We start from the raw sequence: 56,757 nt of genomic DNA on the forward strand, positions 1-56,757 counted from the left end.
ACCGCGTAGTGCGATGACTCCGCAGCGCCGCCCACGGGCCACGATTCGGGGCGCGGGTCGTCGTCGTCGACACCCGAGTACGCTCCCACCGACGACGACACCACCAGATGCCCGACATCCGCTCGCACGCAGGCCTCGGCTACGCGGCGCGTGCCCTCCACATTCACGCGGCGTAGCAGTTCGCGCTGGTGATTCGGCTGGATCAGCCACGCCAGATGCACCACCGCGTCGCAGCCCCGCAGCACCTCGGCCAGGTGGTCGACCACCCGGTCCTCGTCCCGGTCGTCGCGCGTGGGGACGGCCAGATCCACCGACTCCCACCGCGCTTGGTCGTACGGCGCACGGCCTGCATCCGGCAAACGGCGGGCCACACCAAGCACCTCCGTGACCTTTGGCTCCTGGCCCAACGCCCGCACGACCGCCGTACCGACGTTGCCCGTTGCCCCGATGACCGCGACCTTCATGACCGCCACCCCTCACGAAGTTGGCTGTTCGTTGCTGCGCGTGGTTTCAGTGTGCGGGCGGCCGGGCTGATGAGCATCCGGTCGAGAGGGCGCGCACTCGGTTCGGCAGAGCCCTAGGCTCCGAGTTCGGATCCATCTCGCCTTTCGTGACGTTTTCTTTACGCTATGCGGCGACCTGCACTAATGTTTGACCGAGCTGGCCAAACCTAGTCAGTCCGAGCGGACGCGAGGAGTCGGCCATGCCGCACCCACCGATACGAGTCGGCGTCGCGCTGGCCGGCGGGGCTCTCGCGCTGGCTCTGGCCGCGTGCAGTCCCGAACCCGTTCCGGACCCCGCGGTGGGGCTTGAGCCCGTCCGAGTCCTCGACATCGCCGAGGGCGACCAGGACCAGGCCGTTGAGGTGGACGTAGACGGCGGTACCGACGGAGTGCAGGTGATGTTCCGCCAGATCACCATCGAACCGGGATCCGGAACAGGCCTGCACTGCCACCACGGACAACTCGTCGTGGTGGTGGAAGAGGGCCAGCTCACCCACTACGCCGACGTCTATCCCGGCGGCGTCCACGTCTATCGCGCCGGCGACTCGGTGGTCGAAGGCGCCCGCTACGTCCACGAGGGGATCAACGAGGGGCCTGAAAACCTGGTCCTGATGGTCACCTACATCACGCCCGAGGGAAAGCCGCTCGCGGAAACGGATCTGACGCAATGCGAGGGGTGAGAAGGCGGCGGTGCCGCTCCGCAGTGCTTGCCGCCGCCGTGGCTCTCTCGCTCGCTCTTGCTCCCATGGCGTCCGCCGCCAGACTCATAGGGCCGGTTGAGGGATCGCCCGGGGGCTACTACGTCGATACTGCGGTATCCCCGAACGGGGCGTTTGTCTATGCCGCCCACGGTGACGAGGGACAGCCGCGGATCTCCATGGTGGAGACGGCCACCGGACGGGTGGCCTCGCAGCACTCCTACCCGGGTTGGACAACCAGAAAGCTGCGCGACCTGGCCGTCTCGCCAGACGGCGCCACCGTTTACGCCACTTCCTTCGGGCAGCAAGGCGAGCTTCTGAAACTCGACGCCACCACTCTCGACCTGATCAACGACGTCAGTGTGATCAGTACCGAGCCCACCGGCGTAGTGATCTCTCCGGATGGTGCAGAGGCCTATGTTTCGAGCCCGACCGGGGTCACAGTGGTGGACACCGCGACCATGAACCAGGTCGGCTACATCAGGACGGCCGGGTCGGTTTACGGCATGGCCATTTCCCAAAATGGGAATCGACTGTCTGTCTCCTCCCGTCGCGAACGGGGGTCCCGCACCTCGATCCTCGAGATCGCCGACACCCGGACCCGAGACGTCGTCAGCACCGTCGACGGCCCACCCTCGCCGCCGTTCGACCTCGGCTGGAGGTTTGATTACTTCCGAGAATCCGTAGCGCTGAGCCCCGATGAATCGCTGGCGTACGTCGCGATCGACACCACCGTGCTGGCGTATGACGTGCGGTTCGGAACGGTGACCGCCCTGGACACCGCGGGTTACACTACCTTTGACCTGGCGATCCATCCCGGGGGAGACGAGCTCTATGTGGTGACTGACCAGGGTCTGCGGATTGTTGATGCGGTGACCGGCAGCGCCGAGGTTATCGGGGAACTGGGAGTCCGCGATGCGGGCACGATTGCGGTGACCCCCAGTGGGCAGCGCGCGTACGTCTCTACGGGGCACCAAGGCGCGATCATGGAGTTCGCGCTCGATCACGCGCCGGAATTTGGAGACGGCCATGAATCCGCCGGATCACTCGATCGAATCTTCACATTAGGCAGTTGATCTTTCGGCTCGTGTCGCTCTGACGGAGTGAGCGGGATGCGGGTGACGGCGTCGTCGTACTCGCAGGGCCACCGGAGCGTGCGCGGCCGGTGTCCCGAGAGATGTGTCCCGCGTAGGGTCCCGGGCATGACCGAGCTTGTCCTTCTCCCTGGCCTGCACGGCGATGCGCAATCGTGGTCTCCCGTGATCCATGCCCTGCCGAAGGACCTCACGGCGAGGGCTCTGGACCTGCCAGCGGCGCCAGACCTCGACGTACTCGTGGACGAGGTGGCAGGACAGATTGCGCCCGACAGTGTGGTGGTGGGGCATTCGCTCGGCGCAGTGGTGGCCATGCACCTCGCCGAACGGCACCCGACTCTGGTGGCCGGGCTCGTGCTGTTGACCGCGCCCGTGGGGGCGGAGGATCCGGATGCGGCTGCCTCCCGGGCGGCTCGAGCGGCGGGGTTGAGCTCGGACGCGTATGAGGAGATCGCCCTCGACGGCATGGAACTTGTGTACTTCGACGACCGTGGCCTGGACCCGCAGGTGCGGGCCGAGCGGCTGCGCGCAGCACGCGGGTACGGCCCGGCGCGATTTGCGGCCCACTCAGTGGCGCTGGGGGCGCGGGCAGATCGCAGCTCGTTCCCCGCGCAGGCTCCGTGCCCCGTGCTGATCGTCGGTGCGTCCGACGACCAGGTGGTGCCGACCGCCGCGCAGCGCGCGTGGGCAGTGGCCAATGACGCTTTTGGCGGGGACGGCCCGGTCTCGTACGTGGAGATCCGCGAGACCGGGCACATGCTGCCGGTGGAGGCGCCGGAGGAACTGGCTCGCGAGATCCACGCATGGGTGCGCGAGGCAGTGGGCTGAGCCCGGCGGTTGCTCGCCGGTGGTCGCGGGTTCCGTCCTAATCCGGTCGGCGACCCCACCTGCCGCCGCGGCGTACGTTTGGCGGCAGCACACCCATCACGAAGGAGACTGTCATGGCAGACGCGTTGTACTCCGTCGAGGCATTGTCCACCGGCGGAGGCCGGGACGGGCACGTGGCCACCGCCGACAATGCCGTGGACCTGGAGATGGCCCCGCCCACAGAACTCGGCGGGTCAGGCAAGGGCAACAACCCCGAGCAATTGTTCGCCGCAGGATTCGCCGCCTGCTTCCACTCGGCGCTGCAGAGCGCCGCGAGGACCAGGAAGGTCGCTATCGACGGCTCGTCCGTGGGAGCGCGGGTCTCGCTCCTTCGCTCCGGTGAAGCCAGCATCGACCTGGCCGTGGACCTCGAGGTGATCCTGCCCGGGGTCGAGACCGAGCAGGCGAACGAGCTGGCCAAACTCGCCCATGAAATGTGCCCCTACTCCCGGGCCACCGCCGGCAATATCGAGGTCTCCGTGAGCGTCGCCGAGGACTGACTTCAATCAAGCCGGAGCGTTTGCGTTCACCTGCCCCGACAGCCGGATCACGTGCGCCGGCGACACCGGCAGACGCTCCGGCAGTCGCACGCGGACACCATCGTCGTTGGCGGTGATCTCCAGCGGCTGCCCGGTCGACACCAGCAACGCCGAGGCATCCGGCCCGGCAGAGACACCCGGCACCACCAGCTCACGGGAGGTGGGGGTTCCCAGGGTGATCACGTTGACGTCCGTGCCGGTGAGGGTGAACCGCAGCTCGGTGCCCTCGCTCGCGGTGGCGGCGGGACGGACCCACGGGCGGCTGCCGCGAATCGCGCTGCCGTTCTCGTGCAACCAGCGCCCCAACGCCCGTAGAGGGGCCTGCTGCTCGGGCGGCACCGACCCGTCAGGCAAGGGACCCACCCCGAACAGCAGGTTGCCGTTCTTGCTCACCACGTCCACGAGCATGTGGACCAACTCATGCGCCGGCACGATGTCCGCCGGATCCTCGTTACGGTTCGCGGCGAAGGAGTTGCCGATCCCGCGCGTGGTCTCCCACTTCTTGGCCACGATCTCCTCGTAGCGGGCGTACTCGGGAGTCGTGAAATCGTGGTGCGGGGTCGCGGGGAAGGTCAGCTCGCGGTGCTCGGCCGGGATCAGCTTCCACACCAACTGCACCAGGCCGGCCACCCCGCGGACCACCGCCTCGGTCCCGCCGCCGCGCTTGAGATCCGTCTGCGCCCAGCGGTCGTTCACCACCCCGTCGGGCACCGCGTCGTAGAAGTCGGAGAACAGGCTCGGCAGGTCGGTTGTGGCCGGCCAGCCGATGTCGTTCCACAGGATGGCAGGGGAGTAGCGGTCGATCAGCTCCCGGACGTGGTCCTCGGCGTAGCGGGCGTAGCCCGGATCGGCCGGCACCGCGAGCACCGAGTCGGCCGGGCCCGTCAGGACCGCATCGTTGAACGGCCAGTCGTACCCGCCCGAGTAGTACAGCCCCGTGCGCATGCCGCGGGCCCGGACCGCCCGGTCTACGTCGCCCACCAGGTCGCGCGGCGAACCGTACGTACCGAGCTTCGGGTGCGGATGGTCCGACGGCCACAGCGTGTAGCCGTCGTGATGCTTGGTCGTGAGCACCACATACCCGGCGCCCGCAGCCTGGGCCAGCTCGGCGATCTGGTCCACGTCCGCCGTCTCGGCCTGACGCGAGAACTCCTCCGAGAAGCGGCGGTAGCTGTAGTCGGCGCCGTACGTGGCCTCGTGATGCTCCTGGGTAGGACTGCCCGGGATCTGCATCGTGTTGAGGTACCACTCGGCGTACGGGTTCTCCTTGAGCATCCGGCTCGGCCCGCCGTCGCGCAACAGTTCCTGGATGTCCGGCACCCGCGGCGCCCACTGGGGCACCGAATACGGGCCCCAGTGGATGAACACGCCGAGCTTGACGTCGTCGTACCAGGCAGGAAGCCTGCGGCCCTCGAGCCGCTCCCAACCGGCGGCGTCACTCATGCCGACACGAGGGTGTTGAGGCGCTGCTCCAGGAACTCCGACGCCGACTGTCCGTACGCCAGCACCAGCGCCACCACGTTGGCGGCCAGGAGCAGCCACGCCGAGACCATTGTGAAGTCCGCGAGCACGCCCAGCAGCGAGAAGAACGCGAACACCGACAGAACCAGCCGGGCCCAGCCCGCGCCGTCACGGAGCTTGACCGCGGCCACCACCTGGACGGCCATCGCGATCATCGCGGCGATCGCCAGCATCCAGCCGAACCAACTGAACGCCTCGCCGGGCGGGAGGTCGTCCATGCCGGCGTTGAGGTCGGCGAAGACCACCAGGATCTCGGTGGCGGTGAGGATGTTGGCGACGGTGAATGTGGTGAACAGGGCGGTGAACATCCAGATCCAGGACGCTGCAGAGACGGAAGAGGGACGTGCCATGAGAACTCCTCGAGAGGGGAAGGGGTCGCGCCGGGCCCGGGTCGGTCGTCTCGATCGCCGGACCTGGCGCGGTAAGAGTGAACTCATCGTGCGTGGTGGGGCGGGCACGGGTATAGAGTGCGACACACCTGTTTTTTCGCCGGACGGGAGAGCCGACTGTGACCGCGTGGAAGAGGACCCGTGCGGTACTGCGGCAGGACACCGTGTCGCGGGCGGTCACCCTGGCCGTCGAAACACGCCGTGGCGTGCTGGTGGTGGGCCCGCCGGGCACCGGCGCCAGCGGATGTGCGGCCGACATCGCGGACGGCCTGCGCGCCGCCGGCGTCCCCGTGGTGCTGTGGGACGACCTCGACCGCCGTGCCCCGGCTTCGCCCGAGCTACCCGACCGCGCCGTGGTCGTGGGCTCCGCGCGGCTGGGCGCCGCGCTCCCGCCGGGCCTGGCCGACCAGGTGTCAGCCCGCACCACGCGCCTGCCCCTGCGCGCCCTCACGCGCGGAGAATCCGAGGCCGCGGTCTCCGCGGCCGTGGGACGATCCCTCTCGACGCGCCTGGTCGAGGCACTCTGGGCGGGATCACACGGCAACCTCACCGCCCTCCGCGTGACGTTCGACGACCTCGCCGCCCGCGGCCTCGTCCGCCGCGCGGGTGATCGCCTGGACCTGACGGTTGATCCCGCCGCAGCCGTCGCCGGCGTCGCCGCGGATCCACGCCTGTGGGTCGACGACGACAACCTCACCACCACGACCACCGCTGCACTCGCCCGGCAGATCAATCTCGCCGATCTCGAGGCGATTCACGGCGAGAGTGCGGTCAGCGACGCGGTGGCCCGCTCTCTGCTCGTCACCCGCACCGATGACGGCGTGGAGATGCTCACAGTGCGGCCGCCGATCCTGGCCGGTGCGCTGCGGGACGGGGCCGATGGTCTTCGTCGTCGTCAGGTCTACGACGCCGTTCTCCGCGGCGCGGCGATCGGCGGCCGGGGTGGCACCCGCAGCGAACACGGCGACGCCCGCGGTGACCACGGCAGCGCTCTCGGCGCGCTCCTGCGGCCGGGCCGTGCGCTGCCGGACCCGCGGATCATCCTGTGGGCGCTCGCGCAGGGGCGCGACGTCGACGCCGCGGCCACCCTCGCCGCCGCGCGCGCCGCGCTCGACGCGCACGACTATCGCACCGGCGTCGACCTCCGCCCCGCCGCCCGCCGCGCGGGCCTCGCCATGACCGCACTGCAGGAGGCCGAGCTCGCGCTGGTCGGCGCCTCGTGCCTGCGGCTGCTCGACCGGCTGCAGGAGACCGCTGCCGCGCTCGACGAGGCGCAGGTGTTACTCGAGGGGATCACCGGCACCGGCACCGGCCCCGACGCCAGCGAATACGTCCGCGTGCTGATCGGCACGGTCACCGCGCGTGCCGACCTGGCCCACTACCGCGACCGTCACCCCGACAACGCCCTGCCCATGATCCGCGACGCCCACCGCCTCCTCCCGCCCGGACATGAGGCCCACGCCGTGCTCGACACCCTCACCGTGGTGCACCTGACCTACTCGGGGCGGCACCGCGAGGCGGCCCGCGCCTACGCCGAGTTGACCTCCCCGCCGCCGGCCGACTGGGAGCGGCGTCTCGAGGCGGTCCACGCGCTGGCGCTCGACGCGCTCGGCAGGCCCGACGAGGCGCGGGCCGTCCTGCGTCGGCTCGCCCGCCGGGCCCGCACGATGGACCATCATGCGTGGGCGTCGGAGGAGTACTTGTCGGCGCTGTTGTCCGTGGTGCTGCACGGCTACGGGGTCACCGCGCTGCTGGCCGAGCTCGCGCCGTTCTACGAGGTGGAGCAGGACGCTTCAGTGCGCATCGACCACGGCATGCGCCGCGTGGCCGAGGCCGAGATCGCGCTCAGTGCCGGCGACCTGACCGGCGCCGTGGCCGCCGCTGCCGACGCCGTGGACACCATGGAGGTCGACGGCCCCGAGGACTTCCTGCCCCGCGCAGTCTCCCTGTACGCACTGGCCTGCGCGCAGTCCGGCCGGGGCGCCGACGCGCGGGCGGCGCTGCGCCGGGTGTACGCCGTGCCCTCGTACACCAACTCGCCCGTCGGGCCCGAGATCCGGGCGGCCGAGGCGGGGGTGCTCTACTGCGAGGGGCGGGCGGACGACGCGCGCGGAATCGTCCGCGAGCTCATCGCCGACGGGGTCCACGGCGCAGCGGTGCGGGCCGCGTGGATCGGCGTCCTGATGGGCGATCCCGAGACGTGCCGGATGGTGGGGGAGGTGGTCGTCGGCGGTGATGTGGCGCCGCTGATGCAGGACCTGGCGGCGATGACGCTGGCCGCGAACCCCCGGCGACTCCTCGACGTGGCCCAGCGGGCCCGCGGATTCGGGCTGCTCATGGTGGCCGCGGCGGCCGCCGAACGTGCCCGCACGCTCGCGACGCCGGGATCGCAGACGTGCACTCTGGCCGAGCGGATGTTGGCGACCACCGAGATCCGCAGTCCCCACGCCGGCCTCGTCGGGCTGGGCGGGCTGGCCGCGACGATTCCCGCTGGCGTCTCGCTGACGCGCCGCGAGTCCGAGATCGCCGACCTCGTGGGCGGGGGCCTGACCAACGCCGAGATCGCAGCGGAGCTGCATCTGTCCAAGCGCACGGTCGAAGGGCACCTCAACCGCATCTACGCCAAGACGGGGACGCGGCTGAGGGGGTGACCGGCTGGGGAGTTCTCGTGCGGCCGACCTGGTACGTCCAACAGAGTGCCCTCGAGAGGAATCGAACCTCCGACACCGGCTTTAGGAGAGCCGTGCTCTATCCACTGAGCTACGAGGGCGGGAACCGGGGAGAGTCTAGCGGATCCACGTGACGACTTGGAGGTGGAGGCCATCGGTCGGTAAAGTGAACCCTCGGCGTTCGTGTCGGTCCCGCTTGTCGGGTCGGTCGATCGCCTCGCGCGGGTCACCACCGGCCGCCGCGCGAGGGGGAGAGCGCCCGCCCGGCCGGCAGCCCACTAGACAGACAGAGGTATCGCCTGTGTCCACGTACACCCCCAAGCCCGGGGACGTGACGCGCGCCTGGTACGTCATCGACGCCACTGATGTGGTGCTCGGTCGACTTGCCGTCCAGGCCGCGAACATCCTCCGTGGCAAGCACAAGCCGCAGTTCGCCCCGAACGCCGACACCGGCGACTTCGTCGTCATCATCAACGCCGACAAGGTCGCGATCTCGTCGAACAAGCGCGAGCGCGTGAACCAGTACCGCCACTCGGGTTTCCCCGGTGGCCTGAAGTCGCGCACCCTCGGTGAGGCCATGGACTCGCGTCCGGACCGCGTCGTCGAGAAGGCCATCAAGGGCATGCTGCCGAGCAACAAGCTCGGCCGCTCCGTCGCCTCCAAGCTGAAGGTGTACGCCGGTGCCGAGCACCCGCACGCCGCCCAGCAGCCCGTGCCCTACGAGATCAAGCAGGTGGCCCAGTGACCGACGAGAACATCACCCCCGAGGCCGACGTGGCCGATGATCTGGTGGCCGACCTCGCCGCCGAGGTCGCCGAGGACTACTCCGAGGCCGACTACGCCGGTGGCACCGAGTTCGTCGCCGACGTCGAGACGCAGCTCGTCTCCAGCGGGCCCGCCCAGGCCGTCGGCCGCCGCAAGGAAGCCGTCGCCCGCGTGCGCCTGGTTCCCGGTTCCGGTCAGTTCACGCTCAACGGCCGCACCCTCGAGGAGTACTTCCCGAACAAGGTGCACCAGCAGCTCGTCAAGTCGCCGCTGGTTCTCGTCGAGCGCGAGGAGCAGTTCGACATCGTGGGCCTGCTCCACGGTGGCGGCCCGTCGGGTCAGGCCGGTGCTCTGCGCCTGGCCATCGCCCGCGCCCTCACCGAGTACTCGGGCGAGGACCGTCCGGCCCTGAAGAAGGCCGGCTTCCTCACCCGTGACGCCCGCGCCGTCGAGCGCAAGAAGGCCGGCCTCAAGAAGGCCCGTAAGGCCCCGCAGTACTCGAAGCGCTGATCTCCCCGAGATCACACACTCCAGAGCAGGTTTCCGCAGCTTCGCGGGGGCCTGCTCTGGGGCGTTTCAGGGAGGGGAGCCGAGCGCTCACCGCGCAGTGGTTATCCTGTCTGGACGTCTCGACCAGCCCGGTCGAAAGCCGGCGGCCGCACCTCTGCGGTCGCACACCAGTGGCCGCGTCTCAGCGGTAGGGCACCCACGACCCCGGAGGAATCCACCACATGACCCGACTGTTCGGCACCGACGGCGTCCGCGGACTCGCCAACCGGACGCTCACCGCCGACCTGGCCCTGCGTCTCGGCGCCGCGGCCGCAGCGGTCCTGGCGGCCGAAGCCGACCCCGCCCGCGCGGGTGGCGCCTCCACCGGATCCCCCCGCCCCCTCGCGGTGGTCGGCCGCGACCCGCGGGTCTCCGGCGAGATGCTCGAAGCCGCCCTCTCCGCCGGGCTGGCCAGTCAGGGAGTCGACGTCCTGCTCGTCGGCGAGCTGCCCACCCCGGCCGTCGCCCACCTGACAGCCCAGCACGGCGCGGCCCTCGGTGCGATGATCTCCGCCTCGCACAACGCCATGCCGGACAACGGCATCAAGTTCTTCGCCGCCGGCGGCCACAAGCTCGGCGACCACATCGAGGACGCCATCGAGTCCGCGCTCACCGACGAGCCCATCACCGGACCCACCGGGGACGCGATCGGCCGGATACGTCGTGCCCCGTCCGCAGACGCCCTGGACGGTTACGTGCGGCACCTCCTGACGTCGACGCCGGGCCGGTTGGACGGTCTCGTCGTCGTCGTGGACTGCGCCAACGGCGCCGCCAGCGAGGCCGCGCCCCGCGCCTACCGCGAGGCCGGTGCCAGGGTCATCGAGATCCACGCCGCGCCCGACGGCTACAACATCAACCACGAGTGCGGCTCCACCCACCTCGGCGCCGTGCAGGCCGCCGTGCGCGAGCATGACGCCGACCTGGGTCTGGCGCACGACGGCGACGCCGACCGCTGCCTGGCCGTCGACGCCGACGGGAACGTCGTGGACGGTGATCAGATCATGGCCATCCTCGCCCTCGCCATGCGCGACGCCGGCGAGCTCGCCGAGGACACGCTCGTCGCGACCGTGATGAGCAACCTGGGCCTCAAGGTGGCCATGCGCGCGGCCGGGATCGAGATCGCCGAGACCAAGGTCGGCGACCGGTACGTGCTCGAGCGGCTGCGCGACGGCGGCTACAGCCTCGGCGGCGAACAGTCCGGGCACCTTGTGCTCCCCGGGCACGCCACCACGGGCGACGGGCTGCTCACCGGGCTGCGGATCATGGCGCGCATGGCCGAGACCGGCAGCTCGCTCGCCGAGCTGGCCGGGGTGATGACCGTGCTACCGCAGATCCTCGTCAACGTCCCGGTCGACGACAAGGCCGCCGTCGCCGCATCCGGCTCGGTCGCCGAGGCCGTCGCCCAGGAGGAGGGCGCGCTCGGCGCGACCGGCCGCGTCCTGCTGCGGCCCTCGGGTACCGAGCAGCTCGTGCGCGTTATGGTCGAGGCGCAGGACCCCGACCTGGCGCGCGAGGTGGCCGAGCGGCTCGCCGGGGTCGTCGCGGCGGTCTGACCGGGCCAGGGCTCCACCTCGGCTGCTCACCGCCTCCACACGGCCCGGCGATCCTGGCCGGCCCGAGCCGGTCGGTTGCAAGACCTCCCATTCCGATTGCACGACGATCTGTGCGAAGTTCTAGCCAGAAATCGCACCTGAGGTCAGGCATCCGGCGACGCGTGTCTTGCAACCGCCGTGGGTCAGCCGCCGGTGAACCCCTTGACCAGCTTGAGGAGCGGGGGAGTCGAGGGAACCAGATCGTCGGCCTCCTCGGCCAACATCTCCTCGGTGACCAAGACGGAGTTCTTGAACTTAGCCTCCGGATCGGCGAACGCCGCGTAGTCGTCGTCGCCCCCGAGGGTGGCCAACAGGTAACCCGCCAGGAGCGGGCGGACAGTACGGTGCGTCCGGCGGTCCGGATCGGCGAGGCCGACGCCCTGGAGCCATGAGTTGCGCTCCACCAGACCTGTCTCGATGGCCTTCTCCAGGCGGCGGTGCACCAGCTCGCCGCGCCAGGCCTCGTGCAGTGCGCGGGCGTCCTCGCCGTGCACCCCACCCGCCGCGGACAGCAGCAGCGCGGGGGAGTCGATCAGCATCGCGCGCTCGGCGGCGGAGGGCACCGTCTCGGTGGGGAAGACCATGGCCACCGCATCGATGTCCGTGCGCTGGGAGGCGAGCAGTGCGGCGATCCCGCCACCGAGGCCGTGCCCAGCCAGCGCGATGCGACGCGGATCGGCGCGGACCTTCCCGCGCCCGAGCCGGGCCTGAAGGACGTCCTCGATCGCGTTCGACACGTGATCGGCGAAGTGCTGGTGGTTCGGCCGGCCGCCGTGATCGGTGGCCGGCGCCACCACCACGAAACCCCAGGACGCGAGGTGCTTGAGAGTGTCGGTGTAGTACCGCGGCCCCTTGGTCCAGTCGTGGGCCCAGCCCACCACCGGGGCGGGCGACGGGGCGCCTCGCGGCACGAAGACCGCGCCCGGGGTGCCGGTGAAGCCGAGATCGCCGGTATCCACCCCGTAGGGGCCGCGCCGACCCACCTTTGCGTGCAGTTCCTTGGTCTTGATGGCCACGGAGGTAACAGTATCCCCTCTCGGAGGGTTGAGGGTGTCAGGGCGGGCGACCGGGCTGGCTACACTTGGCGACCATGTGCGGAATCGTCGGTTATGTGGGCCAGCAGGCTGCTCTTCCTGTCGTCGTCGAGGCCCTGCGGAGGATGGAATACCGCGGCTATGACTCGGCGGGAGTCGCCATCCTCGACGGCGCCGGCGGGGTGCGGGTCGAGAAGAGGGCGGGCAAGCTCGCCAACCTCGAGGAGGCGCTCGACGCTGACGGCGGCGAGGCCGGATTCGTCGGCACCACCGGTATCGGCCACACGCGCTGGGCGACCCACGGGCGCCCCAACGACCGGAACGCGCACCCGCACGTGTCCGGCGACGTGGCGATCGTCCACAACGGGATCATCGAGAACTTCGCGCCGCTGCGCGCCGAGCTCGAGGCCGCCGGCGTCGAGCTGGTCTCGGACACCGACTCCGAGGTGGCCGCGCACCTGCTGACGCGCGCGATGGAGTCAGGCGTGACCGCCGGCGACTTCGTGGCCTCGTGCCGTGCGGTGCTGGCCCGCCTGGAGGGCGCGTTCACCCTCGTTTTCAGCCACGCGAAGCACCCCGACGTGCTGGTGGCCGCCCGCCGCTCCACCCCGCTCGTGCTGGGCGTCGGCCAGGGCGAGATGTTCCTCGGCTCGGACGTGGCCGCGTTCATCGAGCACACCCGCGACGCGGTCGAGCTGGGCCAGGACAACGTCGTGGTGATGCGCGCCGACGGCTACGAGGTCACGAACTTCGACGGCGAGCCCACCGAGGGGCGCCCGTTCCGCATCGACTGGGACCTCGAGGCCGCCGAGAAGGGCGGATACGACTACTTCATGCTCAAGGAGATCGCCGAGCAGCCGCAGGCCGTCGCCGACACTCTCCTGGGCAAGTTCCAGGACGGCCGGATCGTGCTGGACGAGCAGCGCATCTCCGACCAGGAGCTACGCGACATCGACAAGGTGTTCATCATCGCCTGCGGCAGCGCCTACCACTCGGGGCTGGTCGCCAAGTACGCGATCGAGCACTGGACCCGGCTCCCATGCGAGGTCGAGATCGCCTCGGAGTTCCGCTACCGCGACCCGGTTCTGGACCGCTCCACGCTCGTCGTGGCGATCTCGCAGTCCGGTGAGACGGCCGACACCCTGGAGGCCGTGCGCCACGCCAAGTCGCAGAAGGCGCGCGTGCTGGCGGTGTGCAACACCAACGGTTCGCAGATCCCGCGCGAGGCCGACGCCGTGCTGTACACCCACGCCGGCCCGGAGATCGGTGTGGCCTCCACCAAGGCCTACCTCGCCCAGATCACCGCCAACTACCTGGTCGGCCTGGCGCTGGCGCAGGCGCGCGGCACCAAGTTCCCCGACGAGGTGGCCGCCGAGTTCCGCCAGCTCGAGCGCATGCCCGAGTCCATCCAGCAGGTCGTGGACTCCCTCGAGCCGGTGCGTGAGATCGCCCGCGAGCTCGCCGACTCCAAGTCGGTGCTGTTCCTGGGCCGCCACGTCGGCTATCCGACGGCACTGGAGGGCGCGCTCAAGCTCAAGGAGCTCGCGTACATGCACGCCGAGGGCTTCCCGGCCGGCGAGCTCAAGCACGGCCCGATCGCCCTGATCGAGGACGATCTGCCGGTCTTCGTGGTGATGCCGCCGGTCGAGGGCCGCGGGGTGCTGCACTCCAAGCTCGTCAGCAACATCCAGGAGATCAAGGCGCGTGGGGCGCGCACCATCGTCATTGCCGAGGAGGGCGACGAGCTGGTCAAGCCGCTGTCGGACTACTTCATCCCCATCCCGCCGTCGACCACGTTGCTGCAGCCGCTGCTGGCCACCATCCCGTACCAGGCGTTCGCCGCCGAGGTCGCGGCCGCGCGGGGGTACGACGTGGACAAGCCGCGCAACCTGGCTAAGTCCGTCACGGTGGAATAGGAGCCGTGGGCGTGGCGGTCACCGTGGACTGACGGGAGGGACGACGACGATGCGACGTGCGCACCCGGTCGAGGTCATTCGGGCCGCGGAAGCACCACTCCTCGCGGCCGCCGAGGCCTCCGGCGACCCGGACGTCGTCATGCGCCGGGCCGCCGCTGGCGTCGCCCACCACACCGCGGCCCTGCTGGGCGAGCGCACGGGCGGCGTCTACGGCCGCACGGTAGAGCTGCTCGTGGGCGCCGGCGACAACGGGGGTGACGCCCTCTACGCCGGCGCCATGTTGCGGGCCCGCGGCTGCCGCGTCGACGCGGTTCTGCTCGACCCCGACCGCGCCCACCCCCGGGGATTGGCCGCGCTACGCCGTGCGGGCGGGCGGATCCACCGCGCGGAGGATTTGGGTTCACGCGTTCCGGTCCCGGACGTGGCTATCGACGGCGTGGTCGGACTGGGTGGGCGCGGCCCGTTGCGTGCGCCTGCCGATCGGATCGTGACCGGCCTGGCCGAGGCCGGCGTCCCGTGGGTGGCCGTCGATCTGCCCAGCGGCGTGGATGCCGACACCGGCACCGCCCACGTCGCCCACGTGCCCGCCACCCTCACCGTCACCTTCGGTCTGCTGCGCCGCGCGCATCTATTGGCCTCGCCGGTGTGCGGCCGAGTCGAGGTGGTGGACATCGGACTGTCCGACCCGCCGGCCGGCCCCGAGACCGTCTACGCCCCGGACCCCGCGGACGTGGGCCGCAGGTGGCCGGTGCCCGGACCCGCCGACGACAAGTACACCCAGGGCGTGGTGGCCATCCGCGCCGGCTCGGAGCGCTTCCCGGGCGCGGCGGTCCTCTGCACGAGCGCCGCCGTGGCCGCGACCTCCGGCATGGTCCGCTACGTCGGCTCCGGCGCCGATCCGGTGCTCGCCGCGCGGCCCGAGGTCGTGTGCCATCCCTCGGTCGCGGAGGCCGGAAAGGCGCAGGCATGGGTGGTAGGCCCGGGCGCCGGCACCGGTGCGGAGGCGATCGCCGACATCGACGCGGTCCTGGCCCGCGGCCGCCCCACGCTGCTGGACGCCGATGCCCTGACCTGCGTCGCCTCCCATCCGGTGCTCCTTCGCAGCGCCACCGCGCCCGTGCTGCTCACCCCGCACGGCGGCGAGTTCGACCGACTCACCGGTGGCTGGGACCGCGCCGATCGCCCCGGCGCGCTGCGCCGGTACGTCGCCGGACTGCGCGAGCGCGGGATCGAGGCGACGGTGCTGCTCAAGGGTCGCGTCACACTGATCGACGACGGCGAGACCACCTACTCCGTCGACGCAGGGTCGTCGTGGGCCGCCACTGCGGGCTCCGGGGACATCCTGTCGGGGATCACGGGAGCTCTCATGGCGCACGCCGCGGCCGTGCATGAGGCGGCTGCCCCGGAGACGACGCTGGATCTGGCCCGCGCCGCTGCCGCCGCGGCGACGCTGCACGGCGAGGCCGCCCGCCTGGCCGCGCACCGCTTCGCCCCGGGCCGGCTCGGCCTGCACCACCTCGGCGAGAGGCCCGGTGCGGACGTCGATGCAGCCCGCGGTGGCGGTGGGCGGCCGTGTGCCGAGGGGCCCGGCGCACCGATCGGCGCCTCGGATCTGCTGGCCGCCGTGCCCGCAGCCGTTGCCGCCCTGCGCTCTTCGCGGTAGCCCCGAGGTCGTCTGCGCGGTCAGGGCCACGCTCGCCTATCCGATGTCGCGCCACCTACCGGATCACGTAGGCGGCGCGACATCCGATAGGTGAATCGGGGGCAGCCGACCGGTCCAGCGGGCTCGGCCGACACGGGGGCGGCCCCGCGTGGCGGCCCCGCTCTGCACGGCACCCCCGACGCGGCACCACGGCCAGCGTTGCCGACGTCGCGGGGCGCGGAAATCGCCCCCCGTCGGCCCGTTTGGCAGAATTGACGAAATGGCTCCGATTGTCCCCCCGGCTCCGTGCCGTGCCGAGATCGATCTGGACGCGGTCGAGCACAACGCCCGCGTCCTGGTCCGGCATGCAGGCGGCTCCCGGGTCATGGCTGTGGTCAAGGCTGACGCCTATGGCCACGGCGCCGTTCCCGTCTCCCTCGCCGCCCTGCGCGGGGGCGCGACCGCGCTGGGCGTCACCACGATCGGCGAGGCGCTGGAACTCCGCTCGGCCGGCATCGATGCCGAGATCCTGGCCTGGCTGTACCTGCCGTCCGACGACGCGCGTGCGGCCGTCGAGGCCGACGTCGACCTGGCGATCCCCAGCCCCGCGCACCTGGACACGGTGCTGGAGGCGGCGCGCCGCTCGGGCCGCAGGGCGCGCGTGACCCCCAAGATCGACACCGGCCTGGCCCGCTCCGGCATCTCTCTGGAGGAGTGGCCAGCGGTTCTCGAGCGGCTGGTCGCGGCCACCGCCGGCGGTCTGGTGGAGGTCACGGGCCTGATGGCGCATTTCGCGCACGCCGATGACCCCGGCAACCCGGTCATCGACCTGCAGGTCGCGCGCCTGCACGAGTGCGTGGCTCAAGCCCGGGCCCGCGGCCTGGAGTGCCCGGTCAACCACCACGCCAACTCGGCGGCCACGTTGACCCGGCCCGAGGACGGCTTCGAGATGGTCCGCCCCGGGATCGCCCTGTACGGGCTCGACCCGGTCGGCGACCTGGGTGCGGATCTGATCCCGGCCATGACCTTCTCGGCCGACATCCTCATGGTCAAGCGGCTGGCGAAGGGGCAGGGCGTGAGTTACGGCCACACCTGGTACGCGCCGCACGACACGACGGTGGCGCTCATCGCGGCCGGGTACGCGGACGGTGTCTGGCGGATGCTGTCGGGACGCCTGGACGTGGGCATCGCCGGCCGCCGCTACCCGAACGTGGGGCGGGTCTGTATGGACCAGTTCGTCGTCGACCTCGGACCCGACCCCGACCGCACCATCCGCGCGGGCGACACCGCCGTTCTGTTCGGTACCGGCGCGGGCGGGGGGCCCACCGCCGCCGAGTGGGCCGACGAATTGGGCACCATCCACTACGAGGTCGTCACCGCCGTGCGGGGGCGCGCGAGCAGGGACCACGTGCTCCGGGGGCGCCACGCCACCGGGGACCGACAGGGGGACGCACGATGACGGGGTTCGAGGGGGCCGACGGCGATGCCGCCGGAAAAGCTGCCGATGAGGCCGCCCGCCAGGGCGGGATAGAGAACGACGACGACAACGCCCACACCGAGGGCGCGCCCAAGCGCGGTCGGCCGCGGCTGCGGTTCCCGCGGCGCCCGTCGCGGTCGTCGACGCGGACCCCGGTCGAGGTCCGGCCACCGGAGGTTCTCGGCGGCGACCCGGACGAGGTCGAGGCGGTCGCGAAGAAGATCCGCACCCCCGGCGGGCTTGCGGCGGGGGTGAGCGCGCTCGGCGCCGCGACCCTCGGCTCGGTCGGCACGCTCATGCCGGGCAGGAGGGCGAGCGACCCGTGGGCCGGTGAGGACATGGATGAGCTCGGCGTCGACCGCGGTTCGATGGTCGCCGCCACCGACGGCGTGCCGCTGGCGGTCCGTGAGGCCGGGCCCACCGACGCGCCCATGACCGTCGTGTTCGTGCACGGCTATACGCTCACCATGGACACCTGGCATTTCCAGCGCCGACACCTGGCGGACCGGTTCGGCTCCGAGATCCGCATGGTGTTCTACGACCAGCGTGGCCACGGGCTCAGCGGCAAGAGCTCGATCGAGAACTCGACCATCGACCAGCTGGCCCGCGACCTGAGCACCGTCATCTCGGCGACCGCGCCGACCGGGCCGGTCGTGGTGATAGGACACTCGATGGGCGGCATGACCGCCATGGGCTACGCGGCGCGGCACCCCGAGGCCGTGCGCGACCGCGTGATGGGTGTGGGGTTGGTGGCCACCGCCATGGCGGAGCTGTCGGAGTCGGGGTTGGGCTCCGTACTGGACAGCAAAGCAATGGCCCGGGTAGCCGCGCTGATCAATCGCTCGCCGGGCGTGTTCACCAGCGGCCGCAAGGCGCTCGGCGCGATCATCTCGCCGTTCATCTACGGCGGCTCGTTCGGCGATCCCGCCTCGATGAGCCCCACGGTGGCACGGTTCGTCGACAAGACCATCAACTCCACCGACGTGCTGACCATCGCGAACTTCTTCGAGACGCTCACGCAGCACGACGAGTCCGAGGCGATGCCCATCCTGCGGAACGTGCGCACCACCGTGCTCTGCGGCGACCGCGACCTGCTCACCCCGCTCGACCGATCCGTCGACATCGTCGAGGAGCTGCCCGACGCCGAGTTCGTGGTGGTCCCGGGGGCCGGCCACATGGTGATGCTCGAGGAGCCCGCGCACGTGTCCGAGGTGCTGGGCGATCTCGTGGCCGACGCGATCGTCGAGTCGCGCGAGCGTGAACGACTCGCGGACGCGGGCGGAAGCAGCCGCGCCGCCGGCGCCGCCGGCCGGAGCGCGAAGGCCTCGTGACACTCCAGGTGCCCGGCCGACGCGAGCTGACCACCGTCGACGACACCCGCGCGCTGGGCGAGGAGATCGCCGGCCTGCTCTCGGCCGGTGACGTGGTGGTCCTCGACGGACCGCTCGGCGCCGGCAAGACCGCGCTGACCACCGGCATCGCCGCCGGACTCGGGGTGCGCGGGCGGGTCACCTCGCCGACCTTCGTGATCGCCCGTCGGCACGCCCCGGCCACCCCCGGCGGCCCCGGACTCGTGCACGTCGACGCCTACCGGCTGCTCGGCCAGGACCCCGACGGCGAGCAGCCCACCCGCCGCGACCTCGCCGACGAACTCGAATCCCTCGACCTGGACACCGCGCTCGAGCGCGACGTGGTGGTGGTCGAGTGGGGCGCCGGGTTCGTCGAGTCGCTCGTCGAGGCCCCGCTGATCGTCACCCTGCACCGCGGGGGCGAGGGCGACGTCCGCTCCGCCGCCTGGCACCGCGTCGGTGGATCCGCGGCCCCGGCGGTACCCTGACCTCGTGCTGGTCCTCGCCCTCGACACCTCCACCCCCGCCGTCACCGCGGGGGTGTGCCGCCTCGAACCCGCTGACCAGGGTCACGCCGAAGGCAGGTCCGAACCCGCAGGCGAGACCGAGCGCGCAGGCGAGACCGAACCCGCAGCCGAGGCCGGCCCGCAGGTCACGACCCTGGCCGCGCGGGTCACGGAGGACGCCCGGGCCCACGCCGAGCTGCTCACCCCGCACATCCTCGAGTGCCTGGACGTCGCCGGGCTGACGGCCGCCGAGCTGGACGCCGTGGTGGTGGGGGTCGGGCCCGGCCCGTTCACCGGACTACGCGTGGGCATGGCCACCGCCGCGGCGTTTGCCGATGCGATCGGAAAACCCGTCCACGGGGTCTGTTCGCTCGACGGGCTCGCGGCCCGGGCGCGCGCCGCCGGGGTGGAGGGGGACCTCGTCGTCGTCACCGATGCCCGGCGCCGCGAGGCGTACCACGCCCGCTACGACGGTGAGGGCGTGCGGACCTCGGGGCCGATCGTGGGCCCCGCCGCCGAGATCGCGTTGGACGGCGCGCGTGCGGTCGGGGACCAGGCGCGGTTGGCCGAGATCCCGGACGGCGGATCCTTGACGGACGTAAAGGCCGCGGTGGCCGCTCTGACCTCCCCGGACCCGGCCGGGCTCGTCTCGGTGGCGGCCGCGGGCCTGCTCGCCGACGACACGCCCGACCCGCTCGAGCCTCTCTACCTGCGGCGACCCGACGCCGTCCCGCCCAAGCGCGTCGAGCCGTCATCCGCACTACGCGGGGTGCAGCGATGAGCGCGGGGGACACCGGCGCCGGTGGGCCGCGATACGGCTCCACCCCGACCGGCGTGCAGTACGGGCGGCTCGTCGCGGACGACGCGATGCGCTGCGCCGAGCTCGAGACGATCCTGTTCGCCGGGGACGGGCCGTGGTCGGCGGTCGCGTTCGTGTCCGAGATCTCCTCGCGGCACAACACGTGCTTCGCGGCGAGGCTGAACGGCGAATTGGTGGGCTACGCGGTGCTCGCGGGGCTCGGGCCGGTCGGCGACCGCGACTTCGAGGTGCACACCATCGGCGTGGACCCGCAGCGGCAGGGCATCGGCATCGGGCGGACGCTGCTGCGCCAGATGCTGGACGTGGCCGACCGCGAGGGCGCGCCCGTCGTACTGGACGTGCGGACCGACAATGTGCCCGCGCGGACGCTGTACGAGGCGCACGGATTCGAGATCGTGGGGGTCCGGCCGCGGTACTACCGGCCGAGCATGGCCGATGCGTATCTGATGACGCGGCCGGCCCGGCCTGCTGCCGCCGCGGGCCCGGGCGCAGGTGCCGGGACGAACCCGGGTGCTGGGCCGGCGCCGGGTGCGCGCGAGAACAGGGGAGAGGTGGGCGGCTCGTGAAGACCGTCATGGGGATCGAGAGCTCCTGCGACGAGACCGGCGTGGCCGTGGCGCGGATCCACGACGACGGGCGGGCCGAGCTGCTGTCGGACATGGTCGCGTCGTCGATGTCCGAGCACGCGCGGTTCGGTGGGGTGGTGCCCGAGATCGCCTCGCGTGCGCACCTGGAGTCGCTCGTGCCGACCGTGCGCGCGGCGCTGGCCGAGGCCGGGATATCCCGGCCCGACGCCGTGGCCACGACGATCGGGCCGGGGCTGTCGGGCGCACTGCTCGTCGGCTCATCCGGGGCCAAGGCCTACGCCGCCGCGTGGGGAGTGCCGTTCTACGCCGTCAACCACCTGGTCGGGCACGTGGCCGTGGCCGGCTTCGACGGCGACCCGCTGCCCGAGTGCGTGGCGCTGCTCGTCTCCGGCGGCCACACGCAGCTGCTGCACGTTCGATCCCTGACCGAGCCGGTGGTGGAGCTGGGCTCGACCGTCGACGACGCGGCGGGGGAGGCCTACGACAAGGTCGCCAGACTGCTCGGGCTCGGATACCCGGGCGGGCCGGTCATCGACCGGCTCGCGGCCACCGGCGATCCGGCCACGATCGCGTTCCCGCGCGGGATGACCGGGCCGCGTGACGCCCGGCACGATTTCTCCTTCTCCGGCCTCAAGACCTCCGTCGCCCGGCGGATCGAGGCGGCCGAACGCGACGGCGTCCAGCTCGAGGTGGCGGACGTGGCGGCGTCGTTCCAGGAGGCCGTGGCCGATGTGCTGACGATGAAGGCCGTGCGGGCCTGCACCGACCTCGGGGTCGACACGCTGCTCATCGGCGGCGGCGTGGCGGCCAACTCGAGGCTGCGGGAACTGGCGGGCCAGCGCTGCGCCGACGCGGGCATCACCCTGCGCGTGCCGCGGCCCCGGCTGTGCACCGACAACGGTGCGATGGTCGTGGGCGTGGCGTCCGCGCTGCTGGCCGGCGGAGTGGCGCCCAGCCCGTTGACCGTGGCGGCCGACCCGGGGCTGCCGGTCGAGACGACGCAGGTGGTCTGACGACGACGTCGTCCGGGGGCGTGGGTGCGTGTTCGCCATTCGCGAACGCGTCCCGATCGGGCACACGGGACACTTGAGTGCTGGCACTCGCGCATATAGAGTGCCAATAGGCATGGAACCGGCGGCGTCACCCGCGACGACGCTTCTCCGGACCCCGCCGCACATTCATCAGCCATCTACACACGGAGGATCCATCGTGGCGATCAAGCCGCTTGAGGACAAGATTCTCGTCGAGGCCACCGCTGCCGAGACCACCACGGCGTCCGGCCTCGTCATTCCGGACACCGCCAAGGAGAAGCCCCAGGAGGGCACCGTCGTCGCGGTCGGTAAGGGCCGCTTCGACGAGGACGGCGACCGCATCCCCATGGACATCAAGGAGGGGGACAAGGTCATCTACTCGAAGTACGGCGGCACCGAGATCAAGTACGAGGGCAAGGAATACCTGATCCTCTCCTCGCGTGACGTTCTCGCAGTCATCGACTGACGTGAGCTGCTGAACCCCGCCCCGACGGCGCCGGCCAGAAGGCCGGTCCCGCCGGGGCGGTGGTGTCTCACGCCTGCCGAACCGTCTGATCAGACCCCTTCTTCCTCCCAGGAGTTCCATCCATGTCCAAGTTGATCGCATTCGACGAGGAGGCCCGCAAGGGCATGCTCGCCGGTGTCGACGAGCTCGCCGACACCGTCAAGGTCACGCTCGGCCCCAAGGGCCGGCACGTCGTCCTGTCCAAGGCCTTCGGCGGCCCGACCGTCACCAACGACGGCGTCTCCATCGCCCGCGAGATCGAGCTCTCCGATCCGTTCGCGAACCTCGGCGCCCAGCTGGTCAAGAGCGTCGCCACCAAGACCAACGACGTCGCCGGCGACGGCACGACCACCGCCACCGTCCTGGCACAGGCACTCATCCGTGAGGGGCTGCGCAACGTGGTGGCCGGCTCCAACCCCATGGCCATGGGCAAGGGCATCGAGAAGGCCGCTGCCGCCGCCGTGGAGTACCTGCGCTCGGCCGCGACCCCCGTCTCCGGTTCCGAGGCCGTCGCGCAGGTCGCCACCGTGTCCTCGCGTGACCCTGAGATCGGCCGCATGGTCGCCGAGGCCATGGACGCCGTCGGCGTCAACGGCGTCGTCTCCGTGGAGGAGTCGCAGGGCCTGCACACCGAGGTCTCCGTGACCGAGGGCATCGCCTTCGACAAGGGCTACCTGTCGCCGTACTTCGTCACCGACCCGGACGAGCAGAAGGCCATCTACGAGGATGTGCTGATCCTGCTGCACCGCGAGAAGATCAGCTCGCTGCCGGACCTGCTGCCGCTGCTGGAGAAGGTCGCCGAGACCGGCAAGCCGCTGCTCATCGTCGCCGAGGACGTCGACGGCGAGGCGCTGTCGACGCTGGTGGTCAACTCGATCCGTAAGACCATCAAGGTCGTCGCGATCAAGGCGCCGTACTTCGGTGACCGCCGCAAGGCGTTCCAGGAGGACCTGGCGATCGTCACGGGCGGCCAGGTCATCAGCCCAGACCTGGGCATGAAGCTCGCGGAGAGCGGCCTCGAGGTGCTCGGCGGTGCCCGTCGCGTGACCGTCTCCAAGGACGAGACGATCATCGTCGACGGCGCCGGCGAGCAGGCCGACGTCGACGCCCGCGTCGCCCAGCTCCGTCGCGAGGCCGAGGCCACCGACTCGGACTGGGATCGCGAGAAGCTCGAGGAGCGGATCGCCAAGCTCGCCGGCGGCGTCGCGGTTCTCCGCGTCGGTGCCGCAACCGAGACCGAGCTGACCGAGCGCAAGCTCCGCGTCGAGGACGCCGTCAACTCCGCCAAGGCGGCCGTTGAGGAGGGCGTCATCGCCGGTGGCGGATCGGTGCTCGTGCAGGCCGCGGCCGCTCTCGAGCGGCTCGCCGCCGACACCACCGACTCCGATGAGGCAGTCGGCGTGAACGTCGTGCGTAAGGCGCTGGTGGCGCCGCTGTTCTGGATCGCCGCCAACGCCGGCGAGGACGGCGCCGTGGTGGTGAGCAAGGTCACCGAGCTCGGTGCCCGCGACGGGTACAACGCCGCGACCGGCGAGTACGGCGACCTGATCGACCAGGGCGTCATCGACCCGGTCAAGGTCACCTCCTCGGCCGTCGTCAACGCCTGCTCGGTGGCGCGCATGGTGCTGACGACCGAGACCGCGATAGTCGAGAAGCCGGCCGAGCCGGCCGCCGACGCGCACGGCCACCACGGTCACGCGCACTGAGCCAGACGCTCGCGTCAGTCGGCTCACCCGACATGGCCTAGTGAGGATCCCGGGCCCCGCCCCCCGTGTGTCGGGGAGTGGGGCCCGGTGCCGTTCCGGGGCTGTTGTGTGGTCGTCTGACACCCCCAGCAGTTACGCTTGGCGCTCAGCAGTACTCCTACGACACAGGGGTCACGTGCCTCACGCCAGGCACCCACCACGTCGATCGCTCCAGCGTTCGACGAGTCCCCGCCGCGACCTGCGTCGCGTCTACGAGAGAAAGGCCGTGCCCCGCAACACACCCGTGTAACGCGAGGCCCCCCGAATTCGATGACAGGTACAGCAGACGAGTTGGAACTCTCCGTCGCCGCAGCGGTCAAGGGAGACCGGACCGCGGCTGCACGGGTTCTTGAACTCGTTCAGCCCGGTGTGGTGCGGTACTGCCGTTCCCGCGTCGGCGGCTCGGAAAGAGCCAACCTGTCTGCTGACGATGTCGCCCAGGAGGTGCTGATCGCGGTTCTCTCGGCTCTGCCGGGATACCGGGACCAGGGACGCCCCTTCATGGCCTTCGTGTACGGGATCGCGTCCCACAAGGTCGCGGACGCCCACAGGGGCAACGCACGGAACAAGTCCGATCCCGTGGAGTACCTCCCCGAGGTGCTCTCCGATGACACGGGGCCGGAGGAGTACCTCCTCGACGGCGAGGTCTCCAAAGCGGTCAGGTCGCTTCTGGAAACCCTGCCGGAGAAGCAACGGGAGATCGTCCGGCTACGAGTCGTAGTGGGACTGTCTGCGGAAGAGACCGCGGAGATCGTCGACAGTACGGCCGGAGCCGTGCGCGTCGCCCAGCACCGGGCGATGAAGCAGCTTCGCGCAACGATCGAGAAGGATGGAGAGGAGCGATGGCGATGAACGACGACGATGTCGTCCGGGGCACCCGTGACGATGCCGCCTCGCTCGACGCGCATGACGTCGACCCCGCCCGGGTCGACCATGACGACGAGCTCCTCGATCTTCTCGGCAGTGGCGAACGACCCGGCGGTGATGACCCCCTTCTCGCGCTGCTCGCCGACTGGCGCGCCGAGACCGGGGCAGCAGAACTGCCCGCGCTCCCGAGCACCGAAGAGATCGAGGTGGCACTGGCCCCGAACGTGACGCAGTTGCGGCCGCGTCGGGGATGGACGCGCAACGGTGATCACCACCACGGCAAGCGCCCCGCCCTCTGGCAGGCAGCGACCGGCGCGGCCGCTGTCGCCGCCCTGATCGTCGGCGGACTGTCCGTGGCCGCGCACAGCGCGATGCCCGGCGACCCACTGTGGGGCGTGTCCAAGACGATTTTCTCGGACCGCGCCGGCGAAGTGGAGCTGGTCAACGACCTGAGCGAGTACCTGGCCAAGGCCGACGACGCCGCCCGTGGTGGCGACCACGGGGAGGCCGAGCGTCTCCTCGACGAGGTGAGCCAGCGGCTCGATGAGGTCTCGGATGCGTCCGAGCGTGTCGAGTTGATGAAGCGTCGGGACGCGATCCGGCGTGACCTGAGCAGGGTCACCCCGAGCGCCGTGCCGTCGCCCGCGCCGGCCCCCGAGTCCGCGCCACCGGCGGGCCCGGCCACGCTGGTGCCCGGTGCGCCGGTGCCGCTGCCGACGCACCTGATCCCCACGGCGCCCCCGGGTGCTCCGGTGATCCCGCTCCCGCTCGACGGTCTGCGGATCTCCACGACGCTGCAGATCCCGATCGACACCCAGCGGCTGCAGGACTTCCTGGCACCCACCACGGGCCAGCAGGACCAGCTGGATGAGCGGACGATGATGCACCAGCAGCCGTCGCAGTCGCGCACCACCATCACCCAGGTGCCCACGACCACGCAGCAGCAGCCGAAGTCGACCAACAATCAGCAGCCGGCGCCCACTAGCCCGCCCACCTCGGGCGGCAACTGAGCGACCCACGGGTGCCGACGCCCTGAACGTCGGGACCCTCCGGTCACGCTGACCGGGCGCAGACGGGCACAGAGAAACGGACCGGCCCCAGCTCCTCCTCATGAGGGCTGGGGCCGGTTCGGCGTATCGGGCGCCGGTCCGAGCGGATCAGCGGCGCCAGTTCAACTTGCGCGGGGGCCGCAGCGCGCGAGCCGCATCCGCGTAGCCGCGGCAGTACTCCCACGTCACATAATCGTCCGGGACGGGATCGAAGGCCGGCTCGTGCGGCAGGAGAGAACCGTCCTGGAGGAGCTGCATGAGGTTCGCGCGCAGCATGTCCCACTCGTGGTAGTGCTCCTCGGCGCAGTCCTCGCACTGCACGGCCACGCCCTTGACCCCGATCGGGGCGAGCAGGCGGCGGAACTCCACGAGATCCGCCAGGTCCTCCTCGATGGCCAGTCGCTCATCCGGATCGAGAGGGCCGGCCGGGATCTCGTCGTCAACCGGGTCGAACTCGGCCAGCTCCGCGGCCGGATCATCCGGGTCGCCGGCGAACGGGTCGGGCGGCATGCCATGCCGAAGGGGATCGTCCACGACTCCACCGTACCCGTGCTCACCGGCCTGTGGGGACCACGGACCACGCGCATACGGGGTCGACGGTTCGAGCCTGGGGCCCGGAAGCCACTATCCTCGGAACGACTACCGAGACGACCCCCAGGAGGACGGCAGATGAGCGAGTCGCATGGCCCCGTGCGCACCGGCGGCGACGACCCGACCAAGGTCGCGATGGTCGGCCTGACCTTCGACGATGTGCTGCTGCTCCCGGCCGCTTCCGAGGTGGTCCCGAGCGAGGTCGACACGAGCACCCAGTTGACGCGCGAGATCACTCTGCGGGTGCCGCTCGTCTCGTCTGCCATGGACACGGTCACCGAGGCGCGGATGGCCATCGCGATGGCCCGACAGGGCGGCATCGGCGTGCTCCACCGCAACCTCTCGGTCGCGGACCAGGCAGCCCAGGTCGACACCGTCAAGCGGTCCGAGGCGGGTATGGTCACTGACCCGGTCACCTGCAAGCCCTCCGCCACGCTGGCGGAGGTCGACCAGTTGTGTGCCCGTTACCGCATCTCCGGCCTGCCGGTGACCGACGAGCGCGGGGAGCTGGTGGGCATCATCACCAACCGCGACATGCGTTTCGAGGTGGACAAGTCGCGCCGGGTGGACGAGGTCATGACGCGAGCGCCTCTCGTCGTCGCCCGTGAGGGGGTCACTGCTGAGGCCGCACTGGGCCTGCTGCGCCGCCACAAGATCGAGAAGCTCCCGATCGTGGACGGCGACGGCCGTCTCACCGGCCTGATCACCGTCAAGGACTTCGTCAAGACCGAGAAGCACCCTGACGCCACCAAGGACGCCGACGGCCGCCTGCGTGTGGCCGCCGCGATCGGCACCGGCGAGGACGCCTGGCAGCGCGCCGGCGCCCTCGCGGAGGCCGGCGTCGACGCCCTCGTCGTGGACACCGCGCACGCCCACAACCGCAACGCGCTCGACATGGTCGCCCGCGTCAAGCGTGAGTTCGGCGACCGTGTCCAGGTCATCGGCGGCAATCTCGCCACCCGCGGCGCCGCGCAGGCCATGATCGACGCCGGCGCGGACGCCATCAAGGTGGGCATCGGCCCCGGCTCGATCTGCACGACCCGCGTCGTGGCCGGCGTGGGGGCCCCGCAGATCACCGCCCTGCTCGAGGCGTCGGTGGCGGCCAAGGCGGCGGGCATCCCCGTGATCGCCGACGGCGGCATGCAGTACTCGGGCGACGTGGCCAAGGCGATCGCCGCTGGGGCGTCGGCCTGCATGTTCGGCTCGCTCCTGGCCGGTTGTACCGAGTCGCCAGGAGAGCTGATCTTCGTCGACGGCAAGCAGTTCAAGGTCTACCGGGGCATGGGCTCGCTCGGCGCGATGCGCGGACGCGGGAAGCCGGGCGCCGAGCAGTCCTTCTCCAAGGACCGCTACTTCCAGGACGATGTGCTGTCCGAGGAGAAGCTGGTGCCGGAGGGCATCGAGGGACGGGTGCCGTTCCGCGGCGATGTGGGGCAGGTCCTCCACCAGCTCACCGGCGGCCTGCGCGCGGGCATGGGCTACACCGGCTCCGCCACGATCCCCGAGATGAACCGTGCACAGTTCGTCCAGATCACGGCCGCGGGGCTCAAGGAGAGCCACCCGCACGCGATCCAGATGACCGTCGAGGCACCCAACTACAACGTCAAGGACTGAGACCACCGTGCGAGATGTCGTTGAGATCGGCCTGGGCCGCGAGGCCCGCCGCATGTACGGGCTGGGCGAGGTCGACCTCGTCCCGTCGCGACGCACCCGCAGCTCCAAGGAGGTGTCGACCTCCTGGCAGATCGACGCCTATCAGATGGACATCCCCGTGATGACCCACCCGACGGACGCGGTCGTCTCGCCGTCGTCGGCGGTGGCCTTCTCCAACCTGGGTGGGCTGGCCGTGCTCAACGGCGAGGGCCTGTGGGGCCGCCACGCCGACCCCGAGGCGGCCATCGCCGAGCTGCGCGACATCGCGCTGGAGGACAGGACCGGCCACCGCGCCGTCGCGCGCCTGCAGGAGCTGCACCGGGCGCCCATCGACCGGGAGCTGCTCGCCGGCGCCGTCCAGAAGATCCGCGACGAGGGGGCGACGGTCGCCGTGCGCGTCTCGCCGCAGCACGCGCGTGAGCTCACGCCGGGCCTCATCGCGGCCGGTATCGACATGCTGGTCGTGCAGGGCACGATCATCTCCGCCGAGCACGTCAGCGGCGAGGACGAGCCGCTCAACCTCAAGGATTTCATCGGCGGGCTGGACGTGCCGGTGATCGCCGGCGGCGTGGTGGACTACAAGACCGCGCTACACCTCATGCGCACCGGTGCGGCCGGGGTGATCGTGGGCTACGGCGGTGTCGAGGGTGTCACCACCACCGGACCCGTGCTCGGCATGGAGGTTCACATGGCCTCCGCGATCGCCGACGCCGCCGCCGCCCGCCGCGACTACCTCGACGAGACCGGCGGGCGCTACGTCCACGTGATCGCCGACGGCGACATCTACACCTCCGGTGACATCGCCCGCGCCGTCGCGTGCGGTGCCGACGCCGTGGCGCTGGGCCCGCTGCTCGCCGGAGCCTTGGAGTCCCCGGGCCGGGGCGTGTACTGGGACGCCGTCTCCGCGCACCCCAACGTGCCCCGCGGCCACGTGGCCGAGACGGATGACGAGAACCACCTCGCGCCGCTCACCGAGGTGCTGGAGGGACCCACGAACGTGCCCGACGGCACCCGCAACCTCATGGGCGGTCTGCGTCGAGCCATGGCCAAGTGTGGTTACACCGACGTCAAGGGCTTTCAGAAGGCGGACCTGTCGGTCCGCACCTGACACCCCGGTCGACTTCGCGCACCCCGCAGCCGCCACGGCTGCGGGGTGCGGTCGTTCGCGCGGCGTAGGGGAGGGCCGAGCCGAAAATGGTCGTGTGTCCAGTTGTTCGCAGGGCGCCTGACAAAACGCGACCTACTGTCGGGTAGGTTCAGGTGACCGGGTAGTAATGTGACCCACACCATTGATCTCGATCCGGAGAGTTTCGCCATGACGTCGTCCCCACAGCAGCCAACCGATCCCGCGGCCACCTCGCCCACCGACACGGACGTGATCGTCGTCGGCTCCGGCTTCGGTGGCAGCGTCACCGCGCTGCGGCTGACGGAGAAGGGTTACCGGGTCACGGTCGTGGAGGCCGGCCGACGGTTTGCCGACTCCGACTTCGCCAAGACCTCCTGGCGGCTCAACAAGTTCGTGTGGGCCCCCAAGCTCGGCCTGTTCGGGGTGCAGCGCCTGCATATGCTGCGCGACGTCCTGGTTATGGCCGGGGCCGGCGTGGGCGGCGGCTCGCTCAACTACGCCAACACCCTGTACAAACCGTCGGAGCCGTTCTTCACTGATCCCCAGTGGGCGCACATCACCGACTGGGACGAGGAACTGTCCCCGTTCTACGACCAGGGCCGCCGCATGCTTGGCGTCGTCACCAACCCCAGCCACACGCACTCCGACACGGTCGTCAAGGAGGTCGCGCGCGATATGGGGGCCGAGGACACGTTTGTCTACACCCCGGTCGGCGTCTTTTTCGGCGAGAAGACCGGCGGCCAGGGCAAGCCGGGCGAGACCGTCCCCGACCCGTTCTTCGGCGGCGTGGGCCCGGACCGCACGGCCTGCATCGAGTGCGGCGAGTGCATGACCGGTTGCCGGCACGGCGCCAAGAACACGCTCGTCAAGAACTACCTCGGCCTGGCAGAGCGCGCCGGCGCCCGCATCCTGGACCGCACCACGGTCAGCGGGCTGCGCGAGCGCGGCGACGGCACGTGGGAGGTGACCGTCGAGCGCACGGGCGCCTGGACCAGGCGAGGTAAGCGACCCGGCACCATGACCGCGGCCCACGTGGTGGTCGCCGCGGGAACCTGGGGCACCCAGCACCTGCTGCACTACGCCAAGGACGACGGCTCGCTGCCGCGGCTGTCGGGCGCGCTCGGCGGGCTCACCCGCACCAACTCCGAGTCGATACTCGGGGCGATGGGTGACGAGTACATCCCGGAGCGGGACTTCTCCGAGGGCGTGGCCATCACCTCCTCGTTCCATCCGCGCCCCGACACCCACATCGAGCCCGTCCGCTACGGCAAGGGCTCCAACGCCATCGCGATGCTGCAGACCCTGCTCACCGACGGCAAGGACGGCGTCCCGCGCTGGCTGTCGCTCCTGCTCGAGATCGTGCGCAACCCCCTGCGGGCCGCCAAGATGTTCAACTACCGCCGGTGGAGCCAGCGCACGGTGATCGTGCTGGTCATGCAGAACCTGGACAACTCGCTGCAGACCTTCGTCAAGCGCTTCGGGCCGTTCCGGTACGTCTCCAGTAGGCAGGGGCACGGCGAGCCCAACCCGACCTGGATCCCCCAGGGCAACGAGGCCACCCGGCGGATCGCGGACAAGATCGACGGCACGCCCGGCGGCACTGTCGGCGACATCTTCAACATGCCGATGACCGCGCACTTCCTCGGCGGCTGCGCCATCTCGGACTCGCCCGAGAGCGGCGTGGTGGACCCGTACCACCGTGTGTGGAACTACCCGACCATGCACATCGTCGACGGCTCCGCGATCTCGGCGAACCTCGGCGTCAACCCGGCGCTGAGCATTACCGCGCAGGCCGAGCGCGCCATGTCGCTGTGGCCCAACAAGGGCGAGGCCGACGCGCGGCCGGCGCAGGGCGAGGCCTACCAGAGGATCGCGCCGGTGGCGCCGAGGTCGCCGGTCGTGCCCAAGGCGGCGCCGGGCGCGCTGCGGCTGCCGATCGTCGGGGTGAGCTGAGCTCCGAGCGTGACGTGGGGGCGGGCGGGGACGGCCTGAGTACGACGACGACGACGTGGCGCATAGACTCGAGCGCGTGGCCGAGAACGCAACGACCGATTCCCAGCTCACCGCAGAGGCGGCGGCACCGCGACCGGTGCTCGTTGTCGACTTCGGCGCCCAGTACGCGCAGCTCATCGCGCGGCGCGTGCGTGAGGCCCGCGTCTACTCCGAGGTGATCCCGCACACCGCGACGGTGGAGGAGATCCGGGCCAAGAACCCGGTCGCCCTGATCCTGTCCGGTGGGCCGTCCAGCGTGTACGCCGAGGACGCGCCGTCGCTCGACCCGGCCGTGTTCGAGCTGGGCCTGCCGGTGTTCGGCATCTGCTACGGCTTCCAGGCGATGGCCCGGGCGCTCGGCGGCGAGGTGGCGCAGACCGGGAACCGCGAGTACGGCCGCACCGACATGACGGTGGACGGGGGCGTGCTGCACGCGGGGATGCCCGGGCACCACCCGGTGTGGATGAGCCACGGCGATGCCGTGACCGCCGCGCCCGAGGGCTTCGCCGTGACCGCTTCCTCGCCGGGCGCACCGGTCGCCGCCTTCGAGTGCCCCGAGCGCCGGATGGCCGGGGTGCAGTACCACCCCGAGGTGCTGCACTCGCCGCACGGCCAGCAGGTGCTGAGCCGCTTCCTCACCGAGGTCGCCGGACTCGAGCCCTCGTGGACCGCGGCCAACATCGCCGAGCAGCTCATCGAGGCCGTGCGCGAGCAGGTCGGCGACGGCCGCGCGATCTGCGGTCTGTCCGGCGGCGTGGACTCGGCCGTCGCAGCCGCGCTCGTGCAGCGCGCGATCGGCGATCGCCTCACCTGTGTGTTCGTCGACCACGGACTGCTGCGTGCGGGGGAGCGGGAGCAGGTCGAGACCGACTTCGCCGCCGCCATCGGCGCCCCGCTCATCACGCTGGACGATGCGGACGTGTTCCTCGGCCACCTGGCCGGGGTCACCGATCCCGAGACCAAGCGCAAGATCATCGGCCGCGAGTTCATCCGGTCCTTCGAGCGCGCCGTCGCCCGGGCGCTGGAGCTCCAGGGGGACGACGCCGAGTCCGTCGACTTTCTCGTCCAGGGCACCCTCTACCCGGACGTCGTGGAGTCCGGCGGCGGCTCCGGAACGGCCACCATCAAGAGCCATCACAACGTGGGCGGCCTGCCCGACGACGTGGAGTTCACCCTCGTCGAGCCGCTGCGACTGCTGTTCAAGGACGAGGTCCGGGCCGTGGGCCGGGAGCTCGGCCTGCCCGAGGCGATCGTCGGCCGCCACCCGTTCCCCGGCCCGGGGCTGGGGATCCGCATCGTCGGCGCGGTGGACAAGCAACGACTCGACACGCTGCGCGCTGCCGACGCGATCGCGCGCGAGGAGATGACCGCCGCCGGTCTGGACTCCACCGTGTGGCAGTGCCCGGTCGTGCTCCTGGCAGACGTGCGCTCGGTGGGCGTGCAGGGCGACGGCCGCACCTACGGGCACCCGATCGTGCTGCGGCCGGTGAGCTCCGAGGACGCGATGACCGCCGACTGGACCCGGGTGCCGTACGAGACGCTGGCCCTGATCTCGAACCGCATCACCAACGAGGTCCCGGACGTCAACCGCGTCGTGCTGGACATCACGAGCAAGCCGCCGGGGACCATCGAGTGGGAGTGACTCAGGCGTAGGAGAGCGCCCTGCGCCCCTCGCCGGAGAGCCGGACCCAGCTTGCGGTGGCGAGGGCGTGGACCTCGGTCGCCGGGAGTTCGAGCCAGCGCCGGCCGCGGGCGATGCGGTCCCGGATGTCGGCGGCGTCGGTGCCGAGGACGTCAGCGCACCACGAGATGCGCCGCTCGCCGGTGTGGTGTTGCAGGACGAGCAGCTCCAGCACGTCCGTCGCGAGCGAGCCGTCGGAGAGAGCGGCCGCGGTGTCAGCCGTCAGTTCGGGCGGATTCTGCAGCCGGCTCCCGGCGATGTGGTCGGCGGTCTCGTACCGGGGGAAGGTGCGCACCAGAGCGATCCCGACGAGGACCGCGGTGGCGACGAGGATCGGCCAGTGGTCAAACGCGCCGACGAGATTGCCGAGGAAGACCACGGTGAACACGGCGGGGCCGGCGAGCGCGGGGCTACGCCACCACCGGTGTCCCGGCGGCTCCGGCATCTCGATGCTGCCGCTGTGGCCCCGGAGGCTCGCGCGTCGAACAGCGATGACGGCGGCGATGACCGCCGCCGCCACGATGACGACCAGACCGGTCAGGGACACCGCGAGGCCACCGGGAAGCAGAGCCGGATTGGCGATCAGCGTGAACCCGGTCGCGGCCAGGACACCCACGGCCGGCCGTTGCCACCAGGGCCGTTCCTCCGCCCGTCGCCGCAGCTCCCAGACCCGGTCGACCGTCGCCGCCGCGTCGGCGGACGCCTCCTCGGGTGACGGACTGCCTGACGCCGGGTTGTCGGACTCGGGACGCGCGGGGTCGGACGGGACGGGCATCGCCCGACCATATCGGGCCGCGGATCCGGACCAGGGACCGGCCGCGGCCACGGAGTGGGTCAGCGCCGGACCACCATGATGAGCCCCACGAGCACGGTGAGCACGAGCCCGCCGGCCAGCAGGACGGTCGGGGTGATAACCGGCCCGCCGAGGATCGCCCACACGGCCACCGCCATCGAGAGGAGACCCGCCGCGGCCAGGATCGGGGACCCGGCCCGCTTGCGGTCGGTCACCTCCACGGTGCTCCCGGTCGTGCCCGCGGCCGCCACCCCGAGCTCCACCGGCCCGACACCGAAGCCCAGCGGCTGCGGGTTCGAGAACCCGGTCCCGTACGGCAGCGGCTCGTACAGCGGTTGCTCGGGGAACGGTTGTTCGCGGAACGGCTGCTCGGGGAACTGGTCTTGCGGGTTCATGGTGTTCATCGGGTCACCTTCACGCTTCCCATCTCGGTGGAGACATCCAGGGTCAGTACGGGGCCGTCGGGGTTCTCGGACGGGGCGGGGCAGTCGATGCTGCCCACCTCGACGCGGCAGTTCGCGTCCACCTCGAGGCCCTCGGGCAGTTGCACGCGCACCTCGCCGACCTCGTTGGAGATGCTGTAGGTGCGGTCGCGGTCGAGTTCGAGTCCGCGCAGATCGACACGGACCGAGCCGAGCTCATGGGCGACCGGGACGTTCAGCTGCTCGGGGGAGGTGATCTCCACTCGCTTCTCGCCGATCGTCTCCCAGCCGCCCTCGGGCACCTGGACGAGCGAGGCCAGCAGCACGAACCCGGCGAGCGGGCCGGCCACCACCAGCAGCCCGTGACCGCGGCGGGTGAACGCGCCGATGAGCAGTCCACCGGCCACCACGGCCAGGGCGACCGCGGCGATGCGCGTCGCGTCCAGCCAGGCCAGACCGCCGATCGTGGACAGGCCGGCGGCGACTGCCGCGGCGATGAGCGCCAGGCCGAGCGTGATCTTGGTCAGCCGCGACCTGCGGGCGGGCTGCGCCTTGTCGGCGATGTGGATGCCGGGCTCGGGCAGGTCCCACGCGAAGGGGGCGGCGCCGAGCGGATCCCACGACGGCGGGACCGGCGGGCCGTGCGGGGCGTCGGGGCCGGAGCCGGGCTGCTGCCACGGGCCGGGGGCGGCGCCCGGGTGGGTCGCGCCGGCCGGACCACCGGCGCCGTACCCTGCGCCCGGGGCACGCGGCGCCGACACGTCGGCCCAGCCGACCGGCGGCTCGGGGGAGCGTCGGAACAACCCGTACCAGCCGACCAGCATCGCCGCGGTCATGAGGAACCCGGCGCCGAGCAGGAAGGTCTGCCCGGAGCCACCGAAGGTCGGAGCCGAGATGAGGACGACGACGACGAGCGCCACCGCCGTCAGCTTGGACCCGGACGCCCGGCCCCGGCCGATGAGCGCCTCGCCCTTGGACGCCTCGTCTCCGGCGGCACGGAGCAGCAGCCACATCAGCGCGTAGAGGAACACACCCGCGCCACCCCAGAGGGCGGCGATGACGAACGCGACGCGGATGAGCACCGGGTCGATGCCGTAGCGCCGACCGAATCCGCCACAGACGCCGGCGATCTTGGAATCATCCGGGGTCCGGACGGGACGGGTCCGCCACAGGGAGCGGAGTTCTGCTGACAGGTCGTGGGTACTCGTGCTGGACATGACTCACATCGTGCTCGGCCGGGGGCCCGGGCACATCGGGGACCGACCCTGATATCCGGACCCCGGGAATCTCAGGGTCGGCCCCCGATGCGGACCCCGGGACGATCTGTGACCATTGGTTTCATGAGTGAGAACGCGACCGACCCCGCGCCGGTCGAGCCCGTGCGTGCGTCGGACGCCGAATCCGCGGGCCCGCCCGCTCCGGCAAACGGGCCCGCGACGCGCCCGGGGCCGCGCGGCCCGGTGCCGCCGGGTGCCCCGGCGCTGCGTCCGCCCGGCACGGTTCCGGCCGGTTTCCGGTGGTACCCACGGCTGACCCGGGTCACCGACGCCTCCGTCGTGGGCGGCGTGTGCGCGGGCCTGGCCGAGCACCTCGGCGTCAAGGTCACCCACGTGCGGCTGGCCATGGTTCTGTTCGCCATCCTCTCCGGTGCCGGCGTGGTCCTGTACTCGGCGCTGTGGGTGCTCCTGCCGTCCGCCCCCGCCCGCGTGGACGCGCCCCCCGTCGATCCGCGCGAACGCCGACACGGCAAGGCGCTGGTCGCGGTCGCGATGGTGGGCGCGGTGCTGTCGTTCATGCTGACCACCGCCACGGGACTGAACGTCATCGTCCCCGTCCTCGTGGTGGCCCTGGGCGCCGGGCTCGTCTGGCAGCAGTACGACCGCGGGGGAAAGGTCTCACCACGGTCCGCCTTCGACTGGGCCCGTGTCACGGCAGGGGCGACCCTCGTCGTCGTCGGACTCGCGGTCGTCGTCCTGGGACAGGTCGAGTTCGCCGCACTCCGGTCGTCTCTCCTCGCGGTGGTCGCGACGCTGGTCGGCGTCGGACTGCTGTCGGTCCCCGTCGGGCTGCGGCTGTGGCACTCGCTCGAGGAGGAACGTGCTGCGCGGATCCGGGAGGCCGAGCGCAGTGACATCGCCTCCCACCTGCACGATTCCGTCCTCCAGACCCTCGCCCTGATCCAGAAGCGCTCCGACGACCCCGCGCAGGTCACGCGCCTGGCCCGACGCCAGGAACGCGAACTGCGGCAGTGGCTCTTCGGCGCCGGCTCGCGCATGTCGTCCGGGGCGACCACCGTGGCCGGGGCGGTCGAGGTGATGGTCGGCGACCTCGAGGACGCGTACGGACTGCGCATCGACCAGGTGGTGGTGGGGGGCGACGGCGCGGTCGGCGACACGGAGGAGGCCGTCCTCGGCGCGGTCCGCGAGGCGCTGGTCAACGTCGCCAAGCACGCCGGCGTCGACACCGCGGACGTCTTCGTGGAGAACGACGGGCGCGTGCTGAGTGCGTTCGTCCGCGACCGCGGCGCCGGCTTCGACCCCGACGCGGTCTCCGCCGACAGACACGGACTCGCGCAGTCGATCCGGCACCGCGTGGAGAGTCGCGGGGGCGCCGTCACCGTGCGCAGTACGCTCGGGCGGGGGACCGAGATCGGGATCGAGATGCCGCTGGAGGGCGAATGATGCAGGTGCGCAGGTGACGGGTGAGCCGGTGGTGGGCGGCGTGGCCGGTGCGGCTTCGGCCGGGGAGTCTGGCGCGGCTGCGGTCGGTGGGGCCGGCGCGGCCGGCAGTAGGGCGTGCCGCGTCTTCCTCGTCGACGACCATGCGGTGTTCCGCAGCGGCGTGCGCGCCGAACTGGGTGGCCAGGCCGCGATCGAGGTAGTCGGCGAGGCCGGCTCCGTGGCCGAGGCGGTAGCCGGGATCGGGCGCGTGCAACCTGATGTGGTGCTGCTCGACGTCCACATGCCCGACGGTGGCGGCGTGGCCGTGCTGCGATCGGTGCTGGCGTCCGGTGCTGCTGGCTCGAGCTCGGTTGGTTCGGGCTCTGCTGGCTCGGCGGCTTCTGGCTCGAGCGCTGTGGGCCCCGGCGCGACGTCCGGCGGTGCGCAGGCGGAGGCCGCGCACGTGCCGACCTTCCTCGCGCTGAGCGTCTCGGATGCAGCCGAGGACGTGATCGCCGTGATCCGCTCCGGCGCCCGCGGCTACGTCACCAAGACCATCTCCGGCGACGAGCTGGCCGATGCCGTGCGCCGGGTGGCCGACGGCGACGCCGTGTTCTCCCCGCGACTGGCCGGCTTCGTGCTGGATGCCTTCGCCCGCGCCGCCCCCGGGCCCGAGGATCGCGGTGAGCCCGTGCACGACCCCGAGGTCGACTCCCTCACCCCGCGCGAGAAAGAGGTGTTGCGGCTGCTCGCCCGCGGCTACACGTACAAGGAGATCGCCGAGGAGCTGTTCATCTCGGTCAAGACCGTGGAGACACACGCCTCGAACGTGCTGCGCAAGACCCAGCAGTCGAACCGGCACGCGCTGACCCGCTGGGCGCAGTCCCGCCACCTCGACTGACCGTCTCGGAGACCCCGGCCCGGGGCCGGAGCGCTGAGGTGAGGCCGACCAGTTGCCCGGCCCGCCCGGCCTGCTCCGCACGTATCCGCCGCCTCCCCGGCGAGTGGTCCCACCCGCTCACGTTCTCCGAGGTCGCGGAATGGGTTTCGTCGCATTTGTGACCGCTCGCCGCCGCGGAGCGCAATGTGACTCATCGGCCGAGTGGCCGTGCACGAATTCCTGTCGACGACGCTACTGTGACGTCGTGAGCGAACCCCGCGACCTGCCCGTGTGCATCATCGGCGACTCGTTCGTGGCTGGTTACGGCGACGAGACCGGCCGCGGCTGGACCGCGCTCCTGGTGGAGGCAGCCGCCCGCGAGGATCTGCACCTGCACGCCACGGTCGCGGGGATCGGCGGGGACACCTCGGAGATGATCCTGGCCCGCTGGGATGAGGTCGACCGGCGTCGGGCCGCGTTCCCGACCACCGCCGTGATCGCCGAGTTCGGGGTCAACGACGTCATGCATGTCGCGGGGGCCGAGCCCGGTGTCGAGGTCGAACGGGTCGATGAGCAGGGAACGGTCGCGGCGCTGCGCGGCATGATCGGCCGGGCGCCGCGAGGGCGGTTCCTGGTGGTCGGCCCGCCGCCGGTCCTGTGGGACGAGGTCAATGCGCGCACCGTGGCCCGCGCGGAGGCGATCACGTCCGTGTGCGCCGAGGCGGGTGTTCCGTTCGTGCCGACCTTCGATGCGCTGCGGCCCGGCGGGGCGTGGATGCGCGAGGTGGCCGCGGGGGACGGCGCGCACCCCGGCCCAGGCGGATACGCGCAGTTCGCGGAGGCGATCACCCGCCCGGTCCTGGACTGGCTGCGCGCTCTCCCGGACGCCGAGCCCGGCTAGAGCCAGAACCAGGTTAGAACCAGAGCCAGGTGAGAAGCTGAACCCGGCAACCCGGCAACCGTCCGCCAGAAGAGCCCGCCCCGATCCGCATCGGGTCAGCGCGAGCTCTTCATCGCGGCTCTGACCGTCACTGCCGGATCGGCTTCCAGTTCGGCCACGCGCTCAGAGCCCATGGGCAGCAGCGCGATCCGCCCGGCGGAATCGAAGTGCAACGCCCACCCGTAGGTTTTGGCCAGCGGCGAGGTGCGCAGGCACGGCTGTCCTTTGGAGAAGAACTGCGCGCGTGCAGCGGGCCGGTCGGCTTCGGCGATCCCCTTGCGCTGGCAGTGCGCATCGAAGATCAGGTCGTCGCTGGTCCAGACGTAGTCGCCGGCCGAGAGCCGCTCGTACTGCAGCTCGGCGATCGATCCTTTACCGGCCGGCGGGGCCGTCGCCGTCTGCGCCTTGGTGTCTGGCGCGGGAAGGATCAGGGTGTCGGTGTAATCGGTGGTGTGCACGGTCGTCTCCCTCTCTCGGTCCCATCGTTCACCTGATCGCGTCGGACTGCCCCCGAATCCCCGGATCGAGCCGGGCCGCCGAACGTCCCACCAGCTTCTTCCGTCCGCTGAACGCTTCCGGAATCCGACCCGCGTCCATTCGGTTGAAGCCACCGCACTGACCGGTACCGTGGAGCACGTCGCACGCCCCGGTGCGGCAGGAGGGGAGTGGTGCATGTCGAATCCGCAGAACTCTGACCACGCCGAGAACAAGTCGGAAGAGAAGGACGAGCGGGACAACCGCCCGAACTCGAAGGACGAGTTGGCCGACGAGTGGGGCGAGGAGTCGTTCCCGGCCAGCGATCCGCCCGGAGCTCCCTGACTCAGCGCAAGACCTCGAACTGCTCCGACACCGCCCGCAGCGCACTCGCGCTGCGGGCGAACTGTTGCCGTTCGGTCTCGTCGAGTTCCAGTTCCACCACCCTCTGCACGCCGGTCCGCCCGATCACGGCGGGCACGCCGATGTAGATGCCCTCCTGCCCGTACTCGCCCCGAAGCAGGGTTGAGACGGGCAGTGACACCTGCTCGTTGCGCAGGATCGCGCGCGTGATGCGGGCCAGCCCCATACCGATGCCGTAGCTGGTCGAGCCCTTGGAGTCGATGATCCGATAGGCGGCGTCCCTGGTCTCGGTGAAGATCTGGGTGAGCCGCTCCCGCTTGGCCGGGTCTCCGTCGAGATCGCGCCGCAGGGGCACCCCGGAGACGTTGGCGGAGGAGAAGACGGGCAACTCGGTGTCACCGTGCTCGCCGATGATCGAGGCGTGCACGCTCATGGGGGCGACGCCGTAGTGCTCGCCGAGCATGAACCGGAACCGTGCGGAGTCGAGAACGGTGCCGGAGCCGATCACCTGGCTCGCGGGCAGCCCGGAGTAGCGCCAGGCGGCCTGGGTGAGGATGTCGACGGGGTTGGTGGCGACCAGCAGGATGCCGTCGAAGCCGGTCGCCATCACGTCACCGACGATCTTTTCGAACAGTGTCATGTTCTTGCCGACGAGGTCGATTCGGGTCTCGCCGGGCTTCTGTGCGGCGCCGGCGCAGATCACGACCATGGTGGCGTCGGTGCAGTCGGAGTAGGTGCCCTCGGTGACGAGGGTGGGGGAGGGCGCCCAGACGACGCCGTGGTTGAGGTCCATGACCTCGCCGACGAGCTTGTCGTGGTCGATGTCGATGATCGCCAGATGGTCGGCCAGGCCCTGGTTGACCAGGGCATACGCGTACGCGATACCCACGTCCCCGGCGCCGATGAGCACGATGCGATTCCCGATGGAGGCCTTCATGGTCACCGAGGGTAGGCCCCCGGTACGACATCGTGGGTGGAGTCCGGATGAACAGCAGGATCGACGACGACAACGCTCACACCGGACCCTCCCGCACCACCGTAAACAGCCATCCCGGGGGCGACCGCGACAGGAACTGTTATCGAACAGGCGTTCTTGCGCAGTGTCGTACCCGTAGTGTTCACTGTTCGTCACGGTCGAAAAATAGTTCGATTTAGGCGTTGGCGGCGTGTCGCCCGTGGCGGAAGGTTCTGATGATGGTAGTGCGCGGTTCTGCTGTCGACCGTTCGGGTGCGGACCTGTCGGAGCTCGGTACTGCTGATCGGGTGGCTGAGCTGCGGCGTCGACTGGCGTCCATGCCCGGTGGCGGACTTCCGGCCGCAGCTCGGTCGGTCCCGGGTGCCGCGGCCTTCTCGTCGACCGAGGGTGCGGAGACATCTGAAGGTACAGGGACCTTCCCCGAGGCTTCGGGGTCCCCGTCGGATTCGTTGTCGTCGGCGGCGGCAGTGATCTCGGCAGGGCGGTCTGCTGCTCCCGAGGATCTGCCGGCTTTTCCGCCGCTCGCGGTGCCGGCATCGGCGCCACCGGTGGCTTCCGCAGTTCCCGCAGTTCCCGGGGTGCCCGGGGTGCCCGTGCCGGGGTCCGTGGCCGGGCTTCTGCCAGGCGGTGTGCTGCCCGCGGGGCGGGTCACGGCGGTCGGCGGTAGCGCCACGCTGCGGGTCGGGTTGTTGGCCGCGGCCACGGCTGCCGGGGTCCGGTGTGCGGTCGTGGGGTGGCCGGAACTCGGGGTGGCGGCGGTGGCGGAGCAGGGCGGCCGGCTGGACTGTCTGGCGCTGGTCCCCGACCCCGGGCCTGACGCCGCGGCGGTCGTGTCCGTGCTGATCGACGGACTGGATCTGGTCCTGCTCGGGCCCGGTGTCGCGGCTGTGCCCCCCTCACGCGCGCGAGTGATCGCCGGCCGGGTGCGGGCCGCGGGCGCGGTGCTGCTCGTGGGCCCCGGCTGGCCCGGGGCGGAGCTCACACTGGCGGGCCGGCACTGCCGCTACGGAGGGCTGGGCGCGGGGGCGGGCCGGCTGGCCTCGGTCTCCACCGTGGTGCGCTGCTCCGGCCGCGCGGCCCCCGCCCGGACCGCGGAATGGGTGGCGGCGGGATGAGCGCCCGGGTCATGGCGGTGTGGTGCCCGGACTGGCCGGCGGTCGCGGCGGCCCGGGCCGAGGGGCGCGGCCTGCATCTGCCGCTGGCGGTCGTCGGGCCCCGTGGCGTGCTCGCGTGTAACGCCGTCGCGCGAGCGGTCGGGGTGCGTCGCGGCCTACGTCGACGTGAGGCGCAGTTCCGGTGTCCCGAGCTCGTGGTGGTCGCGGCGGATGAGGCCCGCGATGCCGCCTGGTTCGAGCCCGTCGTGCAGGCGTTGGACGCGGTGGTTCCGGGCATCGAGGTATTGCGGCCCGGGTTGTTCGTGTTCTCCGCCGCCGGCGCACTGCGGTTCCACGGCGGGGTGGAGGAGGTTGTCACCCGGGTCATGGACGCGGTTGCGGCGGCCGGGGTGGAGTGCCAGGTCGGGCTCGCGGACGAGCTGCCCACGGCGGTGCTCGGAGCCCGTGGATCGGCGTTGCTCGAGCCGGGCGCGGACGCCGAGTACCTGGCGGACCTGCCCGTGGGGGCTCTCGTGGTGGAGCCCGCGCTGGGGGATCTCGAGGTGCTGTCCGAACTGGTCGGACTCCTGCACCGGCTCGGCGTGCGGACGATCGGTGACTTCGCCGCGATCGCGCCCCGGGACGTGGCCACCCGCTTCGGTGAGGCGGGCACCGTCGCGCACCGAATCGCTCGGGCTGTGCCGTGGCGTCCGCCGTCGGTGACCCCGGTGCCGGCCGGGTCCGCGATCGAGCACCGGTGCGACCCGCCTCTGGAACGCGTCGACGAGGCGGCATTCCTCGGACGGCGGTTGGCGGGCGAATTGCACGAGACGCTCGCGGCGGCAGGGGTGTCCTGCCTGAGGCTGTCCATCACTGCACACGTGGAGGACGGGCGGGAGGTCAACCGCGTGTGGCGATGCTCGGCGCCGCTGACCCCGGAGGGCACTGCCGACCGACTGCGCTGGCAGCTGGAGGGCTGGCTCACCGGTACCGCGATCTCCGGCGGGGCCGGGGGAGCGGTCACCGCGCTGGCCCTCGAGCCGGTGGAGGTCGTCCCCGCCGGTCACGTGCAGGAAGGGCTGTGGGGTGAGGCGGGCCTGGCTGAGGCCCGGGTCCACCGCGCGCTGGTGCGGGTGCAGGGCCTGCTCGGGCCGGAGGCGGTACGCATCCCCGTGGATGCGGGCGGGCGTGGGCCGGCCGAGCGCGTGCAGTCGCTGCCGTACGGGGACGCTCCCGCGGAGCCCGTCGCCCGGGGCCCGTGGCCGGGCGCGCTACCGGCGCCGTCACCGTCGGTGGTGTGGCCGGGGCCGGGTTATCTGCTGGAGATCCGCGAGAACGGTGACCCGGGAGCCGCCGTCGCTGCGCGGGTTCCGCTGTCCGGGGGAGTCATGCTGCGCACCGAGGTCGGGACCGCCGTGGGGGTGACCCTGCGGGGCCTGCTCAGTGGTCGGCCCGCCGTCGTCGAGGTGGGCGGGCGGCGCTGCCCGCTTCTGGGCTGGTCACGCCCGTGGACCGTCGACGAGGCGTGGTGGGAGCCCGCACCCGGGGGCGCGTCGCGTCGGCCTCGGGCCCGGATGCAGGTCGTCCCCGAGAGGGCGGCGGCATTGCTGCTGTGCCGCCCGCTCGGGGACGAGCCGGGGGGATGGGCTGTCGAGGGGGTCTACGAGTGAACGGTCAGACAGTTGTCCCCGAGGCGTCCGGGGACTCAGCGCTCGATGTCGACCACCAGGCGGGTCGGGTTCTGCAGCAGGAACGCGGAGAATCCGCGGTCCGTGCCCTCCAGTCCGATCACGGACTGGGCCTGCCCCTCGAACTGCCCGGCAAAGGCCACGCCGGTGACCCCGGCCGCGGCATCGCCGGTCATCACACCCACAGGGGCCTCTTCCATGTCGGTCTCGGTGGGCAGGACCTGACCGTGGATCATCACCTGGAGGAACGAGTCGCCGGAGACCTCTATGGGGAAGCCGCTGCCCTGCTGGGCAGGTGCGTCCACGTAGTCCACCGTGTAGCTGGGGGTGCCGCTGCCGTCGAGCTCGAAGACCACGCGGTCCTTGCCCTGGAAGTCACCCATGCGGATCTCGGAGACGACCAGCTGCGTGCGATCGGGGGAGGACTCGTCCGCCTCCGCGCTCTTGGGCGAGGAATCGGACGGGCCGTTCGACGGGTCGGCGGCCTCGGTCTCGTCCGGCGACAGGATGTCGGCCAGTGCGGCGGGAGACGAACCCGCGGTGGTGGTCTGACCGGAGACGGGGGCATCGGTCGAGGAGTCGGCCCCGCACCCCGCCAGCCCCAGCGACGCGGCGGCGGTGAGAGCGGCGGCCGCGGCAAGGCGGCGATGTCGAATACGCATACTCCCAGGCTAGATCCCTCCAGTCACTTTTGTCCCACAAGGTGGCTACAGTTACACATCCTTGTCCCGTGGGGCACCATGGGGGCGTGTCAATCATCGATTCCGCCGCACAGCCGAGCTGGTGCTCCTTCCAGTCCGACGACGAACCGCCGGCAGGGACCGCCGCCCACGAGACCTCGTGGATCCTGTTGGAGGTTCCCGGACGCTGGGGACGCGACATCTTCGACGGTGAGGCATTGGGCGAGGAGCTGTCCGAGCGGCTCAGGAAGCACGTCGCGGACTGCGGATCCCGCATGCTGTTCATCCGGCGCCCCGGACGCGAGGGCCAACGCATCGACCGCCACCGCTTCTATCTCTGCGACACCCGGCCGGGTAGCCGCAGCATCCGCGTGGGCAGGGTCGAGGGACCTGAGGACATGCTCGATCTGGATCTCTCGCCCGGCGGAGACGTGCCGGGAACCCGCGAGGTCATGGCGCCGGTCCCGCTGGTGTGCACCCATGCCAAGCGCGATCAGTGCTGTGCCGTTCGCGGTCGACCCGTCGCGGCCGTACTCGACGAACAGGTGGGGGAGCGCCTGCGCGATCTCGATCCCGAGGCCGCGGTGTGGGAGTGCTCGCATACCGGAGGGCACCGCTTCGCACCGGTCCTGCTGCTGCCCGGCACCGGTTACACGTACGGCCCCGCGGAGACCGACCTGGCGGTCCGGATCGTCGAGGCGGAGTTGGACGGCAGGGTCGTCACCGAGCATCTGCGTGGTCGCAGCACGTGGCCGCCGGCCGGGCAGGTCGCGGAAGTGGCGGTCCGGGACGCCGATGTGGATGCGGGGATCGACGACCTCGTCGTCGACATCGACCCCGATAGCCCCCACGTCGCGGTTGTCCGGCACACCGACGGGCGTGCGTGGCGCGTCGAGACCGGCACCCGGCCCCTCCCGGCCCGCTCGCAGAGCTGCCGCAAGCCGCCCACCGATGCCAAGGCATGGGTCGTGGAGTCCCTCACCGCGCTCTGACCACGGGCACTCTTCCCGCCGCGGGCTGCACCCGCAGCGGGCAGGTGGTGCACGGTGAACTGGTACCACGGACCCGAGAGCTGGTCGGAACTCGAACGGGTGCTGTCCGGCCGGCCCAACCCGCGCGGGCCCGAGAATCCGCATCCGGGTGACGGCGGCGACACCCCGGCCTGGTCGCGTAAGCGGGGCGCGTACAGGGCCCCGGACCCGGCGGAGTCGAACGGGCAGGACCGCGTGCCGTACGCGGAACTGCATGCGCACACCGCGTTCAGTTTCCTCGACGGGGCCTCCTCTCCCGAGGCCATGGTCGAAGCCGCCGTCGAGCAGGGGCTCACCGCGCTCGCGATCACCGACCATGACGGGATGTACGGGGTCGTGCGCTTCGCCGAGGCAGCCGCGGAGCTCGGGCTGCCCACCGTGTTCGGGGCGGAACTGTCCCTGCCCGGAGACGAACACCTCCTCGTCCTGGCCCGAGGGCAGGAGGGCTACCGACGGCTCTCGCGTGCCATCGCCCACGCCCACCTGCGCGGCGGGGCCAAGAGCGAACCGCGATACGAGATCACCGAACTCGCCGAGGCCGCCGGCGGGCACTGGTACATCCTCACCGGCTGCCGACGCGGCCGGGTGCGACGTGCCCTCGAGAGAAACGGCGCCGCAGCCGGCCACCACGACGTCGCGGCGGCCCGCACGGCGCTGGGCCAGCTCGTCGACCTGTTCGGACGGGACCGGGTGATCGTCGAGCTGACCTGCCACGGCGTTCCAGAAGACACCGAACGATGCGACGCGCTGGTCGGGCTCGCCGAGGAGGCGGGTCTTGTCGTCGTCGCCACCACCGCCGCACACTGCGCCGGCCCCCGGGACGCGCGTCTGGCCTCGGTCATGGCCGCTCTCGGCGCTCGTGACGCGCTGGAGAGCCACGCCGCCCACCTGCCCGCCGCCGGGGGTGCCTACCTGCGCTCGGGAGAGGAGATGGCCGACCTGTTCGAGCGCTGGCCCCACGCCGTGTCCGCCGCTGACCGGCTGGGCCGGGAGTGCGCCTTCGACCTCTCCCTCATCGCGCCCGAGCTGCCGCCCTTCGACGTCCCCGCAGACCACACCGAGGACAGCATGCTCGCCCACCACGCCTACGCCGGCGCCGCCCGCCGCTATGGCACCCGGGAACAGGCCCCCCAGGCGTACGCGCAGATCGATCGCGAACTGGAGGTGATCGCCGATCTCGGCTTCCCCGGGTACTTCCTCGTGGTCCACGACATCGTCGAGTTCTGTCGACGAGAGGGCATCCTCTGTCAGGGGCGGGGCTCGGCCGCCAACTCCGCCGTCTGCTATTCCCTGGGCATCACCAACGTCGACCCCGTGGGCGCCCACCTGCTGTTCGAGCGGTTCCTGTCCCCGGAACGCGACGGCCCACCAGACATCGACGTGGACATCGAATCCGGCCGGCGAGAAGAAGCCATCCAGTACGTCTACGCCCGCTACGGGCGCGAGCATGCCGCGCAGGTCGCCAACGTCATCACCTACCGCGGCCGGTCGGCAGTACGCGACGTCGCCCGCGCGCTCGGCTACTCCACCGGGCAGCAGGACGCCTGGTCCAAGAGCGTCGATCGCTGGTCAGGGCTGAAGAACCATGACCGGGAGACGGCCGAACGCACCATCCCCGAGGATGTGCTCGCGCTGGCCCGCAGACTCGTCGGCCTGCCGCGGCACCTGGGCATCCACTCCGGCGGCATGGTCATCTGCGACCGGCCCGTGGCCGATGTGGTGCCCGTCGAATGGGCGCGCATGCCCGGGCGGACCGTCCTGCAATGGGACAAGGACGACTGCGCTGCCGTCGGGCTGGTCAAGTTCGACCTGCTCGGGCTCGGGATGCTCACGGCCCTACGCCACGCCATCGACCTCGCGGCCGAACACAAAGACCTCGACGTGGATCTCGCCCAACTCGACCTGGCCGACCCGGAGGTCTACGAGATGCTGTGCCGCGGCGATTCGGTGGGCGTGTTCCAGGTGGAGTCCCGGGCCCAGATGGCCACCCTGCCCCGACTCAAACCGCGCACCTTCTACGACCTCGTGGTGGAGGTCGCGCTCATCCGACCCGGCCCCATTCAGGGCGGCTCCGTCCATCCCTACATCCGGCGGCGCAACGGTCTCGAGGAGCCGGTCTTCGACCACCCCGCGCTCAAACCCGTCCTCGGCCGGACCCTGGGCATCCCGTTGTTCCAGGAACAACTCATGCAGATCGCCACCGAGATCGCCGGCTTCACCGGAGCCGAAGCCGACCAACTGCGCCGCGCGATGGGCGCTAAACGCTCACCCGAGAAGATGGCCCGGCTGCGCGAGCGGTTCTTCACCGGCATGCGCGACCGGCACGGTATCGGTGCCAGCCCGCCCGGAACCCCAGACACCGGGCCCGAGGTGGGGGAGCGGATCTGGGAGAAGATGTGCGCGTTCGCCAACTACGGCTTCCCCGAGAGCCACTCGCAGTCCTTCGCCGCGATCGTCTATTACTCCGCGTGGTTCAAATGCCATCATCCGGCGATCTTCTGCGCCGCCCTGCTGCGCAGCCAGCCCATGGGGTTCTACTCGCCCCAGTCACTGGTCGCCGATGCCCGGCGGCACGGGGTCACCGTGCACAGGCCGTGCGTCAACCGCTCCCTCGGCGGCGCCACCTGCGAGAACCAGGGAACCGAGGTGCGGCTCGGACTGGAATCGGTGCGGGCCATCGGCTCCGACCTGGCCGCCACCATCGCCGACCAACGCGACACCCACGGCCCGTACACCTCCGCCGGTGACCTCGCCGGACGCACCGGTCTGAGCGTCCGGCAGATGGAGGCCCTGGCCACCGCCGGCGCACTCGACTGTCTCGGTACCGGTGGGCGGCGGGCGGCACTGTGGTCGGCGGCCACCGCGGCCCGTGAGAAGCCCGGCATGCTGCCCGGTCTCAGTCAGGTCGACGCCCCTGCTCTACCCGGGATGAGCGTCCTCGAACTCACCTCCGCCGACCTCACCGCCACCGGCATCAGCCCCGAGGAGTACCCGACCATCCACGCCCGCCCCTGGCTCGACTCCCAAGGCGTGTGCACCACCGCCGGCCTCGCGCACGTCCCCGACGGCAGTCGTGTCCAGGTGGCCGGGGCCGTCACCCACCGGCAACGGCCCGCCACCGCAGAGGGGGTGACCTTCCTCAGCCTCGAGGACGAGACCGGCATGACCAACATCGTGTGCTCGGTCGGGCTCTGGGCGCGCTACCGGCCCGTCGTCTCCTCGGCCCCGGCGCTCATCATCCGCGGCACCGTCGAGAACCGTTCCGGAGCGGTCAGCGTGGTGGCCGACAAGGTCGAACGGCTCCATCTCGGGCTGGCGATCGGGCGCAGCCGGGACTTCAGGTGACGGGGCAAGAGCGGCGCGGGGTCAGGCGTGGCGCGGGGTCAGGCGTGGCGGGGCGCCGCCGATCGCGCGCACGCTGGCGACCGCACACAGCAGCCAGATGGCGATCAGTACCGCCACCGTCAGCAGGCTCGCCCACTGCCAGCCCAGGAAGTACGAGCCCAGCCCGCACGTCGACAACGGATAGGCCATCGCCCACCAACCGGTATTGAACGGCATCCGCGCCACGAACCCGCGGATCGTCACGAACACCGCATATGCGCCCAGGCCCGCACCCGCGACCAGCACCACCGCGCTGTACACGCGGGCGAGGCCGGACAGTGACGGGCCCGACAACACCTGCGCCGCAGCCGCCGATTGGCCGATGATCCCCAGCGGAATCCACGTGGTGGTCGACAGTGCCACCGGCACGGGAGTGCGGAACCAGGCGTGGTGGTAGGCCAACACGATCACCGCGACGCCCAGAACCAGTGCCACCGCGAAGCAGACCACACAGGCGCCGACCAGGATCGACCGGATCGCCTCGGACTTGACCTGCTTTGCGATCACCCCGCCGGCGGTCGCCGAGACCATCGGCGGCACCATCGGCAACGCCCAGGTGGGGAGCGGATGGGCAGGGCGTCTCGAGATCAGCCACACCGCGAAACCCAACGCCGTGGCCAGACCGAGCACCGTGCCGGCGCCCCAGAGCGCGGCATCCACCCCGAACGCGACGGACGCCAGAGACGGAACCCGGGTCTCGGTCACGACGAACGTCGCCGACCCCACCGCCAACAGGCCCATCGAGACCATGCCCCACAGCGGCACCATCGTGGCGTCCCGAACCGACCGTGACCACTCTTGCGGATCGCGGGCGATCGAGCGGGCGAACCCCGAGCCCAGGCCGATGAGCAACACCCAGCCGAGGACGAGCATCACGACGGCACCCGTCGCGAACCCCGGCACGGCGTCCGCGTGCAGCTGCAGCAGAGTCGACAGGCCGCCGGTGCCCATGACGGCCCCGAACCACGCGGGGCCGGGCCCGGGTACAGCGGTCCCCGGGGCTGACTGTCCTGCTCCGGGGGTCGAGGGCACCAGGACACTATGCCTGCATCGCGTTGTCGTCGGGAAACCGGGGGCGGTAGGCGGGATCCACGCGTGAGGACGCCTCGGTGGGGGAGAAACTCGTCGATGAGACAGTCGACGCCAGCGCGCCGGCGTAGGTTCACACGGCATGAGCGCCTCCACCGCTGACAGTGCCGCCGACCATGACGCCGCGAGTCATGGCGTGACCGCCGCCGAGCTCGATGAATTGCGTGCCCGACTGGGCTCTACCCAGCTACTCACCGACCCAGACGTGCTCGAGGGCTATCGCCAGGACTGGGCCAAGGCGCCCCACCCGGGCATGCCGCTGGCGGTCGTCCGAGCCCGCACCACCGAGGACGTCCGGGAGGTCATGCGCTGGGCCAGCACCCACGGCGTGCCCGTCGTTCCCCGGGGTGCCGGCTCGGGCCTGTCCGGCGGTGCGACGGCTGTAGAGGGCGGGATCGTGTTGTCGACGGAGCTGATGCGGGCGATCGAGGTGGATCCCGTCACCCGTACCGCCACAGTGCAGCCGGGCCTGTACAACGCCGAGGTCAAGGCGGCCGTCGCCGAACACGGCCTGTGGTACCCGCCGGACCCGTCGTCGTACGAGATCTGCTCGATCGGCGGCAACATCGCCACCAACGCCGGCGGCCTGTGTTGCGTGAAGTACGGCGTGACCACCGACTACGTGCTGGGAATGACCGTCGTCCTGGCCGACGGCACCGCGGTCCGTCTCGGCGGCGCGCGCCTCAAGGACACCGCCGGACTCAGCCTGACCAAGCTGTTCGTCGGTAGCGAGGGCACGCTCGGGATCGTCACCGAGATCATCGTGCGACTCCTCCCGGAGCAGCCGCCGCGCTCCACCGTCGTGGGGATCTTCCCCGACGTGGTGGCGTGCAGTGAGGCGGTGCTGGCGATCACCAGCCGCATCCGCCCGGCGATGCTCGAGTTCATGGACAACGTCTCGATCCGCGCCGTCGAGGCCGACCTGCGGATGGGGCTCGACACCTCGGCCGGGGCGATGCTGCTCGCGCAGTCCGACCTCACCGGCGCCGACCGTGCGGCCGAGACCGAGCTCATCTCCGAGGCGTTCCGCGCGAACGGCGCAACCGAGGTGTTCGCCACCGACGACCCGGATGAGGGCGAACAGTTCACCGTCGCCCGCCGCGCCGCGTTCACCAGCCTGGGCAAGGTCGGCTCGCTGCTGCTCGAGGACGTCGGCGTGCCGCTGCCTGCGCTTCCGCAGCTCGTCGCCGGAATCGAGGAGATCTCCGCCCGCCGCGACATCCCGATCGCGCTGGTCGCCCACGCCGGTGACGGCAACACCCACCCGATCATCGTTCTGGAGGACGACGACCCCGACCGGGCCGCCCGCGCCCAGCTGGCGTTCGGCGAGGTCATGGACCTGGCGATCGGCATGGGCGGAACCATCACCGGTGAGCACGGCGTCGGCCGGCTCAAGGCCCCGTGGCTGCCCGTCCAGCTCGGCGAGGACGTCATGGACCTGAGTCGGCGCATCAAGACCGCACTCGACCCGCAGGGCATCCTCAACCCGGGCGTGATGTTCTAACCGAGACCGCCCCCGAGCCGCAGTGCCGCAGTGCCGCAGGGCCGACTGGCCGACGGACGGGGCCGAAAGCCGAGTTGCAAGACATGCACACGAAGCTGCAAGACCGCAGGTGCGATTAGAGGAGCAGAGAACGCGCCAGAAGTCTTGCGACCGGGATGGGACGTCTTGCAACCGGGTGGCGTGGGGCCGGGCTGCAGGGCCGGGCTGCAGGGCCGGGCAATGCTGGGCCAGGCCGGGCGGCGTCGTGCGAATGGCGGGAGAACCGCCGACCGCAGCAGAGGCCCTAAGACGCAACGGCCACACTGACACGAGCGGCCCTCGCACCGCCGGGCCCGGATCTCAGGTGCGAACCGGGGGATCTCCCCGATGTGCCCGACGACCCCGCCGGGCGACGATACCGACCATGGCCATTGATCGACTCCACCTGCTGCTGTACCGGGCGCTGCTGCTGACGACCGCCGTCGTCGCGGCGATCCTGGGCATCGCCGCCGGACTCGAGGCGCCCACCATCACGCCCGAGTTCCAGCTGACCGGCTACTGGCGGGCGTACGGCCTGCTCGTCTTCGCCGCCCTGTCCGCCTATCTCGGTGCCACCCCGCCCGGCGCCGCCGTGCTGTGGCTCGTGGTGATCTTCCACAAGGCGTCCATGACGATGACCGCCGTGCTCCTGCTGCGCCACGACGTCACGGGCGCGCCCGCGGCTGCTCTGATCGACGGAGTGATGGTGCTCGCCACGCTGGTGGCGCTCGGCCTGCGGGCCCCGGCCGCACGGGCACGCCGAGAAGCGCGGGAGGGTCGGGCCGCGCGGGAGAGTCGGGCCGCACGGGAGGGCTCGCCGGCGTCGGCCGTCCGGACCGACCGCTCGGCGACGGGCACCCCGGCCGCCCGGGCCCGGCCCGCACTCGCCCATCGCGCCGCCTGAGTGACCGCGGGCCGAACGGGTGGACGGGGTGATGTCGTCGTCGTTGTCGTCGCGCCCCCGTAGGACTCGTGCGCGGCGGGGCTCAGGCCTCGTCGAGGCGCACCCGCACCGCCGCCGCGACGGGCGTGCCGACCTGCACCGGCTCGCCGCCAAGTGACACGGTGATGATCCCCAGCTCCACCTGGCGGGAGACCACGCGCACCGGCGAGTCGGGACGCAGGCCGATGTCGGCGAGGTGGCGCAGCACGGCGTTGTCGCGGTCGGAGACCCGCGTCACGACACCCGTAGAGCCTTCGCCGACGCTATCGAGGGGCGTGTCGCCGAGGGGATCGACGCGACCGTCGCGCGTGGGGATGGGATCGCCGTGCGGGTCCCGCCGCGGGTGGTCGAGGAAGGCGTCGAGGGCGTCGACGAACCGGTCGGAGACCACGTGTTCGAGCGCGTCCGCCTCGGCGTGCACCGCGTCCCACGGGTAGTCCAGGCAGCGCGCCAGGAACGTCTCGATGATCCGGTGGCGCCGCACCATCGCCACCGCCAGCCAGCGGCCGGTCTCCGTCAACTCGACAGGCGCATAGGGGCGGTGCTCGGCCAGGCCCAGTGCCACGAGCTTGCGCACGCCCTCACTCACCGACGACGGCGACGCCCCCAGCCGTTCGGCCATCGCTCCCGAGGTCACGGGCTCGCCCCCGGCACCCAGCGCGTGGGCGGCCATGAGATAGGCCTGGATGGTGGGGGTGAGATCCGCCAGGCGCAAAGGCTGGTCGTCGTTCATGCCGCCATCATCCCCGATCGCCGTGCGCGTGCGCCCGCCAGTGCCCGTGGCACCACTCCGCGCCGGGGCGCGAACAACTGCGTGACGAGGAAGATGATCGCCTGGGTGAGGACGACGACGGGCCCGGGCGGGAGGTCGGCGTAGTAGCCGAAGTACAGGCCGGTCACGCCCCCGACAAGGGCGACGACGACGGCGAGGATCATCGTCCCCCGCATGGTGTCGGCCACGAGCTGGGCGGTCGCGCCGGGGATGATCAGGGTCGCCACGACCAGGATCACGCCCACCGACTGGACCCCCGCGACGGTCGCGGTGGCGAGCGTCGCCAACAGGAGTGCGGTGAGGGCGCGGGTGCGCAGGCCCAGGGCGTGGGCCTGGAGCCGGTCGAAGGCCACCATGACGAGGTCGCGACGGAAGGCCAGCAGCACGATCACCGTGAACGCCGACACCGCCAGCACCTGGATGAGGTCGGAGTCGCGGACGCCCAGCACGCTGCCGAACAGGATCGAGTGCAGGTCCTGCTGGCTGGGGAAGCGGGCGACGAGCACCAGGCCGAGCGAGAACAGGGCGGTGAACACGATGCCCATCGCGGCGTCCTCGCGGACGGTGCCGGCCTCGCGGACCCCGCCGATAAGCGCGACCGCCACGAGCGCCGCGAGAAGCGCGCCGACGGCGAACGGGATCCCGGTCATCGCCGCGATCACCACGCCCGGCAACACGGCGTGCGAGACCGCATCACCCATCAGTGACCAGCCCATGTGGACCAGCCAGCAGCTCAGCAGCGCGCCGGCGACCCCGGAGGCCGCCACCACGAGCAGGGCGCGGCGCATGAACTCGTACGACATCGGCTCGAGAAGGAGATCGATCACGGTAGGGCCTCCTCGGCGGTGTGGTCGGCTGCGGTGGCCGCCGCGGGTGGGCGCGCGCCGAGCAGTGTCGACAGGATCTGGGGGGTAGTAGTCTCGGTGACCGGGCCGTGCGCCACGAGCCGCCCGTTGAGCAGCGCGACCGAGTCGGCCAGTCGCTCGACCGTGCCGAGGTGGTGGGTGGAGATCAGGGCGGTGCGGCCGGCGGCCGTGAGCTCACGCAGAACGTCGATGTAGACCTCCTCGCTGCCGGCGTCCATGCCGTTGAACGGCTCGTCCAGCAGCAGCAGGTCGGCCTCCTGGGCCAGGCAGCGGGCCAGGAGGACGCGGCGCCGCTGGCCGCCCGAGAGTTCGCCGATGCGCCGCGAGGCCACCCTGGTCAGCCCCACGCGGCCGAGCGCCTCGGCCACCGCGTCCCGGTCCTCGGCGGACGGTCGGCGCCACGCCCCGGTGAACCTGCGCCGGCCCTGCATGACCACCTCGGCAGCGGTGATGGGGAAGCCCTCGTCGAGCGCGTCCTTCTGGGGGACCGTCGACACCCTGCCGCTGCGCAACGCCTTCCGCACCGGCTGCCCGAGTATGCGTACGGCCCCGGCGGTCGGGGTGACCAGGCCGAGCAGGGTCTGCAGCAGGGTCGACTTGCCGGATCCGTTGGGGCCGAGCAGCACGGTGATCTCGCCGGACGGCACGGTCAGTGAGACGGAGTCGAGTGCGCGCACCTGGCCGCGGTCCACGGTGAGGCCGGTGACCACCGCAGCGGGCGGCCCGGTGTGCGGTGAGTAGGGCAGTGGCTGCACGGTCATGCGGTCAGCTCCCGGGTGATGGTGTGGAGGTCGTGGTCGAGCAGGTCGAGATAGGTGGGCACGGGGCCGGTCTCGGCGGACAGTGAGTCGACGTACAGCAGGCCCGCCACACGGCTGCCGCTCTCGGACGCGACCTGCTCCATGGCGTCGCCGGAGACGGTCGACTCGCAGAACAGGGCGGGCACCTCGCGCTCACGGACCTCGTCGATGAGCGCGGTGACCTGCCGCGGCAGCCCCTGGTTCTCGCTGTTGACCGGCCAGAGGTACAGCTCCTCGAGCCCCAGGTCGCGCGCGAGGTAGGAGAAGGCGCCCTCGCAGGTCACGAGCACGCGCCGCTCGGGCGGGATGGTCGCGACGGCGTCCCGCGCCCGTTCGGCGAGTGCCTCGAGTTCGGCGGTGTAGGCGTCGGCGCGGGCGGTGTACCCGGCGGCGCCGGCGGGATCGATCTCCCCGAGAGCGTCGGCGATCACGCGGATGTACGCGGCCCCGTCGGTGGGGGACATCCAGGCGTGCGGGTTGGGGTGGCCGACCGAGTTGCCCGACCTGACGGGCTCGGGGGCGATGCCGTCGGTCGTCACGACGTGCCGGGCGCCCGTGCCGTCGATGAACCGCAGTAGCCAGTCGTCCAGGCCGAGGCCGTTGCTGATCACCAGGTCCGCGCCCTCGACGCGCCGGAGGTCGCCGGCGGTGGGCTCGTAGTAATGCACGTCGGCGCCGGGGGTGGTGACCGACTCGACCTGTACGCGGTCACCGCCGACGACGCGCGCCATGTCGGCGAGGATCGTGAAGGTGGTGGCCACGACCAGTCGGTCGTCGGTGTCGACGAACTCGGCGCGGTCGTCGATGTCCCCGCCGGGCGTGGTCGGAACCGCACACCCGGCCGTCAGCGACAGGGCCAGCGGAAGCGCCAGGGCCGCCGCGGCGATGCGCCGGGGGAGGGCGGGTGCCGCCGCGCAGGCCGCACGGATCCTGGCAACGACGACCGCGACGACGACGACGGCGTCACCGGCGACTCGGCCACCCGGGTGGTTACGGGTGCCGGCCGTGCGAGATTTCGGCATACCGAAACTCTAAATCATGGGGACTGGAAACTCACATCGCCCTGATAGTCGAACTGGCGCCACGCCTCGTAGACGGCCACCGCGGCGGCGTTGGACAGGTTCATCGAGCGGCGGCCCGGCAACATGGGTATGCGAACTCTCGCGGTGACCCTGTCGTCGTCGAGCACCTCCCGGGCGAGCCCTGTGGGCTCCGGTCCGAACAGCAGGACATCGCCCGGTTCGAACCTCACGTCCGGTAGCGACATGTCGGCGCGCGCGGTGAACGCGACGACCCGCGCCGGCAGCAGGCGCTCGTACGCGGCCTCGAGGTTCTCGTGGACCTCGACATGGGCGAGGTCGTGATAGTCCAGCCCCGCCCGACGCAGATGCTTCTCGGACAGGTCGAAACCCAACGGGCCGGCCAGATGCAGCTCGCAGCCCGCGCCCGCGGCCATCCGGATCGCATTGCCGGTGTTGGGCGGGATGCAGGGTCGGTCGAACAACACTCGTACAGCCGCTCCGGTCATGTCCGGCATTCTCGCAGTGCCGTGCCTGCGCGCCCGCCGTGGAGTGGGATACTGGCAGCCGTGACCGCGATCAAGCTGGACGGCAAGCTCACCCGCGACGAGATCGTCGCCGACCTCACCACGCGCGTGGACGCGCTCCGGGACCAGGGAATCACCCCCGGGCTCGGCACCGTGCTCGTCGGCGACGACCCGGGCAGCCAGTCCTACGTCAAAATGAAGCACCGCGACTGCGAGCAGGTCGGCATCGCCTCCATCAGGCGCGATCTGCCGGCCGAGACCACGCAGGCCGAGCTCGAGGCCGTGATCGACGAGCTCAATGCCGACCCCGCGTGTACCGGGTACATCGTGCAACTGCCGCTGCCGAAGCACCTGGACGAGAACGCGATCCTCGAGCGCATCGACCCGGCCAAGGACGCCGACGGGCTCCACCCGGTCAACCTCGGCAAGCTCGTGCTGGGCGAGCCCGCCCCGCTGCCGTGCACCCCGAACGGGTGTATCCGGCTGCTGCGTCGCTTCGGCGTGGAGCTGAACGGCGCGCACGTCGTGGTGATCGGCCGCGGCGTCACGGTCGGGAGGCCGATCGGGCTGATGCTGACCCGTCGCAGCGAGAACTCGACGGTCACGCTGTGCCACACCGGCACCCGCGACCTGGCCGCCGAGACCCGCCGTGCCGACGTGATCGTGGCCGCCGCGGGCGTGCCGCACATGCTCACCCCGGACATGGTCTCCCCCGGCGCCGCCGTGCTCGACGTGGGCGTGTCCCGCCTCGACGGCAAGCTCGCCGGCGACGTGCACCCCGACGTGTGGGAGGTGGCCGGCGCGATCTCGCCCAACCCCGGCGGCGTAGGACCGCTGACCCGGGCGTTCCTGCTGAGCAACGTGGTCGAGCGCTGCGAGCGGCTGGCCGCCGAGGCGTGAGGCCCGAATGACCCATCCCGCCCCCGACCGGCAACGGCCCCAGCGTGCCGATGCCGGCCCGTCGCGGACGCGGCCCGCCCGGCTGACGTGGGCGCAGGTACGGTCGCAGTGGCCGCTCGCGCTGGTGCTCATCGGTGTGGCGGTGGCACTCGGATTCGTGATTCTCGAGCGGTGGCG

General features: G+C 71.4%; 53 protein-coding genes and 1 tRNA gene (2 of these 54 running past the window's edge). 36 read left to right on the top strand and 18 right to left on the bottom strand.

The window, feature by feature from the left end:
- Positions 1-464 carry the start of an NAD-dependent epimerase/dehydratase family protein gene (locus ACWIE7_RS05965; protein WP_454068803.1) on the bottom strand. It extends 1,165 nt beyond the left edge of the window, so 464 of the gene's 1,629 nt are visible here — the first part of the coding sequence; the start codon lies at positions 462-464; its stop codon lies beyond the left edge, outside the window.
- A 239-nt stretch (positions 465-703) separates the two neighbouring features.
- Here ACWIE7_RS05965 and ACWIE7_RS05970 point away from each other — a divergent pair, with 239 nt between their 5' ends.
- The 4 genes from ACWIE7_RS05970 to ACWIE7_RS05985 all read left to right on the top strand — a co-directional run bounded on the left by ACWIE7_RS05970 (position 704) and on the right by ACWIE7_RS05985 (position 3,662).
- Positions 704-1,183 carry a cupin domain-containing protein gene (locus ACWIE7_RS05970; protein WP_452099126.1) on the top strand — a complete coding sequence of 160 codons (480 nt, stop codon included), beginning with the start codon at positions 704-706 and terminating at the stop codon, positions 1,181-1,183.
- Between the two features lie 65 nt (positions 1,184-1,248).
- Positions 1,249-2,277, top strand: coding sequence for a YncE family protein (locus tag ACWIE7_RS05975; RefSeq protein WP_454068804.1), 1,029 nt, complete (start codon positions 1,249-1,251; stop codon positions 2,275-2,277).
- Between the two features lie 126 nt (positions 2,278-2,403).
- The gene (locus ACWIE7_RS05980; RefSeq protein WP_454068805.1) at positions 2,404-3,123 is read left to right on the top strand and encodes an alpha/beta fold hydrolase; all 720 of its coding nucleotides are present in this window, start codon (positions 2,404-2,406) and stop codon (positions 3,121-3,123) included.
- Between the two features lie 113 nt (positions 3,124-3,236).
- A complete protein-coding gene (locus ACWIE7_RS05985; RefSeq protein ID WP_454068806.1) occupies positions 3,237-3,662 on the top strand; it encodes an organic hydroperoxide resistance protein in 426 nt (141 codons plus the stop codon).
- A gap of 6 nt (positions 3,663-3,668) precedes the next feature.
- Here the strand turns inward: ACWIE7_RS05985 and ACWIE7_RS05990 are convergent, their stop codons facing one another.
- Together ACWIE7_RS05990 and ACWIE7_RS05995 are read right to left on the bottom strand one after the other, a co-directional pair.
- A complete protein-coding gene (locus tag ACWIE7_RS05990; RefSeq protein WP_454068807.1) occupies positions 3,669-5,144 on the bottom strand; it encodes an alpha-L-fucosidase in 1,476 nt (491 codons plus the stop codon).
- Entirely contained in the window at positions 5,141-5,572 is a 432-nt protein-coding gene (locus ACWIE7_RS05995; RefSeq protein ID WP_452099133.1) for a hypothetical protein, read from the bottom strand. Before ACWIE7_RS05995 ends, ACWIE7_RS05990 begins: the two co-directional genes overlap by 4 nt.
- Before the next feature lie 158 nt (positions 5,573-5,730).
- Between ACWIE7_RS05995 and ACWIE7_RS06000 the strand changes: the two genes are divergently transcribed.
- Positions 5,731-8,262: a helix-turn-helix transcriptional regulator gene (locus ACWIE7_RS06000; RefSeq protein WP_454068808.1), complete on the top strand. Its 2,532-nt coding sequence runs from the start codon at positions 5,731-5,733 to the stop codon at positions 8,260-8,262.
- A gap of 46 nt (positions 8,263-8,308) precedes the next feature.
- Here the strand turns inward: ACWIE7_RS06000 and ACWIE7_RS06005 are convergent.
- Positions 8,309-8,381, bottom strand: a tRNA-Arg gene (locus tag ACWIE7_RS06005).
- A gap of 200 nt (positions 8,382-8,581) precedes the next feature.
- On the opposite strand from ACWIE7_RS06005, the gene rplM reads away from it, so the two are divergent.
- The 3 genes from rplM (at position 8,582) to glmM (ending at position 11,147) form a co-directional block, all read left to right on the top strand.
- Positions 8,582-9,025: a 50S ribosomal protein L13 gene (rplM, locus tag ACWIE7_RS06010; RefSeq protein ID WP_454058558.1), complete on the top strand. Its 444-nt coding sequence runs from the start codon at positions 8,582-8,584 to the stop codon at positions 9,023-9,025.
- On the top strand, positions 9,022-9,555 hold the full coding sequence (gene rpsI / locus ACWIE7_RS06015) for a 30S ribosomal protein S9 (RefSeq protein ID WP_454058557.1): 534 nt from the start codon (positions 9,022-9,024) through the stop codon (positions 9,553-9,555). The genes rplM and rpsI overlap by 4 nt, the downstream gene beginning before the upstream one ends.
- Before the next feature lie 221 nt (positions 9,556-9,776).
- Positions 9,777-11,147: a phosphoglucosamine mutase gene (glmM, locus tag ACWIE7_RS06020; protein ID WP_452099135.1), complete on the top strand. Its 1,371-nt coding sequence runs from the start codon at positions 9,777-9,779 to the stop codon at positions 11,145-11,147.
- Between the two features lie 182 nt (positions 11,148-11,329).
- Here glmM and ACWIE7_RS06025 read toward each other — a convergent pair whose 3' ends face one another.
- Positions 11,330-12,202, bottom strand: a complete 873-nt coding sequence (locus tag ACWIE7_RS06025; RefSeq protein ID WP_452099136.1) for an alpha/beta fold hydrolase — start codon at positions 12,200-12,202, stop codon at positions 11,330-11,332.
- A gap of 74 nt (positions 12,203-12,276) precedes the next feature.
- On the opposite strand from ACWIE7_RS06025, the gene glmS reads away from it, so the two are divergent.
- The 12 genes from glmS to ACWIE7_RS06085 all read left to right on the top strand — a co-directional run bounded on the left by glmS (position 12,277) and on the right by ACWIE7_RS06085 (position 25,675).
- Entirely contained in the window at positions 12,277-14,136 is a 1,860-nt protein-coding gene (glmS, locus tag ACWIE7_RS06030) for a glutamine--fructose-6-phosphate transaminase (isomerizing) (protein ID WP_452099137.1), read from the top strand.
- A 49-nt stretch (positions 14,137-14,185) separates the two neighbouring features.
- Entirely contained in the window at positions 14,186-15,799 is a 1,614-nt protein-coding gene (locus ACWIE7_RS06035; RefSeq protein WP_454068809.1) for a bifunctional ADP-dependent NAD(P)H-hydrate dehydratase/NAD(P)H-hydrate epimerase, read from the top strand.
- Between the two features lie 259 nt (positions 15,800-16,058).
- Complete coding sequence (gene alr, locus ACWIE7_RS06040) at positions 16,059-17,237, top strand: alanine racemase (RefSeq protein WP_454068810.1); 1,179 nt, start codon at positions 16,059-16,061, stop codon at positions 17,235-17,237.
- Entirely contained in the window at positions 17,234-18,586 is a 1,353-nt protein-coding gene (locus tag ACWIE7_RS06045; RefSeq protein ID WP_452099140.1) for an alpha/beta fold hydrolase, read from the top strand. The genes alr and ACWIE7_RS06045 overlap by 4 nt, the downstream gene beginning before the upstream one ends.
- Positions 18,583-19,092: a tRNA (adenosine(37)-N6)-threonylcarbamoyltransferase complex ATPase subunit type 1 TsaE gene (tsaE, locus tag ACWIE7_RS06050; protein WP_452099141.1), complete on the top strand. Its 510-nt coding sequence runs from the start codon at positions 18,583-18,585 to the stop codon at positions 19,090-19,092. The genes ACWIE7_RS06045 and tsaE overlap by 4 nt, the downstream gene beginning before the upstream one ends.
- A 4-nt stretch (positions 19,093-19,096) precedes the next feature.
- Positions 19,097-19,891 carry a tRNA (adenosine(37)-N6)-threonylcarbamoyltransferase complex dimerization subunit type 1 TsaB gene (gene tsaB, locus ACWIE7_RS06055; protein WP_454058550.1) on the top strand — a complete coding sequence of 265 codons (795 nt, stop codon included), beginning with the start codon at positions 19,097-19,099 and terminating at the stop codon, positions 19,889-19,891.
- A gap of 86 nt (positions 19,892-19,977) precedes the next feature.
- Positions 19,978-20,496, top strand: coding sequence for a ribosomal protein S18-alanine N-acetyltransferase (gene rimI / locus ACWIE7_RS06060; protein ID WP_454068823.1), 519 nt, complete (start codon positions 19,978-19,980; stop codon positions 20,494-20,496).
- A gap of 8 nt (positions 20,497-20,504) precedes the next feature.
- The gene (gene tsaD, locus ACWIE7_RS06065; protein WP_454068824.1) at positions 20,505-21,530 is read left to right on the top strand and encodes a tRNA (adenosine(37)-N6)-threonylcarbamoyltransferase complex transferase subunit TsaD; all 1,026 of its coding nucleotides are present in this window, start codon (positions 20,505-20,507) and stop codon (positions 21,528-21,530) included.
- Positions 21,531-21,726: 196 nt separating this feature from the next.
- Positions 21,727-22,014, top strand: coding sequence for a co-chaperone GroES (gene groES / locus ACWIE7_RS06070; RefSeq protein WP_017837219.1), 288 nt, complete (start codon positions 21,727-21,729; stop codon positions 22,012-22,014).
- A gap of 122 nt (positions 22,015-22,136) precedes the next feature.
- Positions 22,137-23,759, top strand: coding sequence for a chaperonin GroEL (gene groL, locus ACWIE7_RS06075; protein ID WP_295649210.1), 1,623 nt, complete (start codon positions 22,137-22,139; stop codon positions 23,757-23,759).
- Between the two features lie 309 nt (positions 23,760-24,068).
- Positions 24,069-24,650 carry a sigma-70 family RNA polymerase sigma factor gene (locus tag ACWIE7_RS06080; protein ID WP_344987803.1) on the top strand — a complete coding sequence of 194 codons (582 nt, stop codon included), beginning with the start codon at positions 24,069-24,071 and terminating at the stop codon, positions 24,648-24,650.
- A complete protein-coding gene (locus ACWIE7_RS06085; RefSeq protein ID WP_454058549.1) occupies positions 24,647-25,675 on the top strand; it encodes a hypothetical protein in 1,029 nt (342 codons plus the stop codon). The genes ACWIE7_RS06080 and ACWIE7_RS06085 overlap by 4 nt, the downstream gene beginning before the upstream one ends.
- 147 nt (positions 25,676-25,822) lie before the next feature.
- Here the strand turns inward: ACWIE7_RS06085 and ACWIE7_RS06090 are convergent, their stop codons facing one another.
- Positions 25,823-26,248, bottom strand: a complete 426-nt coding sequence (locus tag ACWIE7_RS06090; protein ID WP_452099144.1) for a DUF5319 domain-containing protein — start codon at positions 26,246-26,248, stop codon at positions 25,823-25,825.
- 135 nt (positions 26,249-26,383) lie between these two features.
- Here ACWIE7_RS06090 and guaB point away from each other — a divergent pair, with 135 nt between their 5' ends.
- From guaB to guaA, 4 genes are all read left to right on the top strand, one after another.
- On the top strand, positions 26,384-27,919 hold the full coding sequence (guaB, locus tag ACWIE7_RS06095) for an IMP dehydrogenase (protein ID WP_454068811.1): 1,536 nt from the start codon (positions 26,384-26,386) through the stop codon (positions 27,917-27,919).
- 7 nt (positions 27,920-27,926) lie between these two features.
- Positions 27,927-29,066 (top strand): GuaB3 family IMP dehydrogenase-related protein, encoded by a 1,140-nt coding sequence (locus ACWIE7_RS06100; RefSeq protein WP_452099146.1) that lies wholly within the window; start codon positions 27,927-27,929, stop codon positions 29,064-29,066.
- A gap of 207 nt (positions 29,067-29,273) precedes the next feature.
- On the top strand, positions 29,274-31,037 hold the full coding sequence (locus ACWIE7_RS06105) for an FAD-dependent oxidoreductase (protein WP_454068812.1): 1,764 nt from the start codon (positions 29,274-29,276) through the stop codon (positions 31,035-31,037).
- 76 nt (positions 31,038-31,113) lie between these two features.
- Positions 31,114-32,718, top strand: coding sequence for a glutamine-hydrolyzing GMP synthase (guaA, locus tag ACWIE7_RS06110; RefSeq protein WP_454058548.1), 1,605 nt, complete (start codon positions 31,114-31,116; stop codon positions 32,716-32,718).
- A gap of 1 nt (position 32,719) precedes the next feature.
- Here guaA and ACWIE7_RS06115 read toward each other — a convergent pair whose 3' ends face one another.
- From ACWIE7_RS06115 to ACWIE7_RS06125, 3 genes are read right to left on the bottom strand one after another with little or no spacing between them, the layout of a single operon-like run.
- Complete coding sequence (locus tag ACWIE7_RS06115; protein WP_454068813.1) at positions 32,720-33,532, bottom strand: hypothetical protein; 813 nt, start codon at positions 33,530-33,532, stop codon at positions 32,720-32,722.
- A gap of 59 nt (positions 33,533-33,591) precedes the next feature.
- The gene (locus ACWIE7_RS06120) at positions 33,592-33,954 is read right to left on the bottom strand and encodes a hypothetical protein (protein WP_454068814.1); all 363 of its coding nucleotides are present in this window, start codon (positions 33,952-33,954) and stop codon (positions 33,592-33,594) included.
- Positions 33,951-35,189: a PspC domain-containing protein gene (locus tag ACWIE7_RS06125; RefSeq protein ID WP_454068815.1), complete on the bottom strand. Its 1,239-nt coding sequence runs from the start codon at positions 35,187-35,189 to the stop codon at positions 33,951-33,953. Before ACWIE7_RS06125 ends, ACWIE7_RS06120 begins: the two co-directional genes overlap by 4 nt.
- Positions 35,190-35,312: 123 nt before the next feature.
- Here ACWIE7_RS06125 and ACWIE7_RS06130 point away from each other — a divergent pair, with 123 nt between their 5' ends.
- The 3 genes from ACWIE7_RS06130 to ACWIE7_RS06140 all read left to right on the top strand — a co-directional run bounded on the left by ACWIE7_RS06130 (position 35,313) and on the right by ACWIE7_RS06140 (position 38,413).
- Positions 35,313-36,653: an ATP-binding protein gene (locus ACWIE7_RS06130; protein WP_452099151.1), complete on the top strand. Its 1,341-nt coding sequence runs from the start codon at positions 35,313-35,315 to the stop codon at positions 36,651-36,653.
- Between the two features lie 145 nt (positions 36,654-36,798).
- Positions 36,799-37,533, top strand: coding sequence for a LuxR C-terminal-related transcriptional regulator (locus tag ACWIE7_RS06135; RefSeq protein WP_454058802.1), 735 nt, complete (start codon positions 36,799-36,801; stop codon positions 37,531-37,533).
- Between the two features lie 244 nt (positions 37,534-37,777).
- Positions 37,778-38,413 carry an SGNH/GDSL hydrolase family protein gene (locus ACWIE7_RS06140; protein WP_454068816.1) on the top strand — a complete coding sequence of 212 codons (636 nt, stop codon included), beginning with the start codon at positions 37,778-37,780 and terminating at the stop codon, positions 38,411-38,413.
- A gap of 95 nt (positions 38,414-38,508) precedes the next feature.
- Here ACWIE7_RS06140 and ACWIE7_RS06145 read toward each other — a convergent pair whose 3' ends face one another.
- A complete protein-coding gene (locus tag ACWIE7_RS06145; RefSeq protein WP_454068817.1) occupies positions 38,509-38,910 on the bottom strand; it encodes a DUF6157 family protein in 402 nt (133 codons plus the stop codon).
- Positions 38,911-39,124: 214 nt separating this feature from the next.
- On the opposite strand from ACWIE7_RS06145, the gene ACWIE7_RS06150 reads away from it, so the two are divergent.
- On the top strand, positions 39,125-39,271 hold the full coding sequence (locus ACWIE7_RS06150) for a hypothetical protein (protein WP_230930168.1): 147 nt from the start codon (positions 39,125-39,127) through the stop codon (positions 39,269-39,271).
- Between the two features lies 1 nt (position 39,272).
- Here the strand turns inward: ACWIE7_RS06150 and ACWIE7_RS06155 are convergent, their stop codons facing one another.
- The gene (locus ACWIE7_RS06155) at positions 39,273-40,226 is read right to left on the bottom strand and encodes an L-lactate dehydrogenase (protein ID WP_452099155.1); all 954 of its coding nucleotides are present in this window, start codon (positions 40,224-40,226) and stop codon (positions 39,273-39,275) included.
- A 617-nt stretch (positions 40,227-40,843) separates the two neighbouring features.
- On the opposite strand from ACWIE7_RS06155, the gene ACWIE7_RS06160 reads away from it, so the two are divergent.
- Together ACWIE7_RS06160 and ACWIE7_RS06165 are read left to right on the top strand one after the other, a co-directional pair.
- Positions 40,844-41,380: a hypothetical protein gene (locus ACWIE7_RS06160; protein ID WP_454068818.1), complete on the top strand. Its 537-nt coding sequence runs from the start codon at positions 40,844-40,846 to the stop codon at positions 41,378-41,380.
- Positions 41,377-43,029: a DNA polymerase Y family protein gene (locus ACWIE7_RS06165; RefSeq protein ID WP_454068819.1), complete on the top strand. Its 1,653-nt coding sequence runs from the start codon at positions 41,377-41,379 to the stop codon at positions 43,027-43,029. Before ACWIE7_RS06160 ends, ACWIE7_RS06165 begins: the two co-directional genes overlap by 4 nt.
- Before the next feature lie 35 nt (positions 43,030-43,064).
- On the opposite strand, the gene ACWIE7_RS06170 is transcribed toward ACWIE7_RS06165, so the two are convergent.
- Positions 43,065-43,709, bottom strand: coding sequence for an AMIN-like domain-containing (lipo)protein (locus ACWIE7_RS06170; RefSeq protein ID WP_452099158.1), 645 nt, complete (start codon positions 43,707-43,709; stop codon positions 43,065-43,067).
- Between the two features lie 86 nt (positions 43,710-43,795).
- Here ACWIE7_RS06170 and ACWIE7_RS06175 point away from each other — a divergent pair, with 86 nt between their 5' ends.
- The gene (locus tag ACWIE7_RS06175; protein WP_452099159.1) at positions 43,796-44,719 is read left to right on the top strand and encodes a sucrase ferredoxin; all 924 of its coding nucleotides are present in this window, start codon (positions 43,796-43,798) and stop codon (positions 44,717-44,719) included.
- Between the two features lie 54 nt (positions 44,720-44,773).
- Positions 44,774-48,103, top strand: a complete 3,330-nt coding sequence (locus ACWIE7_RS06180) for an error-prone DNA polymerase (protein WP_454058794.1) — start codon at positions 44,774-44,776, stop codon at positions 48,101-48,103.
- Between the two features lie 21 nt (positions 48,104-48,124).
- Here the strand turns inward: ACWIE7_RS06180 and ACWIE7_RS06185 are convergent, their stop codons facing one another.
- Positions 48,125-49,174, bottom strand: a complete 1,050-nt coding sequence (locus ACWIE7_RS06185; RefSeq protein WP_454068820.1) for an SLAC1 family transporter — start codon at positions 49,172-49,174, stop codon at positions 48,125-48,127.
- A 139-nt stretch (positions 49,175-49,313) separates the two neighbouring features.
- Between ACWIE7_RS06185 and ACWIE7_RS06190 the strand changes: the two genes are divergently transcribed.
- Together ACWIE7_RS06190 and ACWIE7_RS06195 are read left to right on the top strand one after the other, a co-directional pair.
- The gene (locus ACWIE7_RS06190; protein WP_454068821.1) at positions 49,314-50,735 is read left to right on the top strand and encodes an FAD-binding oxidoreductase; all 1,422 of its coding nucleotides are present in this window, start codon (positions 49,314-49,316) and stop codon (positions 50,733-50,735) included.
- 403 nt (positions 50,736-51,138) lie between these two features.
- Positions 51,139-51,657: a hypothetical protein gene (locus ACWIE7_RS06195; RefSeq protein ID WP_454068822.1), complete on the top strand. Its 519-nt coding sequence runs from the start codon at positions 51,139-51,141 to the stop codon at positions 51,655-51,657.
- Positions 51,658-51,739: 82 nt separating this feature from the next.
- Here the strand turns inward: ACWIE7_RS06195 and ACWIE7_RS06200 are convergent, their stop codons facing one another.
- From ACWIE7_RS06200 to ACWIE7_RS06220, 5 genes are read right to left on the bottom strand one after another with little or no spacing between them, the layout of a single operon-like run.
- The gene (locus ACWIE7_RS06200) at positions 51,740-52,429 is read right to left on the bottom strand and encodes a metal-dependent transcriptional regulator (protein WP_454058790.1); all 690 of its coding nucleotides are present in this window, start codon (positions 52,427-52,429) and stop codon (positions 51,740-51,742) included.
- A complete protein-coding gene (locus ACWIE7_RS06205) occupies positions 52,426-53,295 on the bottom strand; it encodes a metal ABC transporter permease (protein WP_454058789.1) in 870 nt (289 codons plus the stop codon). The genes ACWIE7_RS06200 and ACWIE7_RS06205 overlap by 4 nt, the downstream gene beginning before the upstream one ends.
- Positions 53,292-54,095: a metal ABC transporter ATP-binding protein gene (locus ACWIE7_RS06210; protein ID WP_452099168.1), complete on the bottom strand. Its 804-nt coding sequence runs from the start codon at positions 54,093-54,095 to the stop codon at positions 53,292-53,294. The genes ACWIE7_RS06205 and ACWIE7_RS06210 overlap by 4 nt, the downstream gene beginning before the upstream one ends.
- Positions 54,092-55,156, bottom strand: coding sequence for a metal ABC transporter substrate-binding protein (locus tag ACWIE7_RS06215; RefSeq protein WP_452099169.1), 1,065 nt, complete (start codon positions 55,154-55,156; stop codon positions 54,092-54,094). Before ACWIE7_RS06215 ends, ACWIE7_RS06210 begins: the two co-directional genes overlap by 4 nt.
- Before the next feature lie 14 nt (positions 55,157-55,170).
- On the bottom strand, positions 55,171-55,662 hold the full coding sequence (locus ACWIE7_RS06220; RefSeq protein WP_452099170.1) for a tRNA (cytidine(34)-2'-O)-methyltransferase: 492 nt from the start codon (positions 55,660-55,662) through the stop codon (positions 55,171-55,173).
- A gap of 60 nt (positions 55,663-55,722) precedes the next feature.
- On the opposite strand from ACWIE7_RS06220, the gene ACWIE7_RS06225 reads away from it, so the two are divergent.
- Together ACWIE7_RS06225 and ACWIE7_RS06230 are read left to right on the top strand one after the other, a co-directional pair.
- Positions 55,723-56,580 (top strand): bifunctional methylenetetrahydrofolate dehydrogenase/methenyltetrahydrofolate cyclohydrolase, encoded by an 858-nt coding sequence (locus tag ACWIE7_RS06225; protein WP_452099171.1) that lies wholly within the window; start codon positions 55,723-55,725, stop codon positions 56,578-56,580.
- A 7-nt stretch (positions 56,581-56,587) separates the two neighbouring features.
- A protein-coding gene (locus tag ACWIE7_RS06230) for a DUF3017 domain-containing protein (RefSeq protein WP_452099172.1) crosses the window boundary here: on the top strand, positions 56,588-56,757 show its start. 184 nt of this gene lie beyond the right edge of the window; only the first 170 of its 354 coding nucleotides appear in the window; the start codon lies at positions 56,588-56,590; the stop codon falls past the right edge of the window.

The sequence above is a fragment of the Dietzia sp. NPDC055343 genome, from assembly GCF_053645265.1.

Bases quoted from the DNA above. Each gene is read 5' to 3' on its own strand.
- tsaD (WP_454068824.1), top strand. From the start codon at position 20,505: ATGGGGATCGAGAGCTCCTGCGACGAGACCGGCGTGGCCGTGGCGCGG.
- ACWIE7_RS05985 (WP_454068806.1), top strand. From the start codon at position 3,237: ATGGCAGACGCGTTGTACTCCGTCGAGGCATTGTCCACCGGCGGAGGC.
- ACWIE7_RS05990 (WP_454068807.1), bottom strand. From the start codon at position 5,144: ATGAGTGACGCCGCCGGTTGGGAGCGGCTCGAGGGCCGCAGGCTTCCT.
- ACWIE7_RS06080 (WP_344987803.1), top strand. From the start codon at position 24,069: ATGACAGGTACAGCAGACGAGTTGGAACTCTCCGTCGCCGCAGCGGTC.
- ACWIE7_RS06210 (WP_452099168.1), bottom strand. From the start codon at position 54,095: ATGACCGTGCAGCCACTGCCCTACTCACCGCACACCGGGCCGCCCGCT.
- ACWIE7_RS06105 (WP_454068812.1), top strand. From the start codon at position 29,274: ATGACGTCGTCCCCACAGCAGCCAACCGATCCCGCGGCCACCTCGCCC.
- ACWIE7_RS06220 (WP_452099170.1), bottom strand. From the start codon at position 55,662: ATGACCGGAGCGGCTGTACGAGTGTTGTTCGACCGACCCTGCATCCCG.
- glmS (WP_452099137.1), top strand. From the start codon at position 12,277: ATGTGCGGAATCGTCGGTTATGTGGGCCAGCAGGCTGCTCTTCCTGTC.
- ACWIE7_RS06035 (WP_454068809.1), top strand. From the start codon at position 14,186: ATGCGACGTGCGCACCCGGTCGAGGTCATTCGGGCCGCGGAAGCACCA.
- rimI (WP_454068823.1), top strand. From the start codon at position 19,978: ATGCGCTGCGCCGAGCTCGAGACGATCCTGTTCGCCGGGGACGGGCCG.
- ACWIE7_RS06045 (WP_452099140.1), top strand. From the start codon at position 17,234: ATGACGGGGTTCGAGGGGGCCGACGGCGATGCCGCCGGAAAAGCTGCC.
- ACWIE7_RS06190 (WP_454068821.1), top strand. From the start codon at position 49,314: ATGAGCGCCTCCACCGCTGACAGTGCCGCCGACCATGACGCCGCGAGT.
- ACWIE7_RS06085 (WP_454058549.1), top strand. From the start codon at position 24,647: ATGAACGACGACGATGTCGTCCGGGGCACCCGTGACGATGCCGCCTCG.
- ACWIE7_RS06115 (WP_454068813.1), bottom strand. From the start codon at position 33,532: ATGCCCGTCCCGTCCGACCCCGCGCGTCCCGAGTCCGACAACCCGGCG.
- ACWIE7_RS05980 (WP_454068805.1), top strand. From the start codon at position 2,404: ATGACCGAGCTTGTCCTTCTCCCTGGCCTGCACGGCGATGCGCAATCG.
- ACWIE7_RS05995 (WP_452099133.1), bottom strand. From the start codon at position 5,572: ATGGCACGTCCCTCTTCCGTCTCTGCAGCGTCCTGGATCTGGATGTTC.
- alr (WP_454068810.1), top strand. From the start codon at position 16,059: ATGGCTCCGATTGTCCCCCCGGCTCCGTGCCGTGCCGAGATCGATCTG.
- guaB (WP_454068811.1), top strand. From the start codon at position 26,384: ATGAGCGAGTCGCATGGCCCCGTGCGCACCGGCGGCGACGACCCGACC.
- groL (WP_295649210.1), top strand. From the start codon at position 22,137: ATGTCCAAGTTGATCGCATTCGACGAGGAGGCCCGCAAGGGCATGCTC.
- ACWIE7_RS06125 (WP_454068815.1), bottom strand. From the start codon at position 35,189: ATGTCCAGCACGAGTACCCACGACCTGTCAGCAGAACTCCGCTCCCTG.
- ACWIE7_RS06195 (WP_454068822.1), top strand. From the start codon at position 51,139: ATGGCCATTGATCGACTCCACCTGCTGCTGTACCGGGCGCTGCTGCTG.
- ACWIE7_RS06165 (WP_454068819.1), top strand. From the start codon at position 41,377: ATGAGCGCCCGGGTCATGGCGGTGTGGTGCCCGGACTGGCCGGCGGTC.
- ACWIE7_RS06130 (WP_452099151.1), top strand. From the start codon at position 35,313: ATGAGTGAGAACGCGACCGACCCCGCGCCGGTCGAGCCCGTGCGTGCG.
- ACWIE7_RS06200 (WP_454058790.1), bottom strand. From the start codon at position 52,429: ATGAACGACGACCAGCCTTTGCGCCTGGCGGATCTCACCCCCACCATC.
- glmM (WP_452099135.1), top strand. From the start codon at position 9,777: ATGACCCGACTGTTCGGCACCGACGGCGTCCGCGGACTCGCCAACCGG.
- ACWIE7_RS06215 (WP_452099169.1), bottom strand. From the start codon at position 55,156: ATGCCGAAATCTCGCACGGCCGGCACCCGTAACCACCCGGGTGGCCGA.
- ACWIE7_RS06170 (WP_452099158.1), bottom strand. From the start codon at position 43,709: ATGCGTATTCGACATCGCCGCCTTGCCGCGGCCGCCGCTCTCACCGCC.
- ACWIE7_RS06120 (WP_454068814.1), bottom strand. From the start codon at position 33,954: ATGAACACCATGAACCCGCAAGACCAGTTCCCCGAGCAGCCGTTCCGC.
- ACWIE7_RS06155 (WP_452099155.1), bottom strand. From the start codon at position 40,226: ATGAAGGCCTCCATCGGGAATCGCATCGTGCTCATCGGCGCCGGGGAC.
- ACWIE7_RS05970 (WP_452099126.1), top strand. From the start codon at position 704: ATGCCGCACCCACCGATACGAGTCGGCGTCGCGCTGGCCGGCGGGGCT.
- ACWIE7_RS06150 (WP_230930168.1), top strand. From the start codon at position 39,125: ATGTCGAATCCGCAGAACTCTGACCACGCCGAGAACAAGTCGGAAGAG.
- ACWIE7_RS05975 (WP_454068804.1), top strand. From the start codon at position 1,249: ATGGCGTCCGCCGCCAGACTCATAGGGCCGGTTGAGGGATCGCCCGGG.